The organism is Salegentibacter chungangensis, from assembly GCF_042678405.1.
Classification (GTDB): Bacteria; Bacteroidota; Bacteroidia; order Flavobacteriales; family Flavobacteriaceae; genus Salegentibacter_A; species Salegentibacter_A chungangensis.
Map to the genome: position 1 here is coordinate 1 of NZ_JBHTLI010000002.1, position 57,671 is coordinate 57,671.

Here is a 57,671-nt window from a genome sequence, read left to right on the forward strand (position 1 = left end):
ATCAATGAACTTTCGTGTAACCATAAAAAAGTTACCTCGCCGAAATAAAAGGAGTTGAACCTTTTCTTAAACTACCACTACCCGTGGATTTCGTTGTTGTTTCAGTCTGTTTCAGATCGCTCGCTTTACCTGAAAGCGGGTGCAAATATACAACCCTTTTTCTTTCCTGAGCAAACATTTTTTAAAGTTTTTTTGAAAAAAATTTCGAAGCCAAAACTCTAAAAAATTACAGTACCTAAAGAACGTGACGCCCTGCGCTCAGCCTCATTTGCTGCCTCGCAAAGCGGGTGCAAATATACAGGCTTTTTTTCGAATCCCGCAAAACTTTTTTGAAAAAATTTTTGAAGAGCTTTTCAGAGCAAATCACCCCTACTATCCAAAAAAAACAAGACTCTCAATGAACTTCCGCCTCACCCCCGAGAGCAAGCCCTCAGCGCCTAAGCGGCTGCAAATATACAAGGCTTTTTTACTCTGGCAAGAGCAATTCTAAAGTTTTTCAAAAATTTTTAAAACCGGAAAAACTAAACCACTGAAAACAATCTGGTTACGATCGAAAATAAATGTGAAATAAAATTTAAAAAACGACTCTCCTACTCACTTCGGGTTTTCAAAGTCCTTTTCTCAGAAGCATCACTACTCCATTTATCGGTAAGTTCAATATACTCAAAATCGAGAGCTGTGGCTTGTGGCTCCAGGACATCAGCCTGGAAAGACCGCTGTAGTATGTCCTCTATTAAATAGTCTTCGTGATTAGACTCAGGATCATATTCTTCCTTTAAAGAGATATCAAAGAAGCTGGCGGTTGTATTATACCAGAACGCTCTCCATCCGCTTTTGAGGTTCTTTACAAGATTAAAAGCCGTAGTTCCCGTTTGACGATGAATTAGTTTCACCAGTATCTGCCCTTCGGTATGAGTAAGCTTCTTCAGTTCTGCAGAAAATTCCTCCTCGATATAATTCTGAACCATTTTGGTGTATTTCTTCCTGGCTCCTTTCGATTCTATCCTGTCTAAACGACTATTAAGCTCAACCAGCCTTTCTGATGCCAGTTTTGCATAAGGATAAACTTTACGTGTCTTTCTCCTTAATATAAGGTAACGGCGTTTATCTTCCAGGGAATTAAAATGCAGTTTTTTCAGAATCACCACCTCATCGAGATCTATGGCTTCCCGGGGAACCGAGTCACCGGCTATTAACATATAGCGTTTTTCCAAAGTATCTTCCTCCTTAATATTTTCCTGAGAAAACATTAAGGTCGAAATAAACACTAATATTATAGACAAAAAATACTTCACTACACTCTGTTAAGGGTCCGTCTCATCTGCACCAAAATCATTCCAAAATTAATCAATCTCCGGTTGCCATCCATTTTATTCTTATTAAATTCGTGGAAATTTAATGTGATATGAAGCAAGAAAGTATATTAAATAAGAAATCGGTCGAATTTCTTGAGAAATACCTCAACAATGCCGCACCAACAGGTTATGAATCTGAAGGCCAGAAGATGTGGATGGAATACCTGAAACCTTATGTAGACACTTTTATTACCGACACCTACGGTACGGCAGTGGGAGTGATAAATCCTGAAGCTGAATTTAAGGTAGTAATAGAAGGACATGCCGATGAAATTTCCTGGTATGTGAATTACATTACCGATGATGGCCTTATATATGTAGTAAGAAACGGAGGAAGTGATCACCAGATCGCCGCCTCCAAAAGAGTAAATATCCATACTAAGAACGGAATTGTTAAAGGGGTGTTCGGATGGCCGGCCATACACACCAGAAACAAGGAAAAGGAAGAATCTCCAAAAATGGAAAACATCTGTATAGATGTAGGATGCTCCACCAAGGAGGAAGTTGAAAAACTTGGAGTTCACGTTGGTTGTGTGATCACATACCCCGATGAATTCTTTATTCTGAATGAAGATAAATATGTATGCCGCGCGCTTGATAATCGTATTGGCGGGTTTATGATTGCAGAAGTAGCACGTTTGCTGAAAAAGAACAAGAAAAAATTACCTTTCGGTCTTTATATCACCAATTCGGTACAGGAAGAGATCGGGCTACGAGGAGCAGAAATGATCACTCAGCGCATTAAGCCAAATGTTGCCATCGTGACAGACGTAACCCACGATACCACTACCCCGATGATTGAAAAGAAAACCAATGGTCTAACCAAAATTGGAGACGGTCCGGTTATTTTTTACGCTCCTGCCGTTCAGAATAAACTTAGAGACCTGCTTATAGAGACTGCCGAACAAAAGAAGATCCCGTTCCAGAGAGCGGCTTCTTCAAGAATGACAGGTACAGATACCGATGCTTTTGCTTATAGCAATGGCGGAGTAGCCTCTGCATTGATCTCGCTGCCGCTTCGTTATATGCACACCACTGTAGAAATGGTTCATAAGCACGATGTGGAAAACGTGATAAACCTTATCTATGAAAGCATCCTTAAAATTAAAGAAGGTGATACTTTCAGCTATTTCGAATAAAGTACAGACGCAAATATTATTCAGTAGACATTTCAAAAAACTCCTTTTCGAAAACCGAAAAGGAGTTTTTTTATTTTCCTTAATCTAACTTTCACAGTTCTTTATCAGCTGTTAAATACGAAGCTGCCTATATTTAAAGAAAAAAGCTATGACCATTTCTCAGGACGAAGTTCACACGCTGATAAAAAACCCGGTTGAAGCCGTTGAAATGGCAAACCTTATTTACGTTTCTGAAGATCATCTCTCCATTGAACGCCGAAAAGTAGGGCGCGGCTTCACTTATTTGAACAGGGGAAAAAGGATCACCAAAAAGGAAACCCTGAAACGAATTAAAGGTCTGGTAATTCCACCGGCCTGGAAAGAGGTAAGGATCTCAAACCAGAAAAATGGCCATTTACAAGCGGTAGGACGTGATGAAAAAGGCCGGAAACAATATATGTATCATCCCTTATGGCGTGAAATAAGAAACCAGACAAAGTTTTTTAAGATGGCTGCCTTCGGGGAAATTCTGCCCAGGATCAGAAAACAGGTGGATAAAGACCTTGATATGGAAGAGATGACACAAAGAAAAGTACTGGCACTTATCATCCGCCTAATGGAAGAAACCCACATTCGTATAGGAAACAGCTATTACGCGAAAGCGAACAAAACATACGGACTTTCCACTTTCAGGACACGCCATGTTAAAACCCATAAAAATCAGCTGAAATTTGAATTTGTAGGAAAAAAGGGAAAGGAACATTCGGTTAGCGTAAAGAACAAAAAGCTGATAAAACTGGTGAACCAGTGTGAAGATATCCCCGGCTGGGAATTATTCAAATTCTTCGACGAAAACGGACAAAAGCAAAGCATAGACAGCGGGATGATCAATGATTATATTCACGATATAAGCGGGGATATATTTTCTGCTAAGGATTTTAGGACCTGGTCTGCCAGCAAGATCTTTTTTGAAACCCTGAAGGAGAATGGGTATTCCGAAGAAGAGAAAGAAAATAAAAGGAACATTCTGAATGCCTTTGACGCTGCAGCAACGGGGCTTGGAAACACCCGGGCGGTATGCAGAAGTTATTATGTACACCCAAAAATTGTGGAATCATACGAAACCGGGGAAATCGTGCCTTATTTCAGAAAAGTAAAAAGGGATGAAAGAAAAAATTACGCATCTCTGTCTGAAACAGAAAAGGTGATCCTGAAAATGATCCAAGATTACGAAATTGAAGTATAAAAAAAGCCCCTTTTAACGGGGCCTTTTAAATCAGTTAAACGGGCTCAATACTAAAGAGCTCCTTCTATGATCTCTTCAACTACTTCCGGATTCAGTAAAGTTGAAGTATCACCGAGGTCTGAGGTGTCCTTGGAAGCGATCTTTCTCAGGATACGCCTCATAATTTTACCACTTCTCGTTTTCGGAAGACCGCTAACGAACTGGATCTTCTCCGGCTTGGCGATTGGTCCTACCTTATCGGAGATCTGCTGATTGATCTCTTTTCTAAGGTTATCGCGATCTCTTACCTCTCCGGTATCTTTTAAGATCACGAAGCCATATAATGCGTTCCCCTTTATTTCGTGAGGGAACCCAACCACTGCCGATTCTGCTACGGCCGGATGTTCATCTATGGCATCTTCTATTGGCGCGGTACCCAGGTTATGGCCTGAAACGATGATCACATCATCTACCCTACCTGTTATTCTGTAATAGCCAACCTCATCACGTAAAGCTCCATCCCCGGTAAAATATTTATTCTCATAGGCCGAGAAGTAAGTATCCTTATAACGCTTATGATTTCCCCAGATGGTTCTGGCAATAGATGGCCAGGGAAATTTAATGCACAATCTGCCATCTACCTGGTTCCCTTCCAGCTCATTTCCTTCATCATCCATTAAAGCCGGCTGAATTCCCGGAAAAGGCAAGGTTGCATAGGTAGGTTTAGCAGGAGTAACATAAGGAATTGGGGAGATCATAATTCCCCCGGTTTCCGTTTGCCACCATGTATCCACAATAGGGCTCTTATTTTTACCTATATTATCATTGTACCAGTGCCAGGCTTCCTCGTTAATAGGTTCCCCTACGGAACCAAGTACTTTTAAGGATGACAGGTCGTGATTTTCGACAAGATTCAGGTTCTTTTTAGCCAAAGCCCTTATTGCAGTTGGTGCGGTATAGAACTGATTTACCTTATGTTTTTCAACTACTTCCCAGAAACGGCCAAAATCGGGGTAAGAAGGCACCCCTTCAAACATCAGGGTTGTGGCTCCATTCGCAAGGGGTCCGTATAATATATAGGAGTGACCGGTGATCCATCCGATATCGGCGGTGCACCAGTACACATCATTCTCTTCATAGCGAAAGATATTCTTAAAGGTATACGCAGTATAAACCATATAACCTCCCGTGGTGTGAAGCATCCCTTTCGGGGTTCCTGTAGATCCCGAAGTATAAAGAATGAAAAGCGGGTCTTCGGCATCAAGAATCTCCGGGACACATTCATCTGAAGCTTCATCAAGTAAAGGCTGCAACCATTTATCTCTTCCTTCTTTCATATTTACATCGGCATTGATGCGTTTTGCAACCAATACGGTTTCCACATCGGGACATTCTTCAAGAGCATCATCTACGATGCCCTTAAGGTCTATGGTCTTGTGACCGCGATATGAGCCATCTGAGGTGATCATCATTTTACAGTCGGCATCTTTGGTTCGGGTTGCAAGAGCTTTAGAAGAAAAGCCCGCGAAAACCACCGAATGTATAGCCCCAATCCTTGCACAGGCAAGCATTGCCACAGAAAGCTCCGGAATCATAGGCAGGTAGATACATACCCTATCCCCTTTTCCGATACCATTTGCCTTCAGGACGTTCGCAAATTTATTCACCTCCTTATGAAGCTGATTATAGCTGATATGCTTTGCTTCTTCCTTAGGGTCGTTAGGTTCCCAGATGATCGCTGTCTTATCTCCACGGGTAAGAAGGTGACGATCTATACAGTTTTCGGTGATATTAAGTTTGGCATTTTCGAACCATTTGATCTCGGGTTTGGAAAAATCCCAGCTCAGGACATTATCCCATTTCTTTCTCCAGATAAAATGCTCTTCTGCTACCTCTTCCCAGAAATTCTCCGGTTCGCGAACCGATTTTCTATAAACCTGGAAATATTCTTCCAGATGCTTGATATGATAGTTACTCATAATTTAATTTAGGTTGGTGCGGTTAATTTTCAATTTGCTCTACAATGTATAAAATTGTTTAATAATCCTTCCTAATATTAGGTTAAGTAAATTTTTAACATAAGTAGAATTTAAATATATAAATTTTCACATAAGTAGACTTCATTGTAAAAACAAAAAAGCCGGAATGATCATTTCATTCCGGCTTTTAAACCTTGTAAATGCTGTGTCTACCCGAGGTACTTTAACACATTGTCTTCAATACGCTTTTCGATGTTAGAGACATCAGCTTTCTCAAATTTCTCTCCGGTGATCTTTTCATAAAGTTCAATATATCTCTCGGATACCGATTCAATATATTCGTCACTCATTTCAGGAAGCTGCTGCCCTTCCTTTCCCTGGAACCCGTTTTCAATAAGCCATTGCCTTACAAATTCTTTTGACAACTGCTTTTGAGGCTCATTATTTTCCTGGCGTTCCTCGTATCCCTTCATATAAAAGAATCTCGAGGAATCAGGAGTATGTATCTCATCTATAAGGACGATCTTTCCGTCTTCGGTCTTCCCGAACTCATACTTGGTATCGACCAGGATAAGCCCCCGCTCTTTCGCGATCTGCCTTCCTCTTTCGAAAAGTTTCCTGGTATAATCCTCAAGAACCTTATAATCATCTTCTGAAACTATTCCTCTTTTCAGAATGTCTTCCCTGGAAATATCTTCATCGTGATCTCCCTGCTCGGCCTTGGTAGCCGGGGTAATAATTGGATTTGGGAAACGATCGTTTTCCTTCATTCCCTCAGGCATTTTCACACCGCACAGTTCTCTTTTTCCCGCTTTATATTCCCTCGCAGCGTGACCGGAAAGGTATCCCCTGATCACCATTTCAACCTTAAAAGGCTCACATTTTTTCCCCACCGCAACATTAGGGTCGGGTGTAGCTTCCAGCCAGTTAGGAACAATATCCTTAGTGGCCTCCATCATCTTGGTAGCGATCTGGTTAAGGATCTGTCCTTTATAAGGAATTCCTTTAGGCATCACCACATCAAAAGCCGAAAGACGATCGGTAGCGATCATCAGCAACCTGTCATCTTTTAGTGCATATACATCTCTTACTTTTCCTTTATAAACTGATATCTGTCCCGGGAAATTAAAATTAGTACGGGTAATAGTATTGTTCATTTTAATTAATCTTCTGCTTTGATTTTTACTATCTATTTTCATTAAAAAAGCCCCACAGTTTACACGTGAGGCTCTTGTATTATTCGGTATGTTCTATTTCCTTGTAAGCGGCAATGATCTTCTTGACCAGTTTGTGTCTTATCACATCTTTATCATCCAGGTAGATCATCCCCACTCCCTTCACTTCTTTGAGCACAAGTAATGCTTCCTTTAATCCTGAAATTGTTCTTCGGGGAAGGTCGATCTGCCCGGGATCTCCGGTGATCATAAATTTGGCATTTTTCCCCATCCTGGTCAGGAACATCTTCATCTGGGCGTGAGTGGTATTCTGCGCCTCATCCAGAATCACGAATGCGTTATCCAGAGTTCTACCCCTCATAAATGCAAGGGGTGCTATTTGTATTATTCCTTTTTCAATAAAGGTGTCCAGCTTTTCTGCCGGGATCATATCGCGCAACGCATCATAAAGCGGTTGCATATACGGGTCCAGTTTCTCTTTAAGGTCTCCCGGAAGGAACCCAAGGTTCTCCCCTGCTTCCACAGCAGGACGGGTAAGGATAATTCTCCTTACCTGCTTTTCCTTCAGGGCTTTTACCGCTAAGGCCACTCCTGTATAGGTCTTACCGGTACCTGCCGGACCAATGGCGAATACAAGATCGTTCTTACGGGTATACTCTACAAGTTTACGCTGATTGGCCGTCTGCGCCTTAATGAGCCTGCCACTTACCCCGTGAACCAGGACTTCTCCACTTTCGTCTGAAGTCGCGTAATCTTCACGGCTTTCACTGGTCAGCACCCTTTCAATCACATTCTCATCCAGTTTATTATACTTGCTAAAATGATCGGCAAGCATCGAAAAACGCTTATCAAATTCTTCCAGTTGCTCTTCGTCACCATAGACCTTGATCTTGGTCCCTCTGGCTACAATTTTTAGTTTGGGAAAGTACTTTTTTAGCAGCTCTATATGTTCGTTATGTTGTCCGAAAAATTCCCTTGGGTTGATCTCTGAAAGTTCAATGATAAGTTCGTTCAAAAGCCTATGGTTTTATGTTAATATCGATTCCAAAACATCCTGACATTCTAACTAAAGATAAGTATTTTGAATTTGTACAACCAATTTCAAATACTAATTTTGTAAGACGGGACAGGCTTTATTTTATCTGCAATTTGAAATGTTTTGATGAAAATAAATTATCTTCGCCTACTATACAAACTTACATAAAATAACCTGTCACGGGTTAAAAAAATATTAACAATCACTATATGGCCATAATCACTTTAACGACCGATTTTGGAGAGAAAGATTACTTTTCAGGCGCAGTTAAAGGAGCTATTTACAGTGAGTTGCCGGACGTAAGGATTGTTGATATTTCACATTCCATTTCTCCTTTTCATATTAGCGAGGCTTCATATATCATAAAGAATGCCTACCAGAGTTTTCCAAAGGGAAGCATTCATATTATCGGGATCGATTCAGAATTAACCCCGGAAAACAAACATCTGGCGGTTTTACTGGATGATCACTATTTTATTTGCGCCAATAATGGTATACTTTCGCTCATCGCTTCTGAAATACGGCCTGCAAAGATCGTGGAGATCAATATTCACGATAAGATAGAGACCAATTTCCCGGTCCTGGACGTTTTTGTTAAAGTTGCCTGTCACCTGGCGCGCGGCGGAACACTGGAGGTTATTGGCAAGAGCATCACAGAGATCAAATACCTGAAGCAATTTGAGCCTCTCATTAATACCGATAAGAATCAGATAATTGGGCACGTTCTTTATATAGACAATTACGGGAACGTAGTGACCAATATTTCACGAAAGCTCTTTGATACCATCGGTAAAGGAAGGGATTTTAGTGTTAGTGCAAGAAGTGTAAGCTTCAATGAAATTCACGAGACTTATAGTGATGCCATAAATTTTAATATCGACAAGGAAAAGCGTGGCGAAGAAGACGGAAAAAAGCTCGCGGTTTTCAATTCTGCAGGATATATAGAGCTCGCCATTTATAAAAGCAACCCTACTACCGTGGGGAGCGCGGCAAGTTTGTTCGGACTTGAGAACAGGGATACCATTACTATAAAATTTGAGTAAGATGCTGGTAAGAATAGTGAAAATGGGCTTTAAGCCCGACAAAATAGAAGAGTTCCTTTCCGATTTCGAAAAGAAGAAGGAGATGATCAGAGGTTTTGAAGGTTGTGAATTCCTGGAGCTTTACCGGGACAAGGACAATACAAACCGGTTTTTTACGTATAGTTACTGGCAGGATGAAAAAGCTCTTGAGCGATACCGGCATTCCGAATTATTCAAAGGAGTCTGGGCCAAGACCAAGGTCTTATTCAACGAGAAACCTGAAGCCTGGAGTGTAGACAAAGTTTATTCCAGCGACTCCAAATAATCAAGCAAATCTGATATCTTGCATTTTGAAACAGAAAACAATTAATGCTCGCCATACTAAATAAAGAAATACAATCCTTTTTTTCCTCCCCTATCGGTTACCTTGTGATCGGGATTTTTCTGGTGGCTTCAGGCCTGTTCCTCTTTGTATTTACCGGCGATTATAACATTCTCGATAATGGCTTTGCCGATATCAAACCATTCTTTAACCTCGCGCCCTGGATCTTTATCTTTCTGATTCCGGCAATAAGTATGAAGAGTTTTGCCGAAGAAAAAAGACAGGGAACTATGGAGATCCTTTTCACCAAACCTATAGGACTCTGGCAGCTGATAACAGGGAAATTCCTTGGGGCTTTTATACTGGTGAGCCTGGCGATCCTGCCAACATTATTATACGTGTTGACGATAGACCAGCTGGGAGATCCGGTCGGGAATTTCGATTTAGGAGCGACAATGGGATCCTATTTCGGGTTGCTTTTTCTGGCTGCCTGCTATACCGCCATCGGGATCTTTTCATCAAGTCTCTCCTCTAACCAGATCGTGGCCTTTATCATCGCGGTTTTCCTTTGTTTCCTGAGTTATTTTGCTTTTGAAGGGCTCGCTGGCCTGGGAGTAATCGGGAACTCCAGTTACGGGCTGGAATACCTGGGGCTTAGTTATCACTACAGGAGCATAAGCCGCGGGGTGGTAGATACCAGGGACCTGATCTATTTTATGAGCATAATCGTATTATTTCTGAAAGCCACTCAATTAAAACTGAAATCCATACAGCAAAACTCCTGAGATTTGAAAAAGGCCGCAACATATAAATCTTTCGCGATCCTGCTCATAATTTTAGCAGCTGTAAATATTCTGGCTGCAAATTATTTTGAACGTTTCGACCTTACCCAGGATAACCGGTACACCCTTTCTCCGGCGGCAAAAGAAATAATCACAGATGCCAAAAGACCGGTGATCATTGATGTTTTTCTTGAAGGTGATTTCCCCCCGGAATTCAGAAGACTTAAAAATGAGACGAGGCAGCTTCTGGAAGAATTCACTGCCTACAACAGCAACATTCGCTTCAACTTCATAAATCCGCTGGAAGAGGGCGATGATGCGAATGCCGTTGCCGAGGAATTTTACCGGATGGGGATGACCCCCGCCCGACTTAATGTAAAAGAAAACGGGAAGACCAGTGAGGCAATTATTTTCCCGTGGGCCCTTGCCAATTACGGAGATCAGACCGTAAAGATCCCGCTCCTAAAGAACAAACTGGGCGCTACAGATGAGGAACGCGTAACCAACTCGGTGCAACAGCTGGAATACGCTTTTGCTGACGGACTTAGTAAACTTATCTATCCGCGGAAGAAAAAGATAGCGGTTATGCGAGGTAACGGAGAACTGGCCGATGCCCATATCGCTGACTTCGTGAAGACCATACAGCAATACTATTTTATGGCCCCCTTTACCCTGGATTCGGTAGACGCCTCTCCGCAAAGAACGCTGGACGAACTTAAGGAATACGACCTGATCATTGAAGCCAAACCGACCCAGCCTTATACCGAAAAAGAAAAGTTGGTTTTAGATCAGTATTTAATGAGCGGCGGAAAAGCCTTGTGGCTTGCAGAAAGTGTGGCGATGGAAAAAGACAGTCTCCTGAACCCGGCCGGAACCGGCTTTGCACTACCAAGAGACCTTAATTTAACCGATTTTTTCTTCTCTTACGGGATCAGGATAAACCCTGTTTTGATCAACGACATTTACTCTGCGCCCATTATTCTTGCGTCCGGGAGCGGAAACAATACCCGGTTCAATCCCTACCCCTGGTTTTACAGTCCGCTTACCTCCTCTCCTAACACCCACCCTATAATCAACAATATCGAGGCGGTGAAGTTCGATTACGCCAACCAGATCGATACGCTTAACAACGATATTAAAAAGACCGTTCTGCTTAGCAGTTCTCCTAAAACAAAGGTAGAAGGCACTCCCAAACAAATTAGCCTGGAAATGGTCAGCCAGCAACCGAATATCGCCTCTTACACTGACGGAGAACAGCCTTTGGCCGTACTTTTAGAAGGCAGATTCACTTCACTTTATAAGAACCGTATAAAGCCTTTTGAAGTCGATAATTTCATCAAGAAAGGAAAAGAGACCAAAATGCTGGTGATCTCCGATGGTGATGTCATTAAGAACGAAGTTCAGAAAGGTAAGCCTCTTGAGCTCGGCTTTGAAAGATACACGGGAAATACTTACGGGAACAAGGAATTTCTGCTGAATGCGGTAAATTATATGCTTGATGATAACGGCCTGATCGACATCCGGTCTAAAGAGATCAGCATCCCTTTTCTCGATACTCAGAAAACACAAGCAGAGCGTACCAAGTGGCAGGTGATAAACCTTGGTCTTCCCTTGCTCCTGCTGCTTGTTTTCGCCTTCCTTTTCAGAGCCTACAGAAGAAGGAAATATATCAAATAGGTCATTTTAGAAGACCTGAATTCGATTTGAACTCTACATATTAACAATTTCTTACATTACATTTCTCAAAAGGTACTGATTCAGCGACCTCAAGCTTATTTTCTTCACATTTTCCTGTTAATAAAATATGACTGAAGCTGTTAAGATTTTTCAAGTATTCAAATATATTTGTAACTGATTCAAATTAATCAACAAGCCGATGAAATTTATTGTATCCAGCAGTTACTTGCTGAAACAGCTACAAATACTTGGAGGTGTTATTAACAACACGAACACCCTGCCGATCTTAGACAACTTTTTGTTTGATCTGAAAGAAGATGAATTAACGGTTTCAGCCTCAGACCTTGAAACCACGATGTCTGCGAAGTTAAAGGTAGAATCAGATTCCGAAGGGAAAATAGCCGTTCCGGCAAAATTGCTTTTAGATACACTTAAGACCTTCCCGGAGCAGCCGCTGACCTTTGTAGTTGAAGACAACAACACTATAGAACTTAGTTCTAACCACGGGAAATATGCCCTTGCCTATGCTGACGGCGAAGAATTCCCTAACCCGGTAGAACTTGAGGAGCCAAGCAGTACTGTTATAGAGGGAGATATTCTTGCAACTGCTATCAGCAAGACCATTTTCGCTTCAGGAAATGATGATCTTCGTCCGGTAATGAGCGGAGTTTTCTTTCAGTTCTCTACAGACGGGCTGACCTTTGTGGCAACAGATGCTCATAAACTTGTAAAGTATTCCAGGGAAGATGTTAAGGCATCCCAGGCTTCAGAATTCATTATGCCGAAGAAACCTTTAAACCTTTTAAAAGGGATCCTTGCCGGCAGTGAGAGCGAAGTATTGATCGAGTATAACGAATCTAATGCTAAGTTCACTTTTGATGATACCCAGCTTATTTGCCGATTAATTGACGGGAAATACCCGAACTACGAAGCGGTGATCCCGAAAGAGAACCCGAACAAGCTTACCATAGAAAGAAACCAGTTCCTGAGTTCTGTAAGAAGGGTATCTATTTTCTCTAATAAGACCACTCACCAGGTGAGACTTAAAATTGCAGGAGCCGAATTGAATATTTCAGCTGAAGATGTTGACTACAGCAATAAGGCTGAAGAGCGTCTAACCTGTGCTTATCAGGGAGATGATATGCAAATAGGCTTCAACTCAAGATTCCTTACTGAAATGCTGAACAACTTAAGTTCAGATGAAGTTCAACTGGAAATGAGTCTGCCTAACAGGGCAGGTATTCTTACCCCGGTAGACGGACTTGACCCGGGAGAAAAGATCACGATGCTTGTGATGCCGGTAATGCTGAACAGCTAAAAAAAGAGCTTAATAATAAAAAAAAGCGCTGTCAAATAGATAGCGCTTTTTTATTTGAAAGCAATAGAAAACCCGATCAAATTATCTGATGACCGGGTTTCCTAAATTAAGACAAACTATAGATTCTTTCAGGCAGTTTTTTGAGTTGCCTTTATTTTATGATTTCAATACTTAGAGGATAAGATGGCATTTCTCCGTTGCTCACTTTTATCGCATTCAGAATTGGAAATATCAGAGCGATAATTCCGATAGCGATCAATAGAAATATCCCTAACCCGAACAAAATGATAAGCGGAATGGAAAGTATGCTGTAGATAAATAAACTGATCTGGAAGTTCAGGATCATTTTTCCGTGAGCATCCATTCCTGCTACTTTATCTTTCTGCGTAAGCCATAAGATTAACGGCACTATAAATCCCCCGATTCCGGTAACCAGGTCCAGAAGCTGGCTCAGGTGAGTGATCATTAACATTTGATTATCTTCTCTCATAATTTTATAGGATTAACGGGGACTTATGCTGTCCTGTATTAGTATGACGCCTGAGCTTAAAATTTGTTACAATAAAATCCTGTTTTTCCCTTGGTCAGGACAAAATGTAAGCCCTGCTCAAAACCAAAGACTGAAGGCTGGAAACTGCAAACTGATTTATTACCTTTGCCCTATGAAATTGAACGATACCATAGTCGCGCTTGCCACTCCCTCGGGTGCCGGTGCTATTGCCGTAATACGGGTTTCAGGACCTGAAGCCTTATCTATTGTCGCACCTCTATTTAATGCAAAGAGCAAAAAAGAACTAAAAGAGCAGCCTTCACATACGCTGCATCTTGGTAATATCGTTGACGGGGAGCGTACTTTAGATGAAGTGTTGGTATCGATCTTTAAAGGCACCAGGTCTTATACAGGCGAAGAGACCGTTGAGATTTCCTGTCACGGAAGTCCTTATATCCAGCAGGAGATCATCCAGTTACTGGTTAGGAAAGGATGCCGTTCAGCTGAAGCCGGAGAATTTACCCTTCGCGCTTTCCTTAACGGAAAAATGGACCTGAGCCAGGCTGAAGCCGTAGCCGACCTTATTTCTTCGGAAAACCAGGCTTCCCACCAGATGGCGATGCAGCAGATGCGTGGCGGCTTTTCAAATGAAATACAAAAACTAAGGGAAGAATTGCTCAATTTCGCTTCTCTTATAGAGCTCGAGCTTGACTTTGCTGAAGAAGATGTTGAATTCGCCAACCGTGATCAGTTCAAAGAACTTATTTTTAAAATCCAGAAGGTTCTGAAAAAACTGGTTGATTCATTCGCTACCGGAAATGTATTGAAAAACGGAATTCCCGTAGCTATCGTCGGGGAACCCAATGTTGGGAAATCTACCCTGCTGAATTCCCTTCTGAATGAGGAACGAGCCATAGTTTCGGAGATCGCAGGAACCACGCGTGATACCATAGAAGATGAAATGAGCATTGGTGGAGTGGGCTTCAGATTTATCGATACGGCCGGGATCCGTGAGACCAAAGATGTAGTGGAAAGCATTGGGATCAGAAAAACCTTCGAAAAAATAAACCAGGCGCAGGTGGTGGTTTACCTGGTAGACAGTTCCAGGCTTAAAGCCGATAGTGACAGACTTAAGGAAGTTCACTTTGAAATTGAAAAGATCAAAAATAAATTCCCGCAAAAACCCATAATCATTGTTGCGAATAAGGTAGATCAGCTTTCCGCAGAAGAAAAGGAAATGCTGGAATCTGATCTTGGCAACATCCCGCGTACCAACCTGAAGTTACTTTCGGCAAAAACCGGTACCGGTGTGGATGAACTTAAGGATAAACTGCTGGAATTCGTCAATACCGGGGCGCTTAGGAATAACAACACCATAGTGACCAACAGCAGGCACTATAATGCACTTCTCAAGGCGCTTGAAGAGATCAACAAAGTGGAAGAAGGCCTTAACGCAAACCTATCGGGAGATCTTCTGGCAATCGATATCCGCCAGGCTTTACATCATTTCGGGGAAATAACAGGAGAGATCACCAATGATGACCTGCTGGGGAATATCTTTGCGAATTTCTGTATTGGGAAATAGAAACACAAACTAACAAAAAACAAAATCAACCAAATCGTAAGTATAACAATAGATAAAAGGCAAACCTTATTATTTTAGCTTTTGTTAAAAGGTACAAATATTAGCTTATTTGTACCTTTTTTTCATAAAACTTTTATTAGATTCGCTTTAAGAATGTCTCTTATTTCATCTAAAATGAAACTAATGGAAGTGTCCCTTAATTATGGAGAAATGATGTCCACTTATTTATCCTTATCGCCTTCAAAAAGCCCTAGCGAAATGTCCCTTATTTCTCTTAAAGGCTCTTACAAATCCTCAATAGATATTTATGAGCTCTAATATTAGAATTAAGAAAAATTGCCAATTATGCAATAGTGAATTCATCGCTAAAACAACGGTTACAAAGTATTGCAGTGACAACTGTGCTAAGATTGCTTACAAAGCCAGGAAACGGGCCGAGAAAATAAATAAGGCTCGCAATCCAGCACCAAAAACACAGAGCAAGAAAAGTGATTTGAGCGATATTCAACAAAAAGATTACTTAACGGTGAAAGAAGCTTCCCTCTTACTTGGATGTTCTTCAAAATCTATTTACCGAATGATCACTAACAAAACCATTCAGTCGGTTAATCTGGGACAACGTATGACACGAATCAAACGCACTGAAATAGATACGCTATTCAACCAAAAAGCTTAAAATGAAGAAAACCACGGTTACCCTACGATTTAAAAAGCTCAAAAGCGGAATGCTTAGCCTATACCTAGACTATTACCCCCCAGTTATAATCCCTTCCACAGCTAAACTATCTCGCCGGGAATTTCTGAAAATGAAAATATATGAGGTTCCAGAAAACGAATGGCAACAGAAACATAATGATGCTCAAATAGAGTTGGCGGAAGAAATTAGGGCAGCAAGATTTCTACAAATACGAAATAAGGAATTTGGGTTGGTAGATAACATCCAGCATAATGTAAATTTTTACGACTTCTATAATTCAATTGTAGAGGAATATTACAATACTGGCAGCAAGGGAAATTATCATTCTTGGAAAGCTTCTTTAAAATACTGGTTTGAATTTGCTGGAAAAGATTTGGAATCAAGAAAACTCACGAAATGGCATGTAGACCAATACCGAAATTTCCTGCTTACCACCAATAACCTTCGTACCAATAAGAAAAAGCTCGCTAATAATACAGCTTCCGCATATTACAAACAGTTCATCATTATCCTTAAAAAAGCATATAAAGAAAAGATCCTTCCCAGTAATCTTGCTGAGGATGCAAAATACATTAAAGAAAAAAGGAATATTCGTGAATATGTTTCTGAAGAGGAATTGGGTAAATTATGGAAAACTCCCATAAATAGTCCAATCGTTAAACATATGGCCATGTTTTCGGCCTTGACGGGCTTACGGTATTCTGATGTAGTGAAACTAGAATGGGATGATGTTTTTGAAGATACCCACCAGGGCACCTATATTCACTTGAGAGAACAAAAAACAGATCATCGTCATACTCACCCTATTTCGCAAGCAGCTTTAAAAATTCTTAAGTCACAAGAAAGCACTGAAGGTAAAATTTTTAGCGACATTCCATATTACAAGGTTATCAGAGAACTTAAAAAGTGGGTTGAAGATGCAGGAATTAAAAAGAAAATTTCATTTCACAACTTCCGACATTCTTTCGCTATTATCAACCTATCAAAAAACGAAAACATCTATACTATAAAAGATCTATTGGGTCACAAGAATATTACGACCACACAGATCTACCTTCAAAGTATGGATAAAAATAAAATTAAAGCTGTCAATAACGTAAACGTAGATTTGGATGGACTATAAAGGAACCTACAATTATTTTTTCAAAGCAACTCAGAGGAGGTTAACACATATTCTCCAATCAGAATTAGAAAAATATAAAAAACAAGACCGTCCTTTCAGTTATGCCGACCAGAAGACCTTAGAACAATATAATCTTCAGCTTAAGAAAATAAAAGAAAGGTGGAACTATGCAAAGTTTAAACCACTCATTGATATGATAGGCTTAAAGAATACCAAATATTCCAAGCATGCATTAAACAGAATCCTTTCAAATGAAATAAAGGAAGAGTTTCAGAAATTAAATACAGGTAGTAACTATAAATATTTCATAGCTCAATTAGCGCAATTAAGAGCTTTGGAAGAGGGAATCATCAATTATCAAAATAATCGTCCTTATTACGACCGATGCTATCAAACTAATGCCATCGACAAAGTATCTTTATATAAAATTGAAGATGGGTATAACACTTTAGATGACTTCCATGAAAGAGGCAGACACTTAAAAATGGATCAAGACCATGGTATCACAATTAAAAGCTTAGATACAACAGATGATGTCAAACAAAATACATTAGCAGAAAGCTTGACACAGGATGAAAAAGTACTCATTGTAAAGGTGCTATATAATCTCAAGGTTCCGCTCCACAGACTTCTGAGGGCACCTGAATTTTATCGGTTAATCTTTTTAACGGAAGACCTATTCGATAACCGTATAATTGAAAAGAAATTATCTAATCAATCGGTATATAGAAAACTAGGGGAACATGTTGACGTCAGTAAAAAATCGGAAAGAGAAAATATTGAAAACCTGATCCAGAAACTGCAAAGATTAAAAGTAGATAGGTTTATTCCAGAATTAAGAAAATTGCTAACTAAAACCACCTAGAACAAACTAAATCTACTTTACTCAAAAAACCAGCAAGTAATTTCTTGCTGGTTTTTTTGTGTCTTTATGCGTTATTCTGAATGAAACAACCAAAATAAGATATTGATTTACTTCTACTTAACTTAAAAAACACATTATCACCTCTCCTACACCCAAGGTCTCTTATCCCCTACTCTCAAAGTAATTTTGCTTCAAGTTTAACCCATAAAATTAGATAAGATGGAAAACGTAATTATGATCCAGGAGAAGGATCTAGAGCAATTTACTTTAAGAATGTATGACCTCCTTAAAAACAAAGAAAAAGAAAAGACTGCTGATGAAGATGATATCATCGACGTAAAATCAGCTGCAAAAATTTTAGGGCTTAGTCCAGCAACTGTTTATGGAAAAACTCATAGAAATGAGATTCCGTTTTTCAAAAGAGGAAAGAAACTTCGCTTCTCAAAATCAGCTTTAATAGAATGGCTAAAGGCTGGAAAAAATCCGGTCGAAACATTTTCAACAAAGGATGTGAAAATAAGAGCAAGTGAGTATTTACTCAAGAATAAAAGATTTTAACCGTAAAACAAACGTAAAATTCACGCTTATGTACCAAGAAATTTGCAAAAACTGCAGCAAGCTATATATCCCAAAAAGAAGAGGAGTTCAAAAATATTGTTCTGATTCATGTAGAAGTAGAGCTTACCAAAAAAGAAAATCAACCGGTTTAAAAAAACCCGCAGGTCTAACAACAAAAAAGTCTGAGGAAGTTAAAAATGAATCCTCGCCAACTATTAATGCGGCCTCAATTATGAATGCATTTATAGCCGCATTCGGATACGATGCCATAAAAGGATTATTGACACCAGCTGGAAGTAAATCGGTTACCAGAAATGATTTAAATAAGTTGATCGAAAGAATAGACAGAAGATATATTCAACTGAGAAATGTTCCTATGAGAAATGACGGCACTTATGCTTTTTGTGATAAGAAAACTGAAGCTCTTGTTTATCTAAAAATTAAGAATCATGGAGTTTAAAAGTGAAAAGGACATCGAAAAAGAAATCATTTATCAGAGTAGCTCCCCTGAGGAAAAAGCAATTCTCGAATTAGAATCAATTATTGAAACGTTACCTGATAGCATTAGATCTTTGATAAATGAAGCTTTCATCAAAAATCAAATACCAAAGGAGTATTTACTAAGCTCAATAATTTTTGCATACAGTAATGCTACTGGATTAGCTATCGGATTAGATTCGATGGGTTTTGACAACTATGGAAATCTTTATTTGGCGCTAATTGGAGGACGTGGAGATATGAAATCACCAGCAATGAAGTTGGCCATGAAGCCATTAAAAACTTTTGATAATGAAAAATACCATGAATATGAATCTGAGAGGAAGGAGACTTCAGAACCGGAAGGCATTAAAAGAAAGCAATTGTTGATACAAAATGCAACCATTGAAGCTGCGCATTTAACACATTATCATAACCCATACTCATTGGGAATTTATATGGATGAGCTTTTCCAACTGATTAATAAAATGGGTAATCCAAATAGCAGTGATGGTCCCGCCTGGAGAGAGTTGTTACTAGAAGGTAATACAAATGAGGTTGTGGATATTAAAAGGAAAACTATGGAATCTTACCGAATTGAACAGGCTTATCCAGTTCTTCTTGGGTCAATTCAGAAGGAATTTATTCCCAAACTATTTGGAGGTGGCAATTTGGAAAGTGGTCTTGTAGATCGGTTCCTTTTTAGTTATAAATTGACTCATAACCCTAAATTGAGTAAAAATGGGATCAACTCTAATACTTATAGAAAATACAAGGATAATTTATTAAGAGTTCTTGAATTACGAGATGGTATTGAAGATGGCAATGAATCAAGATTAATGCTTAAATGCAGTATGGAAGCTGAAGATGTCCTCTACAACTACAAACAGAGTTTAAGTAACGAACAGCAAACAGCTTCGCAGCTAATGCAGCCATATATTTCTAAAATGCAAATCAATATTCATAAACTAATAATTATCGTGCATACCATTTTTGAATCTCAATCCCCTCACTATGCTATGACAATCTCGACTAAAACGGTTGATATAGCCATAAAACTATTGAATTTTTATAAAATGAATTTTGATTTGATATGTCAGGAATACTCCAATGATAGTTCAAAAAAGCTTGATCTTGATTCGGTTATACAGCTAGGATTTAATAATGGTGCCAGCCTAGAAGAAATAGGAAAAGTTATCGGGAAAAATAAATCTACGGTAAGTAGAAGATTGGCAAAACAAAAGTAATGCAACGTGCAACACGCAACTCAAAGACTTTCGTTAGTTAAGGCCTTGAAAATAGAACCAATACAACCAACTATACAAACAATTGCAAGTTGCATGTTGCAGATCAATTTTATTATGGAAAAGGAATTAAAATTTGAGAAGAAAAGAAAATACCGGTTAGTAACTCCCTGTTGTGGTAAATCTAACAGAGATGGTAAGTTTGTTAACTATCAAGGTTTCCCAGAACAGTTTGGATATTGTCACAGCTGTGGTAAAGCTTCGCTTCCGTTTTCTGGCCAATTAACAAATCCTGGGTATTTAAATAAAATTAAAAATTCGAGGTCTACCAGGATCCAACAACAGTTTGTCCCTGAAAAGATAATCTGGAATTATTACAGGAATAAACCTGAAAATAATCTGATTAGGTACCTGAAAAGAACCTACGAACATGGTAGAGTTCAGGAGACATTGGAAAAATATGCTATAGGCACCTGTAAAGCAGGTGGAACCGTTTTTTGGATGATCAACAAAAATCATCAGGTTCAGAAATGTAAAGTTGCTTTTTATGATCAAAATGGAAAAAGAACGAATAGGTTTAAGGTACCCTATAAGAATGAAGAAGGTTATTATGCCTGTTTATTTGGAGCCCACTTATTAATAAATTACAATAAAGGTAGATATACAGTAGTTTTGGTCGAAAGTGAAAAAACAGCTTTAGTAGGAGATATTCTATTACCTCAATTCACCTGGTTAGCTTATGGTGGATTAAATGGTTTAACTAATGATAAAATAGAAAGCTTAAAGGGTCACAAGATCCTTTTGGTACCAGACATGAGTAATCAGGCAGTTTTGGTTGCTATGAAGCAAGTAAACCGAATGAAGGATCAAGGAATAAAAATCAAACTATGGGATATGCGCTATGGTAAAACTGATGAAGAATTAAAAAAAGAAGGGATATACAATCACGACCTAGAGGATTATTTTAGAAAACTCGAAAATATTACTAATATCTACTCAAACTGAACCAATTCAATATATTCCCTCTTATAAACGAATTTAACTTTCTAATCATTAAAACATTCCTTTTATACAATCTCTTCCATGTCCCTTTCTACTGAAAGCATGAGATTTTGGTCTAATTCACTAGTTTAATATTTTCCAAAATGTATCAATTGCATAAATTTTCGCTTTCTGCTCTATTTAATAGTAACAAACCTCATTCACCGTAAGCTACAGAACACTCGTATGAACTTCTCTATTGATGAAAAACAAGAACATTGAGAATGTTAAATTATTCCTTAGCTTCCTCTGTTTCCTTAACTACCTAAAATACGGTGTCTATAATAAATCTATTTAACTATATTTGTTTGGCAAACTTGTCCAAAATACTATGTCTGACAAATGGAGTAAAAAACTAGGAGCAATTATTAAGGAGTATCGGGAAGCTAACAATCTACCATTGAGAAAGATTGCGGCTAACTTAGATTTAGATCAATCTACCCTTAGTAAAATTGAAAAAGGAGACCGTAAAGGGAATATCGAAATGATACCTACTGTAGCGAATCTATTTAATTTGGATTACGAAGGCTTACAGGTCGATATTTTGAGCGATAAATTAATCGAAGAGAATGAGGAATACCCACTCTTCAAAGAGGCTTTGGAAGAAGCGCTAAACAAGTTAAAACACAAATAATTAGATGATAACAAAACAGCAATTAGGTAATTTTTTATGGGGAATGGCAGATATTCTCTATGGTAAAGTAGAAGATTACAAATCATATATTCTAACCTTATTATTCTACAAAAGACTTTCCGATAACTACCCCTGGGAGGAAAAACAAAAAGTTCTAGAACTCGAATCAGAATACGGCACCACACTGAATGCGAAGCAAAAAGAAAAAGCATTAAAAAATGCTCATATTTTTTCCATTCCAAAAGGTCACTTTTGGGAAGATATCTCAAGCGCTTCATTAGAAGATAAAAATGAAAAATTAGACGAAGCTGTAAAAGCAATTGCAGATGCTAACCCTAAACTAAAAGGGATTATCAATACCGTAAATTGGAATGCAGCAGCTCCTGATGGTTCTGGAGGGAAACGATTAGATCCCAAAATACTACAGGAGTTAATCAACCATTTAGACCATATGGACCTATCCAATGCGAATGTTCCTTTAGATATTTTAGGCCACGCTTACGAATATCTTATCAAACGTTTTGCCGATGAAAACAAAGGAGGTACAGTAGCGGGGCAATTTTATACTCCGCCGGAAGTAGTAGAACTAATGGTGCGATACATTTCTCCAAATAATGGTATGCGTGTATATGACCCTACTTGCGGTTCGGGAGGTTTTTTGATTAAAGCTGCTGATTATGTAAAAGAAAGTCAAGGGGAATTAAAGGGCTTACGTCTGTATGGTCAGGAAACCATTTGGAATACCTGGGCTATTGCTACAATGAACTTGCTCTTACACGGTTTAGAGGGTGAAATCCGTCAGGGCGATACCATCCAAAACCCTAAGTTTAAAAAGAACGATAGCGAAATTGAAACCTTCGATGTAGTCTTGGCTAATTTCCCATTCTCTGTAGAAAACTGGGCAGGTAATGGTACGCCTAAGAAGGATAAAAAAGGAAAAGCTGTTTTAAATAAAGATGGGTCTCCTAAATACGATTACCCAGCTAAAGATACCTATGCCGATCCTTATAACCGTTTACTATTTGGTACGCCCAACTTTACCAATGGAGATTTCGCATTCCTGCAACACATCATCGCTTCTTTAGAACCTGATGGTATGGCAGGCGTAGTTTGTCCTAATGGAGTATTATTCAAAGGGCAACCTGAAAAAACCGAAGAGGAAGACGGACAAAACCGTAAAGCAGATGACGACTATCTAATTCGTAGAGGGTTTATTGAAGGTATAGGCGAAGAAAATAAAAACATTATTGATGCCATTGTGGCCTTACCTGAAAATGTATTCTATGGTAATACCATTCCAGGGGCGATTATCTTTTTTAATAAGAATAAGCCTGTAGAACGTAAAGACAAAATCCTTATGGTTTGGGGTGCTAAAGAAGGTTGGTACAAATCTGAACCCGACCAGAACGTGCTACGTCCGCAAGACGTAATGCGTCTTTTGGTGCAGTTACTTAGTTATGGTGATATAGAAAGAGCTAAGGCTATTATTCCATCTCAGGAACAACGTTTATTCGCTTTAGTAGATGATAATCTCGATTTTAAACTTTTGGAAATCAATGAAAAATACATTGATGAAGAAACCGAATTGGCAGGGTTGGAATCAGAATTACTACAAACAAAATCCTATTTTGAAGCCAACAACGCTTCTTTAGAACTAACCTTAAAAGACGGCACTATTTTAAATGCCAACATCCACAAAGGCAAGTTTGAATTGAGTTTAAAAGATCAAAGAAAGACAAGCATTCCTGTAAACGAAAAAGGCGAAATAGAAATTCAATTTGGTGCAGAGCAAATTTTTAAAACCAAACTAAAAGCAGGCAATAAAGCGGCTATTACCAAAGCTAATATTAATAAAATTGAAAACCGCATTGAAAAACTGCAAGGTATCATCGACCAAAAAGACAATGACATTGCCGAAGCTAAAGCAGATGCCGAACGTGAAAAAGTAGCCATACAGGTGGTAAGTCAGGAAATGTTAGGAGTGTTTGCAGACCCTGTATTACGCAGAAAATACTTTGCTTTGGTAGATATGGAAGAGCTAATTGAAAATGAGTTCAACCTAAACCTACCGCGATATATCGATACCGTAGAGCCTGAACCTGAAATCCCTATTGCCGAAGCAAAAGAAGAGCTTAATACGGCTTTAGATGACGAAAAGCAAGCTGAAGCTGAACTAAACCAATTACTTGAAATCTTGAATTAATGGAATTAAAGGAAACAAAAATAGGCTTCTGTATTCCAGATTTTGACCCAATACGGTTAAAGGATTTCTTGTCAAGTAATGATGCAGGAAAATGGGGTGCAGACCCAAAAGACGATAATAGTATTGCTGTTGTAAGGAGTACTAATTTTAACGATACAGGGTATTTAGATTTATCTGATGTAGCAGAACGTGCCCTTTCAGAAGATGAATACCTAAAAACTAAACTAAAAGAAAACGATATTGTAATAGAACGTTCTGGTGGTAGTGCCAATCAACCTGTTGGAAGGGTAAGTTTTGTAACTAAAGACATTGAAGAAACTGGTTTCGGGTTCTCCAATTTTATTCAGCGTATTCGTGTATCTGATGAATATGATGCAAAGTTTGTGTTTTACTGCTTATATCATTTGCATAGTGCAGGTATTACCCAAACTATGCAAACCCAAACCAATGGTATTAGAAATTTAGAATACCGCTATTATTTAAACCAAAGGCTACCGAAACCTTCACCAACAGAACAAACCCAAATAGCCAATGCGCTTTCTACAGTAGACAAAACTATACAAGCCACCAAAAACAGCATTGCCAAATTAGAGAAGCTAAAAACCTCCCTAATGCAAAACCTGCTTACTGGTAAAATGAAACCCGATGGTTCTTGGCGTACGGAAGATGAGTTTTATCTCGATGAAAAGTTTGGGAAAGTGCCTAAGGGGTGGAGAATAAGTTATTTGAAAGAGGTTCAAATAATCAATAAGGCATCCTTACCAGCTTCAACAGACCCGAACTATGAGTTGCAGTATATTACTATTGAAGCAGTCTCAACTGATAGCATTGATTATGATTTAGTTCCTACATATAAATTTTCAGAAGCTCCTGGGCGAGCGCGAAGAATAATAAAAAAAGGGGATTTCATAGTTTCTACAGTAAGACCAAACCTTAAAGGATTTGCGAGAATTAAGGAAGAAGGTGATAATTTGATATGTTCAACTGGTTTTGCAACCGTAAGTCCAAAGGGTAATCAGGTAAGCGATTTCTACTTCTTTCAAATATTAAGTTTTATAGGAGAAAAACAATTTGCCAGTTTTATATCTGGTTCAAATTATCCTGCTGTTACGGATAGAGATTTTAAAAAATTAAAGGTGTACGAAGCTCCTTTTGAGGAACAAAAAATTATTACTGAAAAAATCCAAACAGTCTTTACTGTGGTTGAAAATAAGCAAGAATCTATTAAGCAGCTGAATAATCTCAAAAAGTCTTTGATGCAAAACTTATTAACTGGCAAAGTAAGAATCCCAGAAGATGCAAAAAATGAATTGGAATAATTCAGTATGGCTATAGAGAATTAAATGAAATTTTGGATATGAGTAGTACCTGTAACTTAGGAAAGAGTAAATCAATAATGAGGCCGCCTCAAAATTTTGGGTATTCTGTGTTTGTACATTTTTTTATAACATTAAAAAAATCATTAAACATTGATTTTCAGTCGGTTAAAAATGATGTTTACACCTTAAAATTGTTAATAAGTAGCGGAGAATTGTTAAAAAGCTTTGTTTTATGGGTTAAATGTTTGTACATTTGCAGTAACAGTACCCATTCTGCTTCCCGTAAGAACAGCAAGTGGGTCTTCTTTTTTTTAGGGCAGTCCCTAACACACAATACACCTCCTCTGCTTCTTTGTAAAGCACACTTAGGTGATCTTTTTCTTTTTAGCAAGCCGTATTCATTAACCCCAAATACAATGAATTAATGGCAAAACCGGCTAAAACCATACAAGAGCAAATACAACTGCTCCAAGATAGAGGGATGCTGTTTCATAACGTGGCAGATGCCCCTCACTTTTTAGGTAATATAAGCTATTACCGCCTTAAAGGCTATTGGTGGGAAATGCAGTCCGATAAGGTCAATCATAATTTCCACCCCAACAATTATTTCGAGGACATTATAGACTTGTATAATTTCGACAGGCACTTCCGCCTTATTGTTTTCAATGCCATAGAGCGTATAGAAATAGCCTTACGTACAAAGCTAATCTACCATATGTCTTTAGCCTATGGTCCGCATTGGCATAATGAAACCCAATATTTTGAGAAGTATAAAAATCATTTAGGATTTAAGAGTAAATTAGCCAGAGACCTTGCCAACAGTAGTGAAGAGTTTATTATTAAGCATTACGACAATCACGTTACAGAAAATCCAGAATCTTGGAAGGCTTTAGAAATTTTAACTTTAGGCTCACTTTCTAAACTATATCAAAACTTAAATCACCAACTACCCGAAAAGGCCAAAATCGCTACAGAATTTGGTCTAAATAATCAAAAGTATTTAGCCAGTTGGTTGTTAAGTACTACTTATATAAGAAACATAATTGCACATCACGGTCGATTATGGAATCGGGTAATCATCAATAAATACGATTGGCCTAAAAGTACTAAAGATCCGCTTTTAAGCTATACACCTAACCAATACCAACGAAGAAAAATATTTCCACTGGTATCAGCTATTCTATATATGAATAACAGAATTAGTCCAGGGCATCATATAAAAGACGAGTTGTTAGACTTGTTCCAACAATTCCCTAACACACCTTTGTATAAAATGGGCTTTCCTAAAAATTGGCAAAAAGAACCACTATGGAAATAATAAGAACAATTAATAAACGAATACAATAAAAAATATGGCAGGCTTTTCAGAAATACCAGCAGTTGAAGTCCCAATGTCTAAATGGATAAGTGATTTAGGTTGGACAAACCGAGATAACGAGTTTTTAAAACGTTACAAACGCCCTTTAGCGAATCCCATTATTGATGAAATATTAGTTAATAAAATTGCTTCAATCAATAATATTTCTAAAGCAGATGCCAAAAGGGTGTTACCTATTCTCACGCAACATTTTAACAATCCAAATACTTTAGAGGCTAATGAGTTGTTTTTGGAACGTGTAGTTAAGGGGGTAAATATTAAAATAGGTGAAGAAGATAAAACCATTCGAATTATTGATTTTAAAAATCTCTGGGATAACGATTTTATAGTAACGCGTCAATATTGGGTACAAGGGTTTGAGCTGGTAAAACCCGACATCGCTTTATTAGTAAATGGTATTCCTCTGATTTGTGTAGAAGCTAAACAGAGAGCCAAATCCAACTCTAATTATTTTAAAGGCATTCAAGATTTAAGCTTGTACGAAAGTAAAGTACCTAAACTTTTTATTTCAAACTTTTTTGGGATTGCTGCCAACGGTAAATTTTCTAAATATGGGGTTTTAGGAGCTTCTGCATCTTACTTTTTTGAGTGGAAAGATTTAAGTGTAGAATCACCTGAGAATAATCCTGCTATTAAAAACAAGGTAATAGCAACAAAACTTAATGATGATACAGGATTATTAGATATGGATATTCCTGCCTACGAGCAAATGAGACGATCAGTCTGTAGCTTATTACAACCTGAACGTATTTTGGATATGCTTCTAAACTTTATGGTATTTGAGCGTTCTCCGGAATCAGGCTTAGTTAAAAAAATAGCACGTTACCAACAGTATAGAGCAGCAAATAAAATTGTACGCAGAGCTGAAAAAGGAGATTTTAAACAAGGTGTAATTTGGCATACACAAGGTTCTGGTAAATCATTAACCATTCTCTTCACATCCTATAAATTACGTCACCATAAAAACTTAGGAGATCCGGTCGTTTACATTATTGTAGATAGAAAAGACCTTAGGGAACAGATTGGCGATACTTTCGAAGAATCCGACTTTCCCAATACCTTTAAACCTATAAATACAGGGCAATTAAAACATAAAATTAAGTCTCAGACTAGTGAAGTAATTATCACTAACATTCAAAAATTCCGTGAGTTAGATGGTATTACAGACCCAAGAGAAAATGTGTTTGTTTTAATAGATGAAGCGCATAGAACCCAATACGGTGATTTCCATTCTGAGCTTAAAGCTGCGCTTCCTAATGCAGGGCGTTATGCCTTTACAGGAACACCAATTCCAAAAACTATAAAGGAATTTGGTAAAATCAGTACTACCGAAGTAGAAAAATATTTAGACCGATATAGTATTCAAGATGCTATTGATGATGGTGCGACAAGAGAAATCATTTACACCTATGGTCCTACAGATTTACAAGTAGACAAAGACACTCTGAAAAAGGGCTGGGATGAACTCACAGAAAGCTTAGAAGATGATGAGAAGCAAGAGGTACAACGCAGAGTAAGACCTTGGAAAACCATTATAAAGAAACCCGAACGTATAGCTGAAATAGCCAAAGACATTACCAAAGATTTCAGAGAAAAGGTTGAGCCTAATGGGTTTAAAGCTCAGTTGGTTGGTATAGATAAAGAAGCTTGTGTTTTATACTACAACGAACTGTTAAAGAATGGTTTCGACCCTTCTGAGGTGCAAGTTGTGTTTTCAAAAACAGCTAAGGAAAGTGAAGAGCGGTACACACTTTTTAAAGATCACTATTTAAATGAAGGTGAATTAAAAAAGGTAATTAAGAAATTTAAAAAGCGTATAACCCCTGAAGAATTGCGCAATGGAAATAATCTTAAAATTTTAATTGTTTGCAATATGCTTCTTACAGGCTTCGATGCCCCTATCGAGCAGACAATGTATTTAGACAGTCCTTTAAAGGAACATACTTTATTACAAGCCATAGCACGTACTAACAGACCGTATGACGATAAAGTTTCTGGAGTAAGTAAAAACAATGGACGTATTGTAGATTACATTGGTATAGATCTCAATAAAGCCTTGAGTTACGACCCTACAGATGTTGGGACTTTTAAAGATGAAGAAGCTCTATTTAAAGATTTTCCTAAAGCTATTGATAAGGCAATGGGGCATTTCGATGATATTACGCTTCAAGATACCTATGAGTGTTCTATAGCAATTGTTAGAAGGTTATCTGAAATAAACCATACCGAGTTTGAAAAGGAATTTAGAGCAGTTTATCAATTGTATGAAGCAATTTCACCAAGTGCATTATTAGTACCTTATCGAGATCAATACAGATGGTTGATTGCTATCTACCAGGTTTACTTATCAGAATACAAACGTTTAGATTTTGATGCAGAGTTTTATGCAGCTAAAACAAGACAGTTAGTAAATGAAGCTACTGAAATTTTAGGCTTTAAAGGTCACTTGCCAGAAGTTAAGATTGACAGCAGCTACATTGATGTATTGAATGGCTCTAAACTTAATCCGGACGATAAAGCTGAGAAAATTATACGTGATATCGAAACAGTAATCCGTCAAAGTGAAGTGGCGAACCCTATTTATGTAGACTTCCTAAAACGTTTAGAAGAGATCATCAAACAAAAACATAACAAGTCTAAAAAGATTGAGGACACTCTTAAAGATTTAGAAAAACTCTTTACGGAGGTGGAAGAAACCGAAAGCTTACCAAAAAAAATGGGCTTTGCAGATATGGGTGAGTTCTATTTCTATCAGGAAATGAAAAATAAGTTTGGTGAAAGTCTCGAAGAAGAAACAGCTAAAGCATTAGCGATGAAACTTGGCAATATAATTAGAGAGAAACGCTATGTAGGTTGGGCTGATAGCGAAAGAGAAAAGAAGTCTATCAAGAATCATATTGAGTTTTGGCTCTGTTCCGATGAATTTGAATCATTAGATCTATGTGATGAGGATGCTTTAGTGGAGCAATTTTTAGAGCATATGGTAAACCAGTATAAATTATAATGAATATTCCACAGGAATACATAATACAAAGAAAATCTGTTCGTCACGCCAGAATCAATGTGAACGAAAAGCAGGAGGTAAAATTAATCATACCTAATAGCTTTTCCAATGATGAAATTGAAAGATTAATCGAACAAAAACAAAATTGGATTAAAGAGAAGTTGGCAGAATTTCAGAAAGAAGAAATTTTGTCCATCCATATTCCACCTGCTAATATTTTATATTTGGGAGAGCCACACCCAAAGCCTAGAAACAATTTAGAAAAGTGGTATCGTAAAGAGGCCAAAAATTACCTATCAAAAAGGATAGATTTCTTGGCTAAAAAACACAATTTTAAATTTAACAAACTATTTATCCGAGACTCATTCAATAAATGGGGTAATTGTTCTAAAGAAAAGAACATTTCATTGAATTGGCGTTTAATTAAAGCTCCGGTTAAGGTAATTGACTACGTTATCTTACACGAGCTTTGTCATACGGTTATTTTAAAACACTCACACGCGTTTTGGCTTAAACTCTCTACAGTATGCCCAACTTTTAATGAACAGGCTAATTGGCTAAAGAAATATGGTAAATCTTTGTTTCAATAAAATATTAATATTCAAAAAGTTTATAATTTCTGTTTCGGAAAACAGATTATCAAATCAATCTAACAGAGACAAAAATTAAACAAATATTTAAAATAACTGGGCGTTCAAATATTTACCTAATTTCTTCTAATTTAAATGCCTTCAATTAATGTTTCTCCTCTTAACACGGAAAGTTCGAAGTATTTGCCAATTTTTACATTACACAATTTATACTGATGAAGTTAGTAGAAGAACTTCGAGATATCTAACCAGATGAATTCAATCTTCTCCATTGTTATTGAAGTCCGAATTCTTCATCCCGTATTTTTTCTAATTTAATCTCCTTTTCAAATCTGTCGATTTCTTTGGAAGCCCAGGATTGAACAGAAGGAATAGGATGATCTGATAAAGATCTTAGTAATTCTACACGAGATTCTAAATAAGGTACTCTTGAACCCACTGTAGACATGGAATGTAAATTACTAGAGACTTCTCCTAAAAACGCTTCATTTTCACCATGGGCATCTATTAAATTTTTGGTCAGTGAAAACCATTCCCCATCAGGCCCATAAAGAGGTAAATATCGTACCATTCTGGAAGCTACCTCTTGATGATCTAACAACCAGGATTCCAGCTTTATTAAGCGTTCTGAAACTTGAAAAAATGGATTGTTAAACTCTGCACCCGTGAGCCAACTCATATTGAAAATCTCTGAAAAGAGTAGAAAGCCACCATCCTCCGATAGAAATGCTCCATATATTGGCCAAGCATTATCAAAATTCACTTGCAATGTAGCATTAGCCACACTCGCAATATGATGATTGCTTCCCAGGCTGAAGCCTTTATTTCTATAGGTAGAAACAATACTTTTAGCTAGAGGCTCGGCAATATCTTTATCTGCATTCAACATAAAGAACATCACCTGTTCCCATTCGTAGAGGCCAGTTATTTCCTTCACATCTAAGTAGTATTCCAATGTATTGTAATGTATTGTAATGAGAAATATAACTTTTTAAAAATTCTACTAATGCCGCTTGATTACCCATTTCATCCTGCTGATGATCACGAATATGCCAGTAAACGATCTTGATAATCTGGCTTCGTACCTCCTCTCCTAGATCATCCATACGATCCAATAAAATGATAAGTTCATCCAAGGGAAGTCGAGCCATTTCTCTTCTGGAAAAGCGAAACATTTGTGGACTTATCCCTTTATCGATAAGTCTTATTAATTCACTTGCGTTATTTAGTGATGGCCTTAATTCCTGGAATATTACGAAAGCAAATAATGATTCATGCTGTATAAAATTATCAAATATAGCCTGCTGCTGTCCAGGCATAAGCGTATTGACATAACCTCTTAAAAAAGCGGCGTTCCAATTATCTTCAACACCCATCTTAAGATAAAATTCCTGCATGGCTACTATTAGTCTTTCATCATAATCATGCACTTTTCCGTAACACTTGCCAAAATAATAGCCCTCATACTGGGTGCCTTTAAGCAGCTGTTCAAAATAGGGCTCCAAATCAATATTTTTTGCGTTGATTTCCTTGGCTAAATCTTCAATATATTTCTGTTGCTCCTCATGATCCCTACCTCTATAATAATCATAAGGTTCAGATACAAATCGCTTTATTTTTTGTGAAAAATTCCGTGGCTCTAGTTTTTTGAGTAAATCGGAAAAAAGTTCTTTAAGTGGCTCAGAAGATCTCGATCGATGCAGTCCAAGATTCAAGGAACTTAATAATTCTTTTTCATTCCAGGAATTCGCTGTAATATACTCCAGCTCTTGTTTTAATTTTCTTATGTCATAACCCATCCGGTCCAGGTCAGTCAGGCTATGAATAATTGCCTTCTGACTAATTTCGTTGAAAGGTGCCGGGGCTTTTAAGAAGGGTTTGACAATATCAATTAATTCATTGATGTAACAATGAACCTCCTGTATATTCTGAGGCTGATAATCTTTTAATGGTGTTGCGCTTCCATCACGTTCCGCTCCCAACATTCGATGATTAGAATTTCGACCTAATACATGAGAGCAGACTTCAAGGCATAACTTATCAAAATTAGGATCCTGCTTCTCCAGTGCCCATTTTAGAACAGGGATACGCTCAGTGTACGGCACTTCTGTACCGGCCAGCTGAAAACTGAATAATTGTTTAAAATAACTAGTCGCATTATTACTGTAGTAGAATTCATTTTCTGCTACCGCAAAACTCATAAGCACACGTGCTGCATCATAAAAAACACTTTGTCGAAAACATAATTTTTCTAATGCCCAAACTAGGTTTTGACGACCTTCCTTAACTTTCTGTAATTCTTCCTTAGGTTGATTTAAATAATGCTTAACCAAAGTTCTGGTCGTAGCTTCCGGATTCACAATAACGATTGAGCGGAAAAGGTGTGAACCCATGCTAGAATTTAAAATCTCCGCTGTCGAAAAGCTTCCATCAACACCCCATAAATTTTCAACTAATTCCTTAGCATTCGTTGCTCCTCGAAGATTTTGCAACTGATCGGTGACTTGAGTCTTCAGAGAATGCGGAATTTGCTTAATAAATTTTTCCAAACTTCTAATACTTGTTTCTTCCCAAAACATCATGGCTAATTTAAGAGCCAAAGGATTTGGTCGAACCATAATCTTAGTTCCCCTACGATCTATATTTCCTTTTTTAATATATTTTTGGATCGTCCGGTAAATATGATCAGCATCTATACCAAAAAAAATAGAGATAAACTGGGTACCTTCTTCTAAGCGTTCATATTCTTTAGGATTAAGTTTGTATAGCTCTTGTAAAGGATAATCAAAAGTTTTAAATGCCGATAAAATTTTTAGAATTTGTAAGTCCTCTTCATTTTTATCTCCTCTCCCAAAAACAAGTTTCTCTACAAGCTCGTTGTCTACCATTTCATGAAAATCGATCTTTTGAAGTGAAGCTTCAGCAAAACCCTGTGCCATCTTAGTATTGCCTTCCGAAAAATCAATAAGGAATCTTATCTCACCATCTTCCAATTCTCCCTTATATTTTTCTTTAAGAATATCTTCCGTGACCGATTTGTAGTCTTCTTCTTTTAGATCAATAATCTTTGAATCAATAGAAAGTCTTTGTGGTAAACGTTCAAAGTCCAAAGACACTAATTGTAATTTGCTATCGCTGCGCATACATTCGTTAACAAACATTTCGTGAACATTTGGAGGGCAATCATCTAATACTAAAATCATTCGATGTTCCTGAGAATGATCCTTTATGAATTTCAGTACTTCAAGATGCCCGTCACCAACATCAAAATAAACCATTGCATCCGCCAGGGTTTTTAATTCCGTTTGAAACTCTTTTGCGGTATTCGGCACTCCTGGATTAAACACTTCACACAAAAGACGGGATTTACCTATTCCTGAAGGCCCCTGTATCCGAACAATTTCACCTTCACTAATCCAATTCTTAATTTTAGTTATAATCTCATCCAGTCTGTGATTTGACTTAAAAACCTCGTGGTGATATTTTCTGAGCTCATCCCATGTTATCAGGCCTAAAGGTCTTTTTCCGCCGGTGCAATACTGCACATATGAAACTGCAGCTATATATTGATTGGTCCAGTCCTTTATTAAGTTAGAATCATAGATTAAAACTTTAGCCTTAGTGGCAATGGCCTCGGCATCCTGTTCAGAAAGTCCCTCTTTTTCTTTTGCTTCGGCTATTCCTTCTTTGATGGCAGCTACACGCTTTAAAATTTGTTGCTTATTTAGATCATCTCCTGTAAAAAGAAGGTATGTCCCCTCCTTTTCTAGAATGTCTTTAACTTGCGGCTTTAGATTTCCTTTAGTGGTTAGTACTTCCTTTTTACAATCCGCTTTGGACATGGCAGAAGCCTTTCCCTGGAACAATATATCGGTATCAATAATCCATTCGGATCCCATTGTATTGCTAGAAGTAATTCTTCCGTCCTCACCTCCATCAGGTGTATTGATATTCTCCGGCACACTGATTCTTACATCAGGAAAATTATACTTCCAATGTTCACAATACAATAAGCGCAATAATAATTTAGTAAGTTGGTTCGCATCAAGTCTCTGAATAAGTTCAGCCTTAACATTATTGATCATATTTATCTGTCAAATCGGAATTCAATCACAAGATACCAATTCCCAATATTTAGACAAGATTTAGTTTTTAATATCTACAAAATCGCTGATATATAAGTGTATTAACAAAACTTATTATAGCAATTAATTCAGACGGAAAACCATTACTAGGGAGCACTGATTTTTTTGAAAAAATTATTTTCTTTTATGAAATTGAATTCTCTAGCGAAAGAACACCAACAAAAATGGAGAGATTTTTATTGCTATTTTTTGTGTTAATTTCTTGTACCTTTTTTGTACCCCGCTAATTTTTCCAGCAATAGCAAGGGTTCAGTATTTCTGTATTGGGAAATAATCTATTGGAGTGTATAAAATAAAATCTATTAGGTTTAATATTAGAGTTGTTACAGATTAGATTATTTAATAGGATATTACAATTTCTAACAAATACTTTAAGTAATAGCATAAAACCTTTCCAGTAAAATCTAAAATTCTGCAAGGACCTTCCTTAACTCAGCTCTGCTTTTCAGGAACTTCAAGAGTATCTCTAATTCTTTCATTCTTGAGGAAAGAAATGAACTTTCACGATTATTAACCAGGAAAAGGGAGCTATCACCAAGTTCAAACTTTCGTTGCTCAGCCTCTACCAGTTTCTCATAATTGTCTGTCACTTTTCCTATTTGATTTGTTTGAGAGCGATAACTTTTAATTTCTGATTCAAGTAGTTTCAGTTTATTTGAAATCTCACGTTCGGCATTCATTAACTCATATCTGGAGTCTTCTACGGCAAGTTTAGAGAGTTCAAGCGCTCCACGTTCCTTTCTCATAAGAATGGGAAGACTAAGCTTTATTCCAAACTTATAATCATCAACATTTAACCGCCTCCATTCTTCGGGTTCACTGGTAAGAAAATTATAGTTCAGACTCAAATCGGGAAGCAGCTGATCAGCCTTTAGTTTTCGATCTACTTCCAGTAAATTCAGATTATATTCCAGATAACGCATTTTGGGATTATTCTGAATATTTTCTCCAACCTTAATTTCATCTTCAATCCACAGGCCATTGATCTCATTGAGTAAGTTTTCTTCAGGCTTTACCGAGCTTGTGATCTCCAGCGGAGTATTATTCTCGGCCCATAAAAAATTCGAAAGTTTTAAAGAAGACTTAATTAAGTCCAGTTCAGATTGCTGAAACTGAACCAACCTGTTCTCATAAGCAATATTTGCTTCTAAGGTATCTACAGCCGGTTTATCTCCCGCCCTGAATTGAGTTTTTACAGAGCGCATTCTGAATGCTGCATTTTCAACGTAATCCCCGAAAAATTCATATTTCTGATAGGCTGCATACCATTCAAAATAAGCCAACGAAGCCTCATAAAGAAGTTCAGCAGTCAAAATATCCCTTTTTACTCTAGATTGATCCCGGTAGATCTTGGCCTGGCGCAAAGCCGCCATTCGCTCGCTCATAAAGACCCCATTAGTAAGATCTAAACTTACTCCTGCAGAATAAAGACCATCTTCAGGCACCGTATTTTCAGGGTTCAGGTAATATCCCGAATTCTTTTCATATTTTCCATAAAATTCAAGTCCGTAATAGGTTGGAATCTTAAAGGCCGAATTGAATAGATTATAATATTCGGTAGATTTATAGTTCTTTTTAGACAGATCTGTTTCAATCTTAGGGTCAAATTTGCCACGGGCCTTCATTAGTTTAAAATCACCCTCATCAACCACCAGCCCCGCTTGTTTCACTATAGGATGATATTTCTTGACAATTGCAAGGTATTCACGAAAGTCAAGCCGAAGACTATCCTGCACCTGGGCAAACAGCGGTTGAAAGGAAAAAACGAAAATGGTAAAGATCAGGTTTCTCATTTCTTATCGGTCTTGTTATTCTCAGATTCCGGTGAATAATAATTTGGAGGGAAGCCATTAAGCTGCCTCCATAGCTCATACCATATAGGTACATCTTCCAGCAAGGCCAATGTTGATGCTCCGGAGCCTATTTTGATCTCCTTTGGCCATTCGTACTCCTTTTCGTCTGGAGCAAGAAGAACCCGATACTTTCCATTGGAACTAATAAAATTCTCAATTGCAACAATCCTTGCCCCGTAAGTTCCGTAGGAGCTATTTGGCCATCCGCTAAAAACGATCGCCGGCCAGCCATCGAACTGAACCCTGACACTTTCTCCCACGTGAAGCAAAGGCATATCAATAGGCTCTACGTAAGTCTCTACCGCCAGGTCATAGTCTGAAGGCATAATACTTACCAGAGCTTCCCCCTCTTTGAAACTTTCTCCAATCCCTGCCTTTATAGCCTTATTTATATATCCTGATTGAGGTGCCCTGATATAATAAAGGCCCTGACGTGTTTCATAATTTGAAAAAGAGGTTTCAAGTTTACTGATATCTGCCTGTGTCTGGTATAAAGAACTTTCAGCAGAAGACCTGTCGCTCTGAATCTTGGATATCTTTTCGCCATATTCAGCATCTATCCTGTTCAGCTCAATTTCCGCATTAATGATCTCATTCCGGGAAGCCAGTAATTTGTTCTCCTGCGCTATTTTTTTAGCCTGGGCCTCCTGTAATTTAAGACGGGAATTCTCAAGATCTGTAGTAGATTTCAGGCCTTCCTCGTGCAATGTTTTGGCACGATCAAACTGCGAATTTGCGATCTCGAGATTGGTCCTGGCTGCTTCAAGATCTATACTGTCACTTTTGAATTTCAACTTGCTTTGCTGCAGTTTATTCTGCGCCTGGTTGATCTTCAGTCTTTTTTCCTGCTGGATGGCTCCGATCTGGTTGCCAAGAAAACCGATCTTATTTTCATAGGATTTCCGTGAATTCTCCTTAACCCTGATCTGATCTCCTGTACGGTCTACAAGCTTGGGATCAAAATATTCACTTTTAATCTCTGAAATGTGAAGAATGGTATCGCCTTTTTCCACATAATCTCCTTCACTTATATACCACTTCTCTATCCTGCCCGGAATTGGAGACTGGATAGTTTGAGGCCGATGCTCTGGTTGAAGAGTAGTGACATACCCCTTGCCTGCCACTGTTTGCGTCCAGGGTAAGAACAGGATAATGACCAAAATGACCACAAAAACGATTAAAAATCGGTTGAAGTATTTCTGATTTCGTTCACTGAAAACCTTCTTTCCAGATGCATACTGAAGAAGATCCACTTTCTCATACAGGCTATTATTTGTAATATTCAGCATATCTTACTCCTTAGATTTAATTTTACCCTTCTCAAGGCAAATAATTCGGTTGCAATATTTTTCCCATTTTTTGTCCTTACTGGAAACCAGAATGGTCCAGTTGTTTTCTTCACTAAACAGGAAGTCCATAATCCTCACCTCTTCACTCTCATCGAGCTGGTCCAGGGCATCATTAAGGATCAAAATAGACGGACGTTTCACGATACCGCGAGCCAGGATGATTTTCTTAGATACAGAGTAAGGCATCTGAATCCCTTCGGGGTAAATCATCGTATTCAAACCTTTTGGCTGCTTCTTAACGAATGATAAAAGTCCCGTCTTTTCCAGGGCCCACTGTATATCCTGTTTAGGGATATTTTCATCACCCATAGTGATATTTTCCATAATGGTCCCTTCGAAAGGCGATTCCTCAGTAATAGACTGCCCGATCATAGAACGGTAGTGGTTAAGGTTTATACTTTTAAGGGATATATCATTTACATAAACTTCACCCAAACTAGGCTGAATGAGCCCGGCGACAAGTTTCAGTAAAGTGGATTTCCCCGCCCCGTTTAAACCTTTAAGCAGAATCTTATCACCCGGGTTAATTTTAAGGTTCAGATTCCTGATAATCTTTTTCCCGTCGAAGCCTTTATACTGAATTCCATCCAGCTCGACATGCAAAGGTTCACCAATTTCAAAGGGTTTTTCTCCGGATTGATCTTCAAGTTCCTTATCTACTACCTGCCCCATTTTTTCTAAAGAGGTAAGTATGTCGTAAAAAGATTCCAATCCAAGAATGATCTTTTCAACAGAACTAATAATCAGCAGGATTATGATCTCTGCAGCCACGAACTGCCCGATGTTCATTTGCTGATTAAGAACCAGCATCCCTCCAATGGCAAGCAGACCGGCGGTAACCAAAACCTTGAAAATAATAAGTTGTACAAACTGGATCCTCAAAACCTGGAAATGTCCTTCTCTGGCATCGAGATAATCACAAAGTTTCTTGTCGTTCTTTTTAATAGCGAGGTTTGTGCGGCCTGAGATCTTAAAACTCATCAGGGTTCTTGCCACTTCCTGTATCCAATGCGCGATGTCATATTTGTACTTAGACTCTGACATACTGGCTTCCAGACCTTTTTTACCGGTTATCTTGAAACCGATATAAATGATCACCACAAGCAAAATTCCGAATATAATAAAGAATGGGTGGTATAATGATAGCAGAATCAATCCAAAAAACACCTGGACTAAAGCCGCAGGAAAATCTATGATGACTTTAGACAGACTTTTTTGAATGGTAAGCACATCAAAGAACCTGTTAGCCAGCTCAGGCGGGTAGTAATTCTTAAGCTGGTCAGTTTTGATCTTTGGAAACCGATATATAAACTCAAAAGACGAACGGGTAAAGATCTTTTGCTGTATATTTTCAAGGATCCGTATCTGCATTAACTGCAGAATTCCAACGAAGGCAACCCCCAGGGTCACCAGGATCACAAGAACGAACCAGCTGGTAGAAATCCTGGCGCCCTGCATAAGGTTAACGATGGCCTGAATACCAAGAGGCACGGAAAGGCTTACCAGTCCCGCAAAAATGGCGTAATAGAATATCTGGAGAAAATCTTTTCTTTCCAGTTTTAACAGACCAAGAAACCTTTGAAATGGCGTTAATTTATTCTGCATTCTTATTATTTAAAACATTAGTAACTATATCCTCGAAATAGATATTAGGAGAAACATCGTTTTTACAATCGGTAATACTCGAAAAATGCTTACTCAGAAAATGCTGATGTAAAGCACCGTCTATGATGGTTGTTGCCAAGCTAAAAGGAAACTTATAGCTAGAATCCACATCAGAGATCATTTCACTAATACGTTTTGCGAGCCTTTTGTAAATTATAAAGTGGCCGTGCTTGTTTTCTTCGTCTACCTTTTTTGTCAGATAAGATTTAGAACTCTCGTTGATAATGATATTATTCAATGCCACTTCACTTATATGTTCGAAGCGCACATCTTCTACTACAGGCTCTGTAATAACTTTAATTCCTTTGATAAGTTTTTCATATGGGTCGCTAATTCCATAGGTAGATAAGGTAAGCTGAAACTCTTTCCAGCCCCAAAACCAATTGGTGATATAGACCAGGAATTTATGCTTATTCTCAAAGTACCGGTAAACTGAGCTTTCGTTGGAATTGATCCTAATGCCTAGTTTCTTAAAGGTGAATTTTTCAAAACCGATCTTATCTATCAGAAGAATTCCCTCCCCGATAATTTTTTTACCTAACTGACTGGACTCCGGATCCTTTATATAAAGTTCCGGATTGATCGAAATCTTGAAGTTCTTGTACAACTCTTCCAATATAATAGTTTTTTGCGCAAATTTAATAGTAAAACTATTATCACACAAGAGTCTAACTATTAATTAACTTTTATGTAAGAGTAATAAAGTATCCAGAACCTATTGATTACTTTCCTTTCATTCTAACGGATTCGGTAAGAACGCACACACAAAAACAGGAGGATTTATCATCGCTGCTTTTTGTGTTATTTTTTCGTATCTCCCGGCAAATCCGTGTTATGACTGCAGTTAATATTTCTGCATTGACAGGCACTCCATTCATAAAAAATGCTCAGAAACTCATTCAGATAAAACTGGTAAAGTCAACGCCCTAAGTCAAATAGACGGTATTTTGGAAAGAAATCACTAATTTCAACTATGCGGAATCTAGTTGGAATAATTAATCAATATGAGTAGCAAAGCAACTCTTGAGGTATGTTTAGGCAGCATTCAAATATTTAACGGCCTTAGTGGATTACTTGGTGGGTATATGCTGATTACCGACCCTACCGGTGATAGCCTATATATGAACTTAAACTGGCTAAAAGGGACTCCATTTCCAAATTTCTTGATTCCGGGAATATTGCTTTTTTTATTTATTGGTGTTAGTAATATTTATGGTTCCTGGTTCACTTTTAAAAAAAGTGTGAAACTGGCTCATTTGGGATTGTTTTCCGGTATAATCCTGATGATTTGGATACTCTCGCAATTAGCTATGATTGGGTACAAAGGCTTCTTGCAGCCATTGTATTTTGTATCAGGTCTGTTACAAACAATCGCAGGAGTAATTTTATTAAAATGGAATAGATTATAAATCCTGATCTTGTAAAAGCACGATAAAAGATGTCGGGTTTCCAGGATAAGAGCAGGTTAAAGCCTGATCAGTTATCGCTACCCTACTACCCAAAATTTGTCTTTAAAAACATATTTTTCAGCTTTAATTACTTAAAATCTCACTCCTTAAAGTGAAACTATATAAACTGGAAAAACTGTCTTAACTATAACAAATAATCAACCGTGGAAACACCGTTTACAATTGATGATTTTTTTAAGGTATTTGGAGACTATAATAGCTCAGTATTTCCAGTACAATTCACTTTCATTCTATTTGGAATCATCGCGGTCATTCTGCTTCATAAGAAAAAGCAAATCAGTAGTTATTTTATTACGGGCTTACTTGGAGCTCTTTGGCTTTGGATGGGAATTGTATATCACATCTACTTCTTTAGTTCTATAAATAAAGCGGCTTATGCTTTTGGTGGACTATTTATAATTCAAGGTTTGCTATTCATAATTTATGCTTTTCAGAAAAAATTGAATTTTTCCATAGAAAATACCTCTTCCGGAATCATTGGTTATATCTTTATTTTGTTTGGTTTAATCATATACCCATTAATCGGTTATTCGCTTGGTGGTTCTATTGAAAAAACAATTTCATTAGGATTACCGTGTCCTACCACAATTTTTACATTTGGTTTATTCATGTTAACGACCAACAAGTTCCCAAAACATTTATTGATTATCCCTACAATATGGGCAATCATAGGTACAAGTGCGGCCATTAATTTTGAGGTATATCAGGATTACTTTATGCTGATTGCGGCCGTTACGGCCAATATTTATTTGATTCAAAGAAAAAGCAGGCATCATTAACTACCCCAGGGTGAGGTATATGTAACCTGACTTATTGCACACAAAAACTAATGGAGACCTATTCCCTTTCGTCGATCGATTTTATTTATAAAGCTACTTAAAGAAAACAAGCACCATGGCTTTTAAAGATTATCTATTTCATCTATATTTCCAGCCGATCTATAATTAAAGAATATGAAAGAGCAGAATGCGAGTGTGTATATAGAAAAAGTACTGAAAAATTTACCGGCGGACTGGTTAAAGCTAACAACTCATCGCCTGGATATTTATAATGAATCTCTGGCCAAAACTGAGTTTCTCGAAAAATTTGAAGAGCTGTATTTGAGTGATAATGCTGAGAAAGCAGCTTTAAGTGAACTGCCAACGGCTTTCGACTATATCCGGCTGGGGCATCCGTTATCCACCGTCCTGGAATGGGGAATTGCAAAGCTGAATGATCTTAATCCGGATAACGTGATCAGTTTTTCATCCCGGGTAATGCCGGTTCTGGCAGTGCTCAGAAAGAATCTTTTCGATCGTAAAAACACCCGGATCTGCTATACCGAAGAATTGCCGGAATATTTTGATTTTGAATCGCTAAAGCAGGTATACGGATATACTTTTGAGCTTAAGCAGGTAGAAAAACCGGAAGATATTTCTGAATTTAACGGTAGTAGTATCTTCATTTCACAAAAGGATGAACTGACTGATCTTTACCTTAACCCGAACATAGACTTTTATATTAGTCTGCAGGCTGAACTTGGAAGTATCATCCTTGTTAATGGCCCGGAAAACGAAGAATATATATCCGATATTCAGCACGTTAGGAGAAGGGAAAGCATTGCTATGACTCCGGCCGATTGTTATACTGCCCTCCAGCGACTAATAGGAGTTTCTATTTCTTCACCCGGGAACACTAATTATGAGGCTGACAGGGCAAGTGTAGAAGCTTCGATCCACAAAATCACAGCTACCAGATCTAAAGTTGTTCTTGGTTCCTGTGGACTTTCTGTCCAATATGCCATTATGATGGGACTTATTGATGATGCGCTGGAAAAACATCCTGGAAAGAAAATCAACATTATTGTGCCTCCAAACTGTTACGGAGGTACCAACGATCAGGCAAGGAGGGTTGCAGCTTCTCTTGAAAACGTAGAGATCGTTGACTTACCGGTTGATGGTGAAAATAATATGGTTCAAAGTACAGATAAGGTCCTGAACCAGGTGGCCAAAGCTGGAGCAGTTCCTTATATCATTGCAGAGATCCCCACAAACCCGAGGGTCGAAGTGCCCGACCTGGAAAAATTAAGGGAGGTCCTTACCAAAGAGCGGAAAATGGCGAACGGCGAAGTTGCTATAGACCCTGTCTTCATTTTAGACCAAACATTTTGTCCAAATGTGCAGTTCTGCGGTGAAGACGGTATACTTTCAGCTGTAAGGACGATCTCCTATGTAAGCGGTTCTAAATTTCCAAGTGGAGGAAAATGTACGGCAGGCTACTGTATAGCAAACAGCAAAGCTGAAGCCCTTATGGAAAAAATTGACAGGCATTTGAAGCTTTGCGATAACAAGGCCACCGATCTTCAGGTTAAGATACTGGCAGAACAGCTGCCATCTATGAACCAAAGGATTGTAGATGCATATAAGAACACCCGTGAGTTTGTAAACTTTATTGAAGAAACACTACCCGAAGCCAAAATTAACTTCGTTTCGGAAGAGCTGGCTAAAGAAGGCTTTACGCCATCTGTTTTTTCCTTAGACCTTCCCACTAAAGGAGATACTGAACAGGAAAAAGAATCCTATAAGAGGGCACTGAATAATAAGCTGATAACAATGATGATTAGTGAAATTCCCAACGAAAGTAAATATTGTGTGAGCTATGGCCAGTTAAAGGGGTGTTACTGGACGATTCCGGCTACATCGACTCAGGGAACTACTAAGGAAAGTGATAAGGATTATATCGCCCGGGTTTCAGTTTCACCAAACCTTGATCTCGATCTTCATAAAAAAGTATTTGAAGATTTTGTGAAACAAATTTGAAATTTGGGTTTAACTGTAGATTTTTTCGAGGGCTAATTGCTACAGCTTAACGGGTAGCAATAGCCTTTGAAAGGTGAATAATAACTTTGCCTGTTTCTCTCTAAGAGAGCTACGAGCTTAATTGGTCCTGTTCCGGAAATATGCTTTCCTCTGTCTTTAGTAACATTTGTTACATTGGCTAATTACAAATATTTTCTAAATTCGCAGGAGTGCGTACAAGAATTTATATATCGCTATTTCTGATCCCTTTGTTTTTAATGAAGATATTGATCATTAACTCAAACGGGATCGGCCTTTTTTTGGGCGATAATTTTTCGATTGTCAAGCCTTACTGCGAAAAGGAACAACCAGACCTTCAGGATAAGAAGCCTGAAAAGCTTTTACAGGCTGCCGATATTCAAAATGACATTCAAAAAATCAGCAGTTTTTGCACGCCTCAGTTCAACTTAGAATTCTTATTATGGGAGCTAAGCTTTTCCGAAGAAATACCTACTGAGCATAACCTGTTCACTTCAAGACTAAGCTGCAGGTATTTAGAAAACAACTCCCCTCCCCCCAGATCAGTTTAATCAGACAAGCTTCGGAGTTTTGTTTTACCAATTCATTCCTCATTTTCATTAAGAACCAACCAGTATTGATGTATTAAGCATTCTTTTGCCCGCTTCGAGTAACATCAGGGCTGAAGCCTTAATATCTATATGAATAATTGTCCGTGGTCTTTATCAGAAAACGACCATAGCAACGCAGGCAAGAAGAGGCTCCAACAAATTTGTTTCAGGATATACTGTTTCAATCTTTTTGAGCGACGCAGGTGTTCTTGAAGTAAACCGAAGCTATTACCCCTACCCCTTTTAGTTAAATGAATTATATATAAGTATTAAAGAAAGAATTATGAAAAATAATAAAAAGAATAAAAATAGAAGTCTGATTAAATATGGAGTGTTTACGATTGCAGTCGTTGTTTTATTCGCAACCGGCCTTCATACAGAAGTTATTGGATTCTTCCAACGCGGATTGCTTGAAACCGGAGTTATGAACCCGAAGATTGAACAGAGCAGGGAAATATCCAAAGCAACTAACACCGCCAATGAGTCTGTAAATAAGCTGAAAAAACTACCAAAAGCTGATTTTAACCTGAAACTACGGGATCCCAATGGAAAAATAATCCCGCTGTCAGATCTCAAAGGCAAGGTGATCTTTATGAATTTCTGGGCAACCTGGTGTCCTCCCTGCGTAGCCGAAATGCCTTCCATAAACCAACTGCATAAGGAAATGGGAGATGAAGTCGCTTTCGTTATGCTTTCATTAGACCGAAATTTTGACAAGGCGATTTCCTTTAAAGAGAAGAAAGATTATGAGCTGCCTATATATGCTCCGGCAAGCAAGCTCCCATCAATGTATGAGTCTTCGGCAATCCCGACTACATATATCATTGATGCCGACGGAAACCTGGCCTTAACTCATAAGGGTATGGCTGATTACAATACCGATAAGTTCAAAAACTTTTTAAAGAGCTTACAATAACCCGTGATCCTGTTCAAATTAATTTGAGCAATTCACATCCAAAAAAAATAAAGTTCTATGAAGCTTTTAAGATTAATTTTAGCTTTTATAATCCTGGCTGTAGGTAATTCAGCCCACAGCCAGGTGATAGAAGCGCCAGAATGGAAAGCTGAGATTCAGGAAGATTCCTATTCCTCAGGCGATACCATAAGGGTGAAATTTACTGCCAAAATACCAAAGGATTGGTATATGTACTCCAGTGACTTTGATCCTAATTTGGGACCAACCGTAACTCAGTTTCAATATAACAATAGCACTGATTCTAAGGCTCTCGGACCCGTGACCCCTGTAGGAGCAAAAAAGAAATACGATGAAATATTTGAGGGGGAATATACCTACTTTACTAAAGAGGCAGTGTTCAAACAGAAGTTCAGGATTAATAATAAAGACGCGATTATAAATGCAAGTGTCTCCTACCAGTTATGTTCTGATGTCACCGGCCAGTGTATTCCCTTTAACAGTGATATTGTTGTTAATGGAGTCACTCCCGGGAATAATAAGCCCAAAGGAAATGAAATAAAACAAACAGGAGCGGCTTTAGAGCTGGAGCCTTTTCAAAATGAATTTAAGCCAGAGCAAAAGGAAAGCGAGGGGTTTACATTCCTCCTTTCCTTCTTTCTGGTCTCATTTGGAGCTGGCCTCGCGGCATTGCTAACACCTTGTGTGTTTCCTATGATACCTATGACTGTTTCCTATTTCACCAAATCGAATTCCAATCGTAAAAAAGCAATCTGGCAGGCCATTTTCTATGGCTTCTCAATCATTGCCATCTACACTGTAATAGGAACTTTGTTCTCGGTTCTTTTTGGTGCGGCCTTTGCCAACTTTTTAAGTACCCATTGGATCCCGAACCTGTTCTTTTTTATTGTATTCGTTCTTTTCGCACTATCTTTTTTCGGCCTGTTTGAAATACGGCTGCCAAATAGTTTTGTGAATAAAGTGGACAGGCAATCGAATAAAGGAGGAATAATAGGTCTTTTCTTTATGGCTTTTACGCTGGTACTGGTAGGCTTCAGTTGTACCGGCCCCATTGTTGGAACAATTTTGCTTCAGGCAGCCGGGGGGGAAAGACTGCAACCTTTAATAGGCATGTTAGGTTTTTCCTTAGCTTTTGCTTTGCCATTTACCTTATTTGCGATCTTTCCCAATTGGTTAAAATCCTTACCAAAAAGCGGAGGCTGGTTAAATACGGTAAAGGTGGTGCTGGGTTTCATTGAACTGGCACTCGCTCTTAAATTCCTTTCTATGGTAGACCAGGTGTATCACCTGGATTTCTTAAGCCGGGATATTTATTTAACCTTATGGATAGTTATTTTTTCTTTTCTTGGGTTTTATCTTTTAGGGAAGATCAATTTTTCTCACGAAGAAAAAAGAACTTCCGTATCCGTAGGAAGAATGATATCCTCCTTATTGGTCTTTAGCTTTGTAATTTATTTAATTCCCGGTTTATTAGGCGCTCCCCTAAAGGGCCTGGCAGGATATCTGCCTCCTATAAGCTCTCAGGATTTCAATATAAAAGCTTATTCAAATAATGGAATTTCAGAAGATAAAAATGAGGAAATAGCTGAATGCGGAACACCAAAATATGATGAGCTGCTTGAACTGCCCCACGGCATTCAAGGTTATTTTGAATATGAACAGGCTTTAAAATGTGCCAGAAAAAAGAACAAGCCAATATTCATCGACTTTACAGGACACGGCTGTGTAAATTGTCGTGAAATGGAAGCCGCGGTATGGTCAGACCCTAAAGTCCTGAAAAGGCTGAAAGAAGATTATGTGGTGGTGGCTCTGTATGTAGATGAGAAAAAAGAATTACCGGAAAATGAATGGTATGTTTCTACAGTGGATAACCGCATTAAAAAGACCATTGGAGGGCAAAATTTAGATTTTATGATCCAAAAACTGAATGCAAATGCACAGCCGTATTACACATTAGTGAATCCGGACGGATCTTTACTTGCTGCTCCAAAAGGTTATGACCTGAATGTTGACCGATTTGTTGAGTTTCTGGATCGTGGCCTGAAAAGATTTAAAGAAAAAAATGATGAAAATATCTTTGCAAAAAATTAAGCTTAGTATGGCTGAATAATTTTTAAAGAAACAGGCTGACATTAACAGGAGAGATATCAATGCCATATCGGATTATAAAGTCCGATATGGCTTTTTTTATAATAAAACACTCTATGTAAACACCTCAAATTCAAATAGGGGAAAAATCCTGTTGTGAATTATATGCTTTCTTATCAATTTTACTTTTTAGAATTCTTCTTAACTATTATTTCAAGAAATGTCGACCTTATTTATTATAATTCTTGTTCTTGCTTCTATTTTAATTCCTATCGGGATATTTTTCCTGGGATATTATGCAGGCAAGGAACTGGGTGTTTCAAAGAAATTATTCGAGATCAATAAAAAGAAAGGTCCTGAAGAAGATAATTAATAAATCTTTCCTATCCCATTCGAAATAAGAACCGGTATTCTCCTCCCCTAATTAAAATTATTTTTCAATTAGCTTTCCCCCTCAGGAATATTATAAGCCCTAAAACCACCGGGCTTTCCATACAATTTTGTTGAATTAATCCATAGCTAAGTCTGAGGCTAAAATCTTAAATCTTTAGTTTTTGTGAAATCAAAGATTAAAACCTGTCGGCTTCAGGTATTCAATTCGATAATGAATTTAAAACCGGCTAATTTTATAAAAGCCGTATTTCAAAAAAGCATCATTAAACAACATTATTCAGTCTACTAACCTATAACTGTAGGGGATAATTATATTTATAAGTCTTTAAGCTTATATTAAAGATGGCAATTCCACCTTAAATGGCGATTGATTTCAACTAAGCTTCTGCCTATATTTACATAACAAAATTACTACAAGAATTAAGAGCAGGTTAATGGCTCTTATCCCTCCTCCTCCAAAATTATCCCTACATAATTGTTCTATTTGAGCTAATGAAGCCATCCCTAGAGGATCTAAGCTCAATACTTTCCCAAGGCATTTTTCTAACGACCAATGACTCCGAAAAACTGAATTATTAATAGTTAAATTTATTATTATGAAAACGCTGATTTTTTATTCGTTAATGGTATGTTTTATTGCCGCGGGAACTGTCAATGCACAGGAAATTACTGAACTGGAAGAAACAAAAGTTGTTTATAAACCAGTGAAACACGCATTATCTCCAGATTTAAATGCTGTTAGCATTTCAATTGAAGAAGAATATGCAGGTGAATTTTTAGAAGATCCTTTAGCATTTCTTAGAGAGAATTTCGACATTCAGGATCTTATTGATCAAACTGCCGATAAGGATTATGATACCTATACTGTAGTGCTGAATCATTCTAAAGGATTTCTGCGAGCCAATTTTGATGATGAAGGGAAAATGATAAAAAATGATCAGGTATTTAGGAATATTTTAATACCAAGAGATCTGATTATCGCTCTTTATAAACAACATAAAGGTTGGGAAATAGTTAAAAACAAGTATGTAGCCAGTGGAAATGGTGACCGAGTTGACAATGCTTTTTACAAGATAAAACTCACCAACGGAAATGAAACCCGCAGGCTTAAATTAGAAATGAAACCTAATGAAGGCTTTGCTCTAGTCCAAAAGAACTAGAATAGAAATCTTCAAAATGGATAAAGGGAGGCGAAAGCCTCTCTTTTTTATTATCTACTTCTGATTGCTTTGCAGGGTCACCCGGGCAAGAACAACTTTCAAAATATTTAATTAGGTCTAGCAATTATACCTGATGGGCTATTCCCAGAAACCTTCAGACTTTCTTACAGCAACTGCCCCCCTTTCCTTAGTATATCTAACAAATTGCTATCCTAAATAGCAGCACCCCCGATCTTAAAAGTGGAGTTCAATAATTGCCTAGCTTTCACGCCGTGTGTAAAGTTAGATTTCAAAGCGTTTACATTATTTTAAAAAACTGGAAACAATCTCCAATAAAAACCCCGGCTTTTAGTAAAGCCGGGGTTTTCAGATTGGTTAGGCTGGGGGTTATTTGAATTGTTTGAAAGCAATCAACATGTTTATTATACTTACTCTATAATAAATTGTTTTTCATATGAGTAGCCTTTCTCAGTTGTCAATTTAAGGAAGTAATTTCCTGTTGCTAAATTGTTTCTGAAGAACTCAACCTCATAACTTTGATTTTTATTTACTGATCCTGAAAACAAAGTTTCCATTTCCTGACCGGTAAAGCTATAAACCTTCAAAACAACATTAGCTGGTTCTGTTAAACCAAAGCTAACTGTAGCCTGACTTTGTAAAGGGTTCGGAGCTATTATCATACTTTCCAGTATATCAACTTCGGATTGAATCAATGCCTGCTCCTCTATACTATTTTTCCCTTTAGGTTTATGGATAACAATAGAACCTCCTTCAAGTCCGGTAGCAGCATCAGATAACTCAGGCATTCCTAATTGATTATCATATATAACAGTGCTGGATGTATTATCACCCCAGACTTTAAGTCGGAATTTATCAGTTCCTCCTCCACCATCAAGATCACCATCTACGGCCACTATTAAAAATTTATGTACTCCGGCTCCGTTAACAGTCCCTTCTCCTTTGTAGGTAGCTCTTGCTCCTGAAATAATAAGTGACATATCTTCATAGGATGAGCTTTTAAAATGAAAATCTCCATCCTTAAACTGGAAATTGGTATTTCCGTCAACCTCTCCAAGGGTGTTATTCCCACTTTTATATTTTGCCACAAAACCAAAATTAGCTCGGCCTTCATCTTGCATGTATTCATAAGAATCATCTTCCGGAGAGATGATCCATCCGCCACCTGTAACAAAACCGCCTTTCGGATCATAAACAACTACGTACTCATAATACTTCTCTGTCGTATGCTCACAATCATTTTCAGCCACTAGTTTAACCAGATAAACACCAACCGGCTTTGTAAAACTACCAGAGACTTCTCCATTGGAAATAGTAGCGGCTGTCCCTGAATCGAAATTCTGACCATCTTCACTAAAATACCAGATTGCAGAGACAATGCTTTCATCTAAAACGTCTGCGGACAAATCAAAAGAATTACCTGCCTGTACCGGATCTATAGGACCTTCTATATCTGAAATTATAGGATCAGATGTATTACAGACTTCCTCACTTACTTCTATTGTCACAGAAGTTAATGCCTGTGCTAGATTATTATCCTGGGCTATGAAATTAATAACATAGGTTCCAATCTGAGTACCTGATGGTGTCCAGGAAAAACTGGTTTGAACCGGGTTTGCCGGAGTTGGGGAATTAAAAGTTACTCCTGTTGGTAAGCCTACTGCCTGTAAACTTACAACATCTACCGCATCCTGGTCTTCTGCCTTAACATCAAAGCTGAGTGTTTGGCCTGCACCAATTTCAAACAAATGTCCATTTTGCGGAGTGACAGTATAATCAAAGCTAGGAGGATTTGACGGGGTTCCTATTATGATTAAAAAGTCAACCATAGTCTTTGTACTTCCGTCTTCAACCACTACAGCCGCAGTATAGATGTTCCCAACACTTTTACCCTGGGTATCTAAAGTTACTTCACCAGTTGGAGATACAGATATACCAGCTGGAAGATCATAAATAGATACATTAGGATAATCTGCCGCAGATGCAAGTCTAAAAGTTAAAGGATCACCATCAGGATCACTAGCCGGAACTACAAAAGAAGCATTAGGATCATTTGCCGGCAAATAAATGATTGGAGCTAAAGAAGTTACTGGGGAATGATTTCCTGTGCCTACACTTACGACGGTCTCCAGACTATAATTATCACTAGAATTATTTTGTAAGGCAAAAATACGGCAACAATTATTAGCCCAAATTACATTATAATCACCCGGATTAGCATAAGTTTTTGTAAATGTTGCAGTAGCATAATGCCAATCTTCTCCATAATTTATTGACGTAATTGTAGGAGTGATAAATTGGTTAGTCCCGTCTCCAAAATAAATATAATCTGAAATAGGTTGACCATTATTAAAACTATGCCTATAAGCTACATCTAGTTTAAATTCAATAGTGTTAGGATCACCAGGCACTGGTTTCCAGCTTAAAGTTCCATATCTAAAATGACTGGCATTAGCATCTACAGGCATTAAAAAGCTGAACATAAAAAAGAGCAAGGGTATTAAGAAAAGCTGGTTTAATGTTTTTACCCGTTTTTTCAAGGTCGTCGCCAAATTCCCTTTTGATTTAGTAATAATTGTTCTCATAATTTATTGGTTTTAGTTAAAATTTAAATAGCTGGTATTACCAACCCATAAATAGGAATAAGCAATAGGTGGCGAGATGGTTTTAAGGTTTATAAAAAGCTTTAAAAAAGACGGTCAGATAAAACTGTCTACCCCCAATTAGAAAGCCTTTTCTAACCGTCTTAAGCCATTGTTAGCCAGTGTTTATTTGCTGAATACATACGATAATTCATATGCAAGCATTTCAGGGCTGGTAATTACAATGACACCTTTTATATCTTGGAGGGGGGCTTCATCTAAATAGATAAAACCTTCACTTGTATTATTACAGTCAATTAGTATTTGCGGATATATTTTTGAACTTCCCGGCTGGCTAAACCCATTAATTTTTAAAGTCTTGTTGATAGGAGGTAATTGCTCATTCAGTTTTATAATATGCGGTCCCGGTCCTGGAATATTGAAGCTGATCTCGGCAGGAAACTCAGCGGCATTCGCCATAAGTATAGCCTGTCTCAAACTACCTTTGCCAGAGTCCTCAGAAGTAATGACCTCAAAATTCGTTTGAGCCGAAAGCCCTGTTGTTATCAGAATAAAAAATACTATGGATATAAAGCACCTCATTACGAACCGTTTAATCTCAGGACCTTCATCCTGAAAGATTTATATTGATTAAACTTTGGGGGGCACATTAAATATTGGAGCAATATTCTGTGCAGTAAGGGTACTCAGAAAAATAGATCTTAAAACACTATTGTTCAGCGTTTTAAGTGTAAATAAAAATAATTATAAAGTGTGTAAAGTACAATACCTCTTTAAGGGTATAATAAGCAGAATTGAAAAAAGATAATCTCCCCCTCGTGAAAAACCCTCCTTCAACCCTGCTTTTAAAATTTTTATCAGGGAATAAGATGGTGGAAAAAAATCCACCAATGATCCTTTAAGGTCGAACCATAAATAATTAAAGGTTCCTGTGATTTTTAGAATCGATTAAAGATACTTTTCAAAAGAAAGAAATGCAATCACCTTTATAGGGGATATATGACCCTTTATAACCTGATATTGTCTGCCATCACTTTTGCGATAGCCTCTTTCCCACAGTTTACATCCAGTTTTTTGTAGATATTCCTAAGGTGTGATCTTGCTGTTTCAAAGGCTATATTAAGTTCGGCCGCAATATATTTTATACTCTGTCCTTCTAAAAGTAACTTAAGAACTTCCACTTCCCTGCCGGTAAGGTCATATTGACTTTGTGCAGATTTTTCCCGCCTGTGAAAAGAATCTATCACCTTCCGGGCAATAGAAGGAGACATAGGAGCCCCTCCCTGATGAACCTCATCTATGGCTTCAAAAAGAATTAAAGGGGAAGTCTTTTTCAGTATATAGCCATCAGCGCCGGCTTTTAAACTGGCAAATAAATTCGCTTCATCTTCAGAGCTGGTGTACATCAGGATAGCGATTTCAGAATTAACCTCCTTTATAACAGGTATAGCTGCGATCCCCTGAGCCCCGGGCATACCTATACTAAGAATTACAACATCAGGCATTTCCAGACTAAGAATACTCTTAACTTCAGACACATCAGAATAAGCCCCCAGAACTTTATACTGAGCTCTTTCGTTTAGAAGTCCGGCTATAGACTGACGTAAAAAATCATCCTTCTCGAAGATCAGGACCTTTATAATTCTGTCTTTATCTCTAACTTCATTCATTGATCACAGTTCTGATATTAATTCTAAATTCAGTTTAAATCAGCCAGACAATGTCATAAATTACATTGCATCTATCCGTTAATTAAAATGTTATTGGAACTTCGAAAATGAAATGGAGTGAACTTCTCCTCTAATTCAGGCATTTTCGATGAAATAGGTAGCTTTTCAATTAGCCGCAGATTGCAGGGTTATCGCTTCTAATTGCTTTTGTTTAATTTAAGGTTTAAAACTAAGTTGTAAAATGGGGAAAAACACTTAAAGCCGTGTACGGAGATATCCAATTTTCCGTTTTATATTTAATCTGATTAATAAAACTTTACTCATTATGCGTTTAAGGCCTTTCCTGTTAGGAATTATAATTTTAGTATTCGAGGCTTGCTATTCAGACAAGGATGATAACATAAATCGTTCAGATTGTGAACAGCTTGCCTGTACCGAAGAATTCAGGACCATTACCGTATCTGTGCAAAACTCTGATGGAGAACCGGTAGCACTGGACAGTATTAAAGTTGTAATTCAGGAAAACGATAAGGATATTACTGAAACCTTAATTGGAGATGGTTTTGAAAGATATCAGGAAAGTGGCTCCTACCCTGTTTTTAATGACCTGTTTACAGCAGAATATCGAAATGATGAAGTTAATATAAGTTTTTCCGGCTTCTTAAGCGAGGAAGAAGTGGTAAGTGCGATCTACAAAGCAGGAGCCGATTGCTGCCACGTATACCTTATTTCCGGCGAAACAAATCTTGTACTGGAATAAAAGCATTCCAGGATACAAGCACAGTTTCCCGGGTTCAAAATAATTATTTTTTGGCTCTGCTATTTCAACTATTAATAATTCGGTATTTTTGGATTATTACACTTCAAGCAGGATGCGTAAAACCGAAGATTTTTTGACAAAGAAAGGCGTTCGTCCCACAGCGATGAGAATGCTTGTATTAGACTTCCTTTTCGACAAGAAAATAGCGGTGGCCCTTACAGATGTTGAAGAAGCCTTCGAGAATGCTGAAAGGACCACGCTTTACCGGAGCATCAAAACATTTGAAAATAAAGGGATCGTACATCAGATAGATGACGGGACAGGGGTCTTAAAATATGCCTTATGTGAAGATTGTGATGCTCATACACATTCTGATCTCCACCTCCACTTTCACTGCACCAGGTGTAATGAGACGCATTGTCTTACAAATCATCAGATTCCTCAAATCAATCTGCCCGAAGGATACAGTTCTGAAGATGTAAACCTGGTAGTAAAAGGTCTATGCGACCAATGCAATGAATAATGCACTTCTGTTGCATGACTAATTTTCCTACTTTGGTTCCGGGTTTTGAAGTATTGTCTTCATTTCATTCATATTAAATTTCAAAAACCGAACTTTAGATAATGGGACATGACCATTCACATCATCATTCAGGAAAAAATCTGAAAATAGCCTTCTTCCTCAACCTGGCCTTTACAATTCTTGAGATAATAGGCGGTATCTACGTTAACAGTATAGCCATAATTTCTGATGCCGTACACGATCTTGGGGACAGCCTCTCGCTGGGGACTTCCTGGTATCTGGATTCAAAATCCAAAAAAGAGGCCGACAAGAGCTTTTCCTTTGGCTACAGAAGGTTTTCTCTTTTAGGTGCACTTATTAACAGTATTGTCCTTATCGCCGGCTCGGTATATGTGATTTACGAAGCCATTGGCCGGCTGATCGAACCCCAACATTCCGATGCCCAGGGAATGGTCGTGTTTGCACTAATTGGTGTTGTGGTTAATGGCTATGCAGCCTGGAAGTTAAGCAGCGGCAAGACTTTAAACGAAAAGGTGGTCTCCTGGCACCTGCTGGAAGATGTACTGGGCTGGGTGGTAGTGCTAATTGCAGCCATCATTCTTACCTTTAAGGATATTCACTATCTGGATCCTGCCCTTTCTTTACTGATCACGCTTTATATTTTGTGGAACGTTTTTAAGCGCCTTAAAGAAACGCTCTTTATTTTCCTCCAGGGAGTCCCAAAAGATATAGATCTGGAGGAGATCAAATCAAGAATTCTCCAGGTGAAGCATATCGCCTCTATGCATCATACCCATATCTGGTCTCTGGAGGGGGAACACCACGTATTTACCGCACATATAAAACTGAAGAATATCGAACGCTTTGGGGAACTGCTTGAGGCTAAATCTTCAGTTAAGGATATTCTGGAAGAATATAAGTTTCATCATTATACTATTGAGACTGAACTAGACTCCGAAACCTGCAGGTTAAGCCCCTGAAACCGCCATATGAAATTTTAAGGAGTAAAAATGAAACTTCCCTGAGTGAATCATTCCGGGACTTTCTTTTTTATATTAGCGATCTGTAAAAATTAAACTGTTACTTGTGAGTATTAGTAAGGCATATAATTCCTGGGCAGGCTCTTATGATGAGATGAAAAATAAAACCCGTGATCTTGAGGCCAGGGTGATAAGGAAAAAATTAGCGAATAACGTTGCTTCAAATATCCTGGAACTTGGCAGCGGAACTGGTAAGAATTCTTTCTGGCTGGCAGACAAAGCTGAAAATTTCAAAGGCCTTGATTTTTCGGAAGAAATGATGGCCAGAGCAAGAAATAAAATAAAGGATGAGCATATGGAATTTCTCCGGGCAGACCTAAATACCTCCTGGCCGGTAGCAGACGCCTGGGCAAATCTTATAACCTGTAGCCTTGTCCTGGAACATATAGAAAATCTGGATTTCATTTTCCGGGAAGCCAAAAGGGTGCTGGACGAAAACGGAAAGATCTACTTATGTGAGCTGCATCCCTTTAAACAATACAAAGGCAGTAAGGCAAGATTCGAGACAAAAGACGGAACGCAGGAACTTGAAGTTTATGTTCACCATATTTCAGAGTATTTAGAGGCCGCTAAAAGACAGGGCCTGAAACTGGTTGAGCTGGATGAACATTTTGACGATAAAACCAAAGACGAGATCCCAAGACTGATCTCTCTGATCTTTAGAAAATAAAAAAGCTGAAATCTCTTTTAAAAAATTTCAGCTTTTAAGTTTATCTGGAATATAAAGCTACTCTACAATAAATTTTCCGTTCATTAAAGAATAGTGCCCGGGAAAACTGCACAAGTACTGGTAGGTCCCTTTTGGTGGCGCCTTGAATTCTATGGTCGTAGACTCTCCACCTCCAAGCATTTTGGTATGAGTGATAATGGCATCTGTACCTTCAGGAATAAAATCATTGGCCTTAGCCTTCATTGCTTTTTGAGCAAATTCGGCCATATCAATTCCCTGTTTAAGCAGTACAAAGTTATGACCCATTACATCTTTGCTCATTTCTCCAACGTGCTCAAAAGTAAGCTTCACCGTCTGCCCGGCTTTCACCCTGATCTCATTCTTATTATACTTCATCTGGTCATTGCCCGTAAGGCTGATCTCCACCACATCCTCTTCGGTAGATTCTGAAGTCTTTTTTGCTTCGGAAGAAATAGCTTCGGTAGATCCCTGGTTATCCCCAATTGTGATCTTCTCCTCTTCCTTTTTCTTTTTTTCACCACAGCTCACAAACAGAGCCACAGCAAGAAACAGAACAATCTTATGTAGTCCTTTCATTTAAAGTTTATTTTACGTTAATCAATTAAGTTTCCCAAATTTCGTCTGGGTTCCTAACAAATATAAAAGAAAAATGTCGGACTGTTATATCTTCTCACGCGCCCGGAAATTGCGTTCGGTCATATTCCATTCCCAAATGGTCTTAACATTTAAAGGAATCTTAGTATATTCAGGCCTGAAATCCAAATCTAATATTTCTAATGAATTCGAATTTTATTAAAGGCCTTGGAGTCTTTGCCCTGATTGCCGTTACCGCCTGTAACGATAATCCTGAAGAAGAAAAAAAAGAACACGAAATGAATAACGCATTACTGGCAGAATGGACAGGTCCTTACGAAGGAGTCCCCGCATTCGATGAAATGGAAGTAGCCCTGGTAAAACCGGCTATGGAAAAAGCTATGGAAATGCACCTGAATGAGATCGAGGAAATTGCGAACAATCCTGAGGAGCCAACATTTGAGAATACCATTATTCCTTACGAAAAATCTGGGGAACCCCTGGAAAGAGCTTACACCTATTATGGAATTTACAGCAGTAATGTCTCCAGTCCTGAATTCAGGGAGGTACAAAAGGAATTATCCCCAATGCTTTCTGAATACCGGTCTAAGATCTCTCAAAATGAAGCCTTGTTCAAAAGGATAAAAACGGTGTATGAAAAATCACAGAAAGATTCTCTTCCACCACAGCAGCAGAGAGTGATAGAGCTTATTTATGAAGATTTCGCGATGCAGGGGGCAGATCTTAACAAAGAGGACAAGGCCCGTTATGCAGAAATCAATAAGGAGCTCTCAGAATTATACACAAAATTTTCTAACAACGTTCTTGCTGAAGAAGAGAACTATGTAGTTTACCTTAATGAAGACCAGCTTGACGGGTTGCCGGAATCTTATGTGAAATCTGCTGCTACGGCTGCTGAGCAAAGAGATCATAAAGGGGAATATGCCGTGACCAACACCCGTTCTTCAATGGACCCGTTTTTAACCTATTCTGATAATCGTGAATTAAGAGAAAAGGTTTGGAGAAATTATTACTCAAGAGGTGACAATAATGATGAATTCGATAATAACGAGGTTATTTCGAAGATCCTCAAATTACGCGATGAGCGCGTAGA

The 57,671-nt window shown here is 38.0% G+C and carries 49 protein-coding genes (1 of these 49 running past the window's edge); 34 read left to right on the top strand and 15 right to left on the bottom strand.

What is annotated here, in order from left to right:
- Positions 1 to 590: 590 nt before the first annotated feature.
- The gene (locus ACFQ3Q_RS10725) at positions 591 to 1,250 is read right to left on the bottom strand and encodes a DUF4294 domain-containing protein (RefSeq protein ID WP_380745646.1); all 660 of its coding nucleotides are present in this window, start codon (positions 1,248 to 1,250) and stop codon (positions 591 to 593) included.
- Positions 1,251 to 1,405: 155 nt separating this feature from the next.
- Here ACFQ3Q_RS10725 and ACFQ3Q_RS10730 point away from each other — a divergent pair, with 155 nt between their 5' ends.
- Positions 1,406 to 2,494 carry a M42 family metallopeptidase gene (locus ACFQ3Q_RS10730; protein WP_380745648.1) on the top strand — a complete coding sequence of 363 codons (1,089 nt, stop codon included), beginning with the start codon at positions 1,406 to 1,408 and terminating at the stop codon, positions 2,492 to 2,494.
- A gap of 148 nt (positions 2,495 to 2,642) precedes the next feature.
- The gene (locus tag ACFQ3Q_RS10735) at positions 2,643 to 3,719 is read left to right on the top strand and encodes a DNA topoisomerase IB (protein ID WP_380745651.1); all 1,077 of its coding nucleotides are present in this window, start codon (positions 2,643 to 2,645) and stop codon (positions 3,717 to 3,719) included.
- Positions 3,720 to 3,769: 50 nt separating this feature from the next.
- On the opposite strand, the gene acs is transcribed toward ACFQ3Q_RS10735, so the two are convergent.
- The 3 genes from acs to ACFQ3Q_RS10750 form a co-directional block, all read right to left on the bottom strand.
- The gene (gene acs / locus ACFQ3Q_RS10740) at positions 3,770 to 5,677 is read right to left on the bottom strand and encodes an acetate--CoA ligase (protein ID WP_380745654.1); all 1,908 of its coding nucleotides are present in this window, start codon (positions 5,675 to 5,677) and stop codon (positions 3,770 to 3,772) included.
- 209 nt (positions 5,678 to 5,886) lie between these two features.
- The gene (locus tag ACFQ3Q_RS10745; RefSeq protein WP_380745657.1) at positions 5,887 to 6,834 is read right to left on the bottom strand and encodes a phosphoribosylaminoimidazolesuccinocarboxamide synthase; all 948 of its coding nucleotides are present in this window, start codon (positions 6,832 to 6,834) and stop codon (positions 5,887 to 5,889) included.
- 79 nt (positions 6,835 to 6,913) lie between these two features.
- Positions 6,914 to 7,867, bottom strand: coding sequence for a PhoH family protein (locus ACFQ3Q_RS10750; RefSeq protein WP_380745659.1), 954 nt, complete (start codon positions 7,865 to 7,867; stop codon positions 6,914 to 6,916).
- A 230-nt stretch (positions 7,868 to 8,097) separates the two neighbouring features.
- Here ACFQ3Q_RS10750 and ACFQ3Q_RS10755 point away from each other — a divergent pair, with 230 nt between their 5' ends.
- From ACFQ3Q_RS10755 to dnaN, 5 genes are all read left to right on the top strand, one after another.
- On the top strand, positions 8,098 to 8,931 hold the full coding sequence (locus ACFQ3Q_RS10755; RefSeq protein ID WP_380745662.1) for an SAM hydrolase/SAM-dependent halogenase family protein: 834 nt from the start codon (positions 8,098 to 8,100) through the stop codon (positions 8,929 to 8,931).
- 1 nt (position 8,932) lies between these two features.
- On the top strand, positions 8,933 to 9,235 hold the full coding sequence (locus ACFQ3Q_RS10760) for a putative quinol monooxygenase (protein WP_380745665.1): 303 nt from the start codon (positions 8,933 to 8,935) through the stop codon (positions 9,233 to 9,235).
- Between the two features lie 44 nt (positions 9,236 to 9,279).
- Positions 9,280 to 10,017: a gliding motility-associated ABC transporter permease subunit GldF gene (gldF, locus tag ACFQ3Q_RS10765; protein ID WP_380745667.1), complete on the top strand. Its 738-nt coding sequence runs from the start codon at positions 9,280 to 9,282 to the stop codon at positions 10,015 to 10,017.
- Between the two features lie 3 nt (positions 10,018 to 10,020).
- Entirely contained in the window at positions 10,021 to 11,691 is a 1,671-nt protein-coding gene (gene gldG, locus ACFQ3Q_RS10770; RefSeq protein ID WP_380745670.1) for a gliding motility-associated ABC transporter substrate-binding protein GldG, read from the top strand.
- A 199-nt stretch (positions 11,692 to 11,890) separates the two neighbouring features.
- Complete coding sequence (gene dnaN / locus ACFQ3Q_RS10775; RefSeq protein WP_380745672.1) at positions 11,891 to 13,009, top strand: DNA polymerase III subunit beta; 1,119 nt, start codon at positions 11,891 to 11,893, stop codon at positions 13,007 to 13,009.
- A gap of 151 nt (positions 13,010 to 13,160) precedes the next feature.
- Here the strand turns inward: dnaN and ACFQ3Q_RS10780 are convergent, their stop codons facing one another.
- A complete protein-coding gene (locus ACFQ3Q_RS10780) occupies positions 13,161 to 13,499 on the bottom strand; it encodes a DUF4870 domain-containing protein (RefSeq protein WP_380745675.1) in 339 nt (112 codons plus the stop codon).
- 172 nt (positions 13,500 to 13,671) lie between these two features.
- Between ACFQ3Q_RS10780 and mnmE the strand changes: the two genes are divergently transcribed.
- The 14 genes from mnmE to ACFQ3Q_RS10850 all read left to right on the top strand — a co-directional run bounded on the left by mnmE (position 13,672) and on the right by ACFQ3Q_RS10850 (position 30,217).
- Positions 13,672 to 15,084, top strand: a complete 1,413-nt coding sequence (gene mnmE, locus ACFQ3Q_RS10785; protein WP_380745678.1) for a tRNA uridine-5-carboxymethylaminomethyl(34) synthesis GTPase MnmE — start codon at positions 13,672 to 13,674, stop codon at positions 15,082 to 15,084.
- Positions 15,085 to 15,391: 307 nt separating this feature from the next.
- The gene (locus ACFQ3Q_RS10790; protein ID WP_380745681.1) at positions 15,392 to 15,760 is read left to right on the top strand and encodes a helix-turn-helix domain-containing protein; all 369 of its coding nucleotides are present in this window, start codon (positions 15,392 to 15,394) and stop codon (positions 15,758 to 15,760) included.
- Position 15,761: 1 nt separating this feature from the next.
- Positions 15,762 to 16,904, top strand: a complete 1,143-nt coding sequence (locus ACFQ3Q_RS10795; RefSeq protein WP_380745684.1) for a tyrosine-type recombinase/integrase — start codon at positions 15,762 to 15,764, stop codon at positions 16,902 to 16,904.
- On the top strand, positions 16,894 to 17,769 hold the full coding sequence (locus ACFQ3Q_RS10800; protein ID WP_380745687.1) for a hypothetical protein: 876 nt from the start codon (positions 16,894 to 16,896) through the stop codon (positions 17,767 to 17,769). Before ACFQ3Q_RS10795 ends, ACFQ3Q_RS10800 begins: the two co-directional genes overlap by 11 nt.
- Before the next feature lie 219 nt (positions 17,770 to 17,988).
- Positions 17,989 to 18,327 carry a helix-turn-helix domain-containing protein gene (locus ACFQ3Q_RS10805; RefSeq protein WP_380745690.1) on the top strand — a complete coding sequence of 113 codons (339 nt, stop codon included), beginning with the start codon at positions 17,989 to 17,991 and terminating at the stop codon, positions 18,325 to 18,327.
- A gap of 28 nt (positions 18,328 to 18,355) precedes the next feature.
- Positions 18,356 to 18,787 (top strand): hypothetical protein, encoded by a 432-nt coding sequence (locus tag ACFQ3Q_RS10810; RefSeq protein ID WP_380745692.1) that lies wholly within the window; start codon positions 18,356 to 18,358, stop codon positions 18,785 to 18,787.
- Entirely contained in the window at positions 18,777 to 20,051 is a 1,275-nt protein-coding gene (locus ACFQ3Q_RS10815) for a DUF3987 domain-containing protein (RefSeq protein ID WP_380745695.1), read from the top strand. Before ACFQ3Q_RS10810 ends, ACFQ3Q_RS10815 begins: the two co-directional genes overlap by 11 nt.
- A gap of 114 nt (positions 20,052 to 20,165) precedes the next feature.
- Entirely contained in the window at positions 20,166 to 21,053 is an 888-nt protein-coding gene (locus tag ACFQ3Q_RS10820) for a DUF6371 domain-containing protein (RefSeq protein ID WP_380745698.1), read from the top strand.
- A 367-nt stretch (positions 21,054 to 21,420) separates the two neighbouring features.
- On the top strand, positions 21,421 to 21,723 hold the full coding sequence (locus ACFQ3Q_RS10825; RefSeq protein ID WP_380745701.1) for a helix-turn-helix domain-containing protein: 303 nt from the start codon (positions 21,421 to 21,423) through the stop codon (positions 21,721 to 21,723).
- Between the two features lie 4 nt (positions 21,724 to 21,727).
- Positions 21,728 to 23,926, top strand: a complete 2,199-nt coding sequence (locus ACFQ3Q_RS10830) for a type I restriction-modification system subunit M (RefSeq protein ID WP_380745704.1) — start codon at positions 21,728 to 21,730, stop codon at positions 23,924 to 23,926.
- Positions 23,926 to 25,245: a restriction endonuclease subunit S gene (locus ACFQ3Q_RS10835; RefSeq protein WP_380745707.1), complete on the top strand. Its 1,320-nt coding sequence runs from the start codon at positions 23,926 to 23,928 to the stop codon at positions 25,243 to 25,245. Before ACFQ3Q_RS10830 ends, ACFQ3Q_RS10835 begins: the two co-directional genes overlap by 1 nt.
- 424 nt (positions 25,246 to 25,669) lie before the next feature.
- Positions 25,670 to 26,563, top strand: a complete 894-nt coding sequence (locus ACFQ3Q_RS10840; protein ID WP_380745710.1) for an Abi family protein — start codon at positions 25,670 to 25,672, stop codon at positions 26,561 to 26,563.
- Positions 26,564 to 26,597: 34 nt separating this feature from the next.
- Positions 26,598 to 29,627 carry a type I restriction endonuclease subunit R gene (locus tag ACFQ3Q_RS10845; RefSeq protein ID WP_380745713.1) on the top strand — a complete coding sequence of 1,010 codons (3,030 nt, stop codon included), beginning with the start codon at positions 26,598 to 26,600 and terminating at the stop codon, positions 29,625 to 29,627.
- A complete protein-coding gene (locus ACFQ3Q_RS10850) occupies positions 29,627 to 30,217 on the top strand; it encodes a M48 family metallopeptidase (protein WP_380745716.1) in 591 nt (196 codons plus the stop codon). Before ACFQ3Q_RS10845 ends, ACFQ3Q_RS10850 begins: the two co-directional genes overlap by 1 nt.
- 274 nt (positions 30,218 to 30,491) lie before the next feature.
- On the opposite strand, the gene ACFQ3Q_RS10855 is transcribed toward ACFQ3Q_RS10850, so the two are convergent.
- The 6 genes from ACFQ3Q_RS10855 to ACFQ3Q_RS10880 form a co-directional block, all read right to left on the bottom strand.
- Positions 30,492 to 31,154: a hypothetical protein gene (locus ACFQ3Q_RS10855; protein ID WP_380745719.1), complete on the bottom strand. Its 663-nt coding sequence runs from the start codon at positions 31,152 to 31,154 to the stop codon at positions 30,492 to 30,494.
- Positions 31,090 to 34,302: a hypothetical protein gene (locus tag ACFQ3Q_RS10860; protein WP_380745720.1), complete on the bottom strand. Its 3,213-nt coding sequence runs from the start codon at positions 34,300 to 34,302 to the stop codon at positions 31,090 to 31,092. Before ACFQ3Q_RS10860 ends, ACFQ3Q_RS10855 begins: the two co-directional genes overlap by 65 nt.
- 464 nt (positions 34,303 to 34,766) lie before the next feature.
- Positions 34,767 to 36,155, bottom strand: coding sequence for a TolC family protein (locus ACFQ3Q_RS10865; RefSeq protein WP_380745723.1), 1,389 nt, complete (start codon positions 36,153 to 36,155; stop codon positions 34,767 to 34,769).
- Complete coding sequence (locus tag ACFQ3Q_RS10870; RefSeq protein ID WP_380745725.1) at positions 36,152 to 37,504, bottom strand: HlyD family secretion protein; 1,353 nt, start codon at positions 37,502 to 37,504, stop codon at positions 36,152 to 36,154. Before ACFQ3Q_RS10870 ends, ACFQ3Q_RS10865 begins: the two co-directional genes overlap by 4 nt.
- A 3-nt stretch (positions 37,505 to 37,507) precedes the next feature.
- The gene (locus ACFQ3Q_RS10875) at positions 37,508 to 39,169 is read right to left on the bottom strand and encodes a peptidase domain-containing ABC transporter (RefSeq protein ID WP_380745727.1); all 1,662 of its coding nucleotides are present in this window, start codon (positions 39,167 to 39,169) and stop codon (positions 37,508 to 37,510) included.
- A complete protein-coding gene (locus ACFQ3Q_RS10880) occupies positions 39,159 to 39,845 on the bottom strand; it encodes a TetR/AcrR family transcriptional regulator (protein WP_380745730.1) in 687 nt (228 codons plus the stop codon). The genes ACFQ3Q_RS10875 and ACFQ3Q_RS10880 overlap by 11 nt, the downstream gene beginning before the upstream one ends.
- 388 nt (positions 39,846 to 40,233) lie before the next feature.
- Here ACFQ3Q_RS10880 and ACFQ3Q_RS10885 point away from each other — a divergent pair, with 388 nt between their 5' ends.
- The 8 genes from ACFQ3Q_RS10885 (at position 40,234) to ACFQ3Q_RS10920 (ending at position 48,679) form a co-directional block, all read left to right on the top strand.
- Positions 40,234 to 40,638 (top strand): hypothetical protein, encoded by a 405-nt coding sequence (locus tag ACFQ3Q_RS10885; protein ID WP_380745733.1) that lies wholly within the window; start codon positions 40,234 to 40,236, stop codon positions 40,636 to 40,638.
- Between the two features lie 203 nt (positions 40,639 to 40,841).
- Positions 40,842 to 41,477: a DUF6064 family protein gene (locus ACFQ3Q_RS10890; RefSeq protein WP_380745735.1), complete on the top strand. Its 636-nt coding sequence runs from the start codon at positions 40,842 to 40,844 to the stop codon at positions 41,475 to 41,477.
- A 174-nt stretch (positions 41,478 to 41,651) separates the two neighbouring features.
- Positions 41,652 to 43,496, top strand: a complete 1,845-nt coding sequence (locus ACFQ3Q_RS10895; RefSeq protein WP_380745737.1) for a cystathionine beta-synthase — start codon at positions 41,652 to 41,654, stop codon at positions 43,494 to 43,496.
- 209 nt (positions 43,497 to 43,705) lie between these two features.
- Positions 43,706 to 44,065 carry a hypothetical protein gene (locus ACFQ3Q_RS10900; RefSeq protein WP_380745739.1) on the top strand — a complete coding sequence of 120 codons (360 nt, stop codon included), beginning with the start codon at positions 43,706 to 43,708 and terminating at the stop codon, positions 44,063 to 44,065.
- A 322-nt stretch (positions 44,066 to 44,387) separates the two neighbouring features.
- Complete coding sequence (locus tag ACFQ3Q_RS10905) at positions 44,388 to 45,020, top strand: TlpA family protein disulfide reductase (protein ID WP_380745741.1); 633 nt, start codon at positions 44,388 to 44,390, stop codon at positions 45,018 to 45,020.
- Positions 45,021 to 45,077: 57 nt separating this feature from the next.
- Positions 45,078 to 47,129: a protein-disulfide reductase DsbD family protein gene (locus tag ACFQ3Q_RS10910; protein ID WP_380745743.1), complete on the top strand. Its 2,052-nt coding sequence runs from the start codon at positions 45,078 to 45,080 to the stop codon at positions 47,127 to 47,129.
- Positions 47,130 to 47,346: 217 nt separating this feature from the next.
- Positions 47,347 to 47,499 (top strand): hypothetical protein, encoded by a 153-nt coding sequence (locus tag ACFQ3Q_RS10915; protein WP_380745745.1) that lies wholly within the window; start codon positions 47,347 to 47,349, stop codon positions 47,497 to 47,499.
- A 616-nt stretch (positions 47,500 to 48,115) separates the two neighbouring features.
- Positions 48,116 to 48,679 (top strand): hypothetical protein, encoded by a 564-nt coding sequence (locus ACFQ3Q_RS10920; RefSeq protein WP_380745747.1) that lies wholly within the window; start codon positions 48,116 to 48,118, stop codon positions 48,677 to 48,679.
- Between the two features lie 428 nt (positions 48,680 to 49,107).
- Here ACFQ3Q_RS10920 and ACFQ3Q_RS10925 read toward each other — a convergent pair whose 3' ends face one another.
- From ACFQ3Q_RS10925 to ACFQ3Q_RS10935, 3 genes are all read right to left on the bottom strand, one after another.
- Positions 49,108 to 51,282 (bottom strand): T9SS type A sorting domain-containing protein, encoded by a 2,175-nt coding sequence (locus ACFQ3Q_RS10925; protein WP_380745749.1) that lies wholly within the window; start codon positions 51,280 to 51,282, stop codon positions 49,108 to 49,110.
- Between the two features lie 183 nt (positions 51,283 to 51,465).
- The gene (locus ACFQ3Q_RS10930) at positions 51,466 to 51,882 is read right to left on the bottom strand and encodes a hypothetical protein (protein ID WP_380745751.1); all 417 of its coding nucleotides are present in this window, start codon (positions 51,880 to 51,882) and stop codon (positions 51,466 to 51,468) included.
- A gap of 425 nt (positions 51,883 to 52,307) precedes the next feature.
- Positions 52,308 to 52,970, bottom strand: coding sequence for a response regulator (locus tag ACFQ3Q_RS10935; protein WP_380745753.1), 663 nt, complete (start codon positions 52,968 to 52,970; stop codon positions 52,308 to 52,310).
- A 325-nt stretch (positions 52,971 to 53,295) separates the two neighbouring features.
- Between ACFQ3Q_RS10935 and ACFQ3Q_RS10940 the strand changes: the two genes are divergently transcribed.
- The 4 genes from ACFQ3Q_RS10940 to ACFQ3Q_RS10955 all read left to right on the top strand — a co-directional run bounded on the left by ACFQ3Q_RS10940 (position 53,296) and on the right by ACFQ3Q_RS10955 (position 55,963).
- Complete coding sequence (locus ACFQ3Q_RS10940) at positions 53,296 to 53,730, top strand: hypothetical protein (protein ID WP_380745755.1); 435 nt, start codon at positions 53,296 to 53,298, stop codon at positions 53,728 to 53,730.
- 112 nt (positions 53,731 to 53,842) lie between these two features.
- Complete coding sequence (locus tag ACFQ3Q_RS10945) at positions 53,843 to 54,253, top strand: Fur family transcriptional regulator (protein WP_380746339.1); 411 nt, start codon at positions 53,843 to 53,845, stop codon at positions 54,251 to 54,253.
- Positions 54,254 to 54,354: 101 nt separating this feature from the next.
- Positions 54,355 to 55,233, top strand: coding sequence for a cation diffusion facilitator family transporter (locus ACFQ3Q_RS10950; RefSeq protein WP_380745757.1), 879 nt, complete (start codon positions 54,355 to 54,357; stop codon positions 55,231 to 55,233).
- Between the two features lie 106 nt (positions 55,234 to 55,339).
- Positions 55,340 to 55,963 (top strand): class I SAM-dependent methyltransferase, encoded by a 624-nt coding sequence (locus ACFQ3Q_RS10955; protein ID WP_380745759.1) that lies wholly within the window; start codon positions 55,340 to 55,342, stop codon positions 55,961 to 55,963.
- A gap of 57 nt (positions 55,964 to 56,020) precedes the next feature.
- On the opposite strand, the gene azu is transcribed toward ACFQ3Q_RS10955, so the two are convergent.
- Positions 56,021 to 56,560: an azurin gene (gene azu / locus ACFQ3Q_RS10960; protein WP_380745761.1), complete on the bottom strand. Its 540-nt coding sequence runs from the start codon at positions 56,558 to 56,560 to the stop codon at positions 56,021 to 56,023.
- 200 nt (positions 56,561 to 56,760) lie between these two features.
- Between azu and ACFQ3Q_RS10965 the strand changes: the two genes are divergently transcribed.
- A protein-coding gene (locus ACFQ3Q_RS10965) for a M3 family metallopeptidase (RefSeq protein WP_380745762.1) crosses the window boundary here: on the top strand, positions 56,761 to 57,671 show its 5' end (the start). The gene runs 1,240 nt beyond the window's last position; the window shows 911 of its 2,151 coding nt (coding positions 1-911); it begins with the start codon at positions 56,761 to 56,763; its stop codon lies off the right edge, out of view.

Coding starts and splice junctions, on each gene's coding strand:
- ACFQ3Q_RS10725 (WP_380745646.1), bottom strand. CDS start 1,250: ATGTTTTCTCAGGAAAATATTAAGGAGGAAGATACTTTGGAAAAACGC.
- ACFQ3Q_RS10730 (WP_380745648.1), top strand. CDS start 1,406: ATGAAGCAAGAAAGTATATTAAATAAGAAATCGGTCGAATTTCTTGAG.
- ACFQ3Q_RS10735 (WP_380745651.1), top strand. CDS start 2,643: ATGACCATTTCTCAGGACGAAGTTCACACGCTGATAAAAAACCCGGTT.
- acs (WP_380745654.1), bottom strand. CDS start 5,677: ATGAGTAACTATCATATCAAGCATCTGGAAGAATATTTCCAGGTTTAT.
- ACFQ3Q_RS10745 (WP_380745657.1), bottom strand. CDS start 6,834: ATGAACAATACTATTACCCGTACTAATTTTAATTTCCCGGGACAGATA.
- ACFQ3Q_RS10755 (WP_380745662.1), top strand. CDS start 8,098: ATGGCCATAATCACTTTAACGACCGATTTTGGAGAGAAAGATTACTTT.
- ACFQ3Q_RS10760 (WP_380745665.1), top strand. CDS start 8,933: ATGCTGGTAAGAATAGTGAAAATGGGCTTTAAGCCCGACAAAATAGAA.
- gldF (WP_380745667.1), top strand. CDS start 9,280: ATGCTCGCCATACTAAATAAAGAAATACAATCCTTTTTTTCCTCCCCT.
- dnaN (WP_380745672.1), top strand. CDS start 11,891: ATGAAATTTATTGTATCCAGCAGTTACTTGCTGAAACAGCTACAAATA.
- ACFQ3Q_RS10780 (WP_380745675.1), bottom strand. CDS start 13,499: ATGAGAGAAGATAATCAAATGTTAATGATCACTCACCTGAGCCAGCTT.
- mnmE (WP_380745678.1), top strand. CDS start 13,672: ATGAAATTGAACGATACCATAGTCGCGCTTGCCACTCCCTCGGGTGCC.
- ACFQ3Q_RS10790 (WP_380745681.1), top strand. CDS start 15,392: ATGAGCTCTAATATTAGAATTAAGAAAAATTGCCAATTATGCAATAGT.
- ACFQ3Q_RS10795 (WP_380745684.1), top strand. CDS start 15,762: ATGAAGAAAACCACGGTTACCCTACGATTTAAAAAGCTCAAAAGCGGA.
- ACFQ3Q_RS10800 (WP_380745687.1), top strand. CDS start 16,894: ATGGACTATAAAGGAACCTACAATTATTTTTTCAAAGCAACTCAGAGG.
- ACFQ3Q_RS10805 (WP_380745690.1), top strand. CDS start 17,989: ATGGAAAACGTAATTATGATCCAGGAGAAGGATCTAGAGCAATTTACT.
- ACFQ3Q_RS10810 (WP_380745692.1), top strand. CDS start 18,356: ATGTACCAAGAAATTTGCAAAAACTGCAGCAAGCTATATATCCCAAAA.
- ACFQ3Q_RS10815 (WP_380745695.1), top strand. CDS start 18,777: ATGGAGTTTAAAAGTGAAAAGGACATCGAAAAAGAAATCATTTATCAG.
- ACFQ3Q_RS10820 (WP_380745698.1), top strand. CDS start 20,166: ATGGAAAAGGAATTAAAATTTGAGAAGAAAAGAAAATACCGGTTAGTA.
- ACFQ3Q_RS10825 (WP_380745701.1), top strand. CDS start 21,421: ATGTCTGACAAATGGAGTAAAAAACTAGGAGCAATTATTAAGGAGTAT.
- ACFQ3Q_RS10830 (WP_380745704.1), top strand. CDS start 21,728: ATGATAACAAAACAGCAATTAGGTAATTTTTTATGGGGAATGGCAGAT.
- ACFQ3Q_RS10835 (WP_380745707.1), top strand. CDS start 23,926: ATGGAATTAAAGGAAACAAAAATAGGCTTCTGTATTCCAGATTTTGAC.
- ACFQ3Q_RS10840 (WP_380745710.1), top strand. CDS start 25,670: ATGGCAAAACCGGCTAAAACCATACAAGAGCAAATACAACTGCTCCAA.
- ACFQ3Q_RS10845 (WP_380745713.1), top strand. CDS start 26,598: ATGGCAGGCTTTTCAGAAATACCAGCAGTTGAAGTCCCAATGTCTAAA.
- ACFQ3Q_RS10850 (WP_380745716.1), top strand. CDS start 29,627: ATGAATATTCCACAGGAATACATAATACAAAGAAAATCTGTTCGTCAC.
- ACFQ3Q_RS10860 (WP_380745720.1), bottom strand. CDS start 34,302: ATGATCAATAATGTTAAGGCTGAACTTATTCAGAGACTTGATGCGAAC.
- ACFQ3Q_RS10865 (WP_380745723.1), bottom strand. CDS start 36,155: ATGAGAAACCTGATCTTTACCATTTTCGTTTTTTCCTTTCAACCGCTG.
- ACFQ3Q_RS10870 (WP_380745725.1), bottom strand. CDS start 37,504: ATGCTGAATATTACAAATAATAGCCTGTATGAGAAAGTGGATCTTCTT.
- ACFQ3Q_RS10875 (WP_380745727.1), bottom strand. CDS start 39,169: ATGCAGAATAAATTAACGCCATTTCAAAGGTTTCTTGGTCTGTTAAAA.
- ACFQ3Q_RS10885 (WP_380745733.1), top strand. CDS start 40,234: ATGAGTAGCAAAGCAACTCTTGAGGTATGTTTAGGCAGCATTCAAATA.
- ACFQ3Q_RS10895 (WP_380745737.1), top strand. CDS start 41,652: ATGAAAGAGCAGAATGCGAGTGTGTATATAGAAAAAGTACTGAAAAAT.
- ACFQ3Q_RS10905 (WP_380745741.1), top strand. CDS start 44,388: ATGAAAAATAATAAAAAGAATAAAAATAGAAGTCTGATTAAATATGGA.
- ACFQ3Q_RS10910 (WP_380745743.1), top strand. CDS start 45,078: ATGAAGCTTTTAAGATTAATTTTAGCTTTTATAATCCTGGCTGTAGGT.
- ACFQ3Q_RS10915 (WP_380745745.1), top strand. CDS start 47,347: ATGTCGACCTTATTTATTATAATTCTTGTTCTTGCTTCTATTTTAATT.
- ACFQ3Q_RS10920 (WP_380745747.1), top strand. CDS start 48,116: ATGAAAACGCTGATTTTTTATTCGTTAATGGTATGTTTTATTGCCGCG.
- ACFQ3Q_RS10925 (WP_380745749.1), bottom strand. CDS start 51,282: ATGAGAACAATTATTACTAAATCAAAAGGGAATTTGGCGACGACCTTG.
- ACFQ3Q_RS10930 (WP_380745751.1), bottom strand. CDS start 51,882: ATGAGGTGCTTTATATCCATAGTATTTTTTATTCTGATAACAACAGGG.
- ACFQ3Q_RS10935 (WP_380745753.1), bottom strand. CDS start 52,970: ATGAATGAAGTTAGAGATAAAGACAGAATTATAAAGGTCCTGATCTTC.
- ACFQ3Q_RS10940 (WP_380745755.1), top strand. CDS start 53,296: ATGCGTTTAAGGCCTTTCCTGTTAGGAATTATAATTTTAGTATTCGAG.
- ACFQ3Q_RS10945 (WP_380746339.1), top strand. CDS start 53,843: ATGCGTAAAACCGAAGATTTTTTGACAAAGAAAGGCGTTCGTCCCACA.
- ACFQ3Q_RS10950 (WP_380745757.1), top strand. CDS start 54,355: ATGGGACATGACCATTCACATCATCATTCAGGAAAAAATCTGAAAATA.
- azu (WP_380745761.1), bottom strand. CDS start 56,560: ATGAAAGGACTACATAAGATTGTTCTGTTTCTTGCTGTGGCTCTGTTT.